Annotated in this window: 51 protein-coding genes (1 of these 51 running past the window's edge); 23 read left to right on the top strand and 28 right to left on the bottom strand. The window is 60.3% G+C overall.

Translation table 11 applies throughout. From position 1 onward, the window contains the following. A protein-coding gene (locus KGB29_RS16260; RefSeq protein ID WP_411736800.1) for a diguanylate cyclase crosses the window boundary here: on the bottom strand, positions 1-867 show its 5' portion. It extends 732 nt beyond the left edge of the window; the window shows 867 of its 1599 coding nt (coding positions 1-867); its start codon is at positions 865-867; its stop codon lies beyond the left edge, outside the window. Positions 868-1083: 216 nt separating this feature from the next. Between KGB29_RS16260 and KGB29_RS16255 the strand changes: the two genes are divergently transcribed. Beyond that, positions 1084-1551, top strand: coding sequence for a hypothetical protein (locus KGB29_RS16255; RefSeq protein WP_154910067.1), 468 nt, complete (start codon positions 1084-1086; stop codon positions 1549-1551). A gap of 173 nt (positions 1552-1724) precedes the next feature. Here KGB29_RS16255 and KGB29_RS16250 read toward each other — a convergent pair whose 3' ends face one another. Beyond that, entirely contained in the window at positions 1725-3479 is a 1755-nt protein-coding gene (locus tag KGB29_RS16250; RefSeq protein ID WP_154860624.1) for a murein L,D-transpeptidase, read from the bottom strand. 81 nt (positions 3480-3560) lie between these two features. On the opposite strand from KGB29_RS16250, the gene KGB29_RS16245 reads away from it, so the two are divergent. The 6 genes from KGB29_RS16245 (at position 3561) to KGB29_RS16220 (ending at position 9228) form a co-directional block, all read left to right on the top strand. Next, positions 3561-4262, top strand: a complete 702-nt coding sequence (locus KGB29_RS16245) for a murein L,D-transpeptidase catalytic domain family protein (protein WP_102668829.1) — start codon at positions 3561-3563, stop codon at positions 4260-4262. A 107-nt stretch (positions 4263-4369) separates the two neighbouring features. Further along, positions 4370-6076: a copper resistance system multicopper oxidase gene (locus KGB29_RS16240; RefSeq protein ID WP_154910066.1), complete on the top strand. Its 1707-nt coding sequence runs from the start codon at positions 4370-4372 to the stop codon at positions 6074-6076. Positions 6077-6086: 10 nt separating this feature from the next. Next, a complete protein-coding gene (locus KGB29_RS16235) occupies positions 6087-6989 on the top strand; it encodes a copper resistance protein B (protein ID WP_154910065.1) in 903 nt (300 codons plus the stop codon). Positions 6990-7041: 52 nt separating this feature from the next. Next, on the top strand, positions 7042-7425 hold the full coding sequence (copC, locus tag KGB29_RS16230; RefSeq protein ID WP_090454177.1) for a copper homeostasis periplasmic binding protein CopC: 384 nt from the start codon (positions 7042-7044) through the stop codon (positions 7423-7425). A gap of 3 nt (positions 7426-7428) precedes the next feature. Next, positions 7429-8352: a copper homeostasis membrane protein CopD gene (gene copD, locus KGB29_RS16225; protein WP_150812487.1), complete on the top strand. Its 924-nt coding sequence runs from the start codon at positions 7429-7431 to the stop codon at positions 8350-8352. 90 nt (positions 8353-8442) lie between these two features. Beyond that, positions 8443-9228 carry a transporter substrate-binding domain-containing protein gene (locus tag KGB29_RS16220; RefSeq protein ID WP_154910064.1) on the top strand — a complete coding sequence of 262 codons (786 nt, stop codon included), beginning with the start codon at positions 8443-8445 and terminating at the stop codon, positions 9226-9228. Between the two features lie 66 nt (positions 9229-9294). Here KGB29_RS16220 and KGB29_RS16215 read toward each other — a convergent pair whose 3' ends face one another. Together KGB29_RS16215 and KGB29_RS16210 are read right to left on the bottom strand one after the other, a co-directional pair. Then, complete coding sequence (locus KGB29_RS16215; protein WP_150812485.1) at positions 9295-9516, bottom strand: hypothetical protein; 222 nt, start codon at positions 9514-9516, stop codon at positions 9295-9297. Between the two features lie 105 nt (positions 9517-9621). Then, positions 9622-10002 carry a DUF6124 family protein gene (locus KGB29_RS16210; RefSeq protein ID WP_154910063.1) on the bottom strand — a complete coding sequence of 127 codons (381 nt, stop codon included), beginning with the start codon at positions 10000-10002 and terminating at the stop codon, positions 9622-9624. A gap of 445 nt (positions 10003-10447) precedes the next feature. On the opposite strand from KGB29_RS16210, the gene dusA reads away from it, so the two are divergent. Together dusA and tal are read left to right on the top strand one after the other, a co-directional pair. Further along, a complete protein-coding gene (gene dusA / locus KGB29_RS16205) occupies positions 10448-11443 on the top strand; it encodes a tRNA dihydrouridine(20/20a) synthase DusA (protein WP_154910062.1) in 996 nt (331 codons plus the stop codon). A 178-nt stretch (positions 11444-11621) separates the two neighbouring features. Next, positions 11622-12548: a transaldolase gene (tal, locus tag KGB29_RS16200; RefSeq protein ID WP_057715632.1), complete on the top strand. Its 927-nt coding sequence runs from the start codon at positions 11622-11624 to the stop codon at positions 12546-12548. Positions 12549-12752: 204 nt separating this feature from the next. Here the strand turns inward: tal and rssC are convergent, their stop codons facing one another. The 3 genes from rssC to KGB29_RS16185 form a co-directional block, all read right to left on the bottom strand. Beyond that, positions 12753-13235 carry an anti-sigma factor antagonist RssC gene (gene rssC / locus KGB29_RS16195; protein WP_057715633.1) on the bottom strand — a complete coding sequence of 161 codons (483 nt, stop codon included), beginning with the start codon at positions 13233-13235 and terminating at the stop codon, positions 12753-12755. Next, positions 13235-14416 (bottom strand): two-component system response regulator RssB, encoded by a 1182-nt coding sequence (gene rssB, locus KGB29_RS16190; protein WP_057715634.1) that lies wholly within the window; start codon positions 14414-14416, stop codon positions 13235-13237. The genes rssC and rssB overlap by 1 nt, the downstream gene beginning before the upstream one ends. Before the next feature lie 389 nt (positions 14417-14805). After that, the gene (locus KGB29_RS16185) at positions 14806-15495 is read right to left on the bottom strand and encodes a VacJ family lipoprotein (protein ID WP_150812442.1); all 690 of its coding nucleotides are present in this window, start codon (positions 15493-15495) and stop codon (positions 14806-14808) included. A gap of 201 nt (positions 15496-15696) precedes the next feature. Between KGB29_RS16185 and KGB29_RS16180 the strand changes: the two genes are divergently transcribed. Together KGB29_RS16180 and KGB29_RS16175 are read left to right on the top strand one after the other, a co-directional pair. Next, the gene (locus tag KGB29_RS16180) at positions 15697-16317 is read left to right on the top strand and encodes a phosphatase (RefSeq protein WP_057715636.1); all 621 of its coding nucleotides are present in this window, start codon (positions 15697-15699) and stop codon (positions 16315-16317) included. A 112-nt stretch (positions 16318-16429) separates the two neighbouring features. Next, on the top strand, positions 16430-16693 hold the full coding sequence (locus KGB29_RS16175; RefSeq protein ID WP_150812440.1) for a DUF4404 family protein: 264 nt from the start codon (positions 16430-16432) through the stop codon (positions 16691-16693). 174 nt (positions 16694-16867) lie between these two features. On the opposite strand, the gene queF is transcribed toward KGB29_RS16175, so the two are convergent. Both queF and KGB29_RS16165 read right to left on the bottom strand, forming a co-directional pair. Then, entirely contained in the window at positions 16868-17698 is an 831-nt protein-coding gene (gene queF, locus KGB29_RS16170) for an NADPH-dependent 7-cyano-7-deazaguanine reductase QueF (RefSeq protein ID WP_154910061.1), read from the bottom strand. A 61-nt stretch (positions 17699-17759) separates the two neighbouring features. Next, a complete protein-coding gene (locus KGB29_RS16165) occupies positions 17760-18281 on the bottom strand; it encodes a plastocyanin/azurin family copper-binding protein (protein WP_154910060.1) in 522 nt (173 codons plus the stop codon). Between the two features lie 155 nt (positions 18282-18436). Between KGB29_RS16165 and KGB29_RS16160 the strand changes: the two genes are divergently transcribed. After that, the gene (locus KGB29_RS16160; protein WP_154910059.1) at positions 18437-19117 is read left to right on the top strand and encodes a heavy metal response regulator transcription factor; all 681 of its coding nucleotides are present in this window, start codon (positions 18437-18439) and stop codon (positions 19115-19117) included. Next, positions 19117-20466, top strand: a complete 1350-nt coding sequence (locus KGB29_RS16155; RefSeq protein ID WP_154910058.1) for a heavy metal sensor histidine kinase — start codon at positions 19117-19119, stop codon at positions 20464-20466. Before KGB29_RS16160 ends, KGB29_RS16155 begins: the two co-directional genes overlap by 1 nt. Positions 20467-20590: 124 nt before the next feature. Here KGB29_RS16155 and KGB29_RS16150 read toward each other — a convergent pair whose 3' ends face one another. From KGB29_RS16150 to KGB29_RS16140, 3 genes are all read right to left on the bottom strand, one after another. Then, entirely contained in the window at positions 20591-21835 is a 1245-nt protein-coding gene (locus KGB29_RS16150) for a lipoprotein-releasing ABC transporter permease subunit (RefSeq protein ID WP_057715642.1), read from the bottom strand. A 66-nt stretch (positions 21836-21901) separates the two neighbouring features. After that, complete coding sequence (lolD, locus tag KGB29_RS16145) at positions 21902-22585, bottom strand: lipoprotein-releasing ABC transporter ATP-binding protein LolD (protein ID WP_173677889.1); 684 nt, start codon at positions 22583-22585, stop codon at positions 21902-21904. A 7-nt stretch (positions 22586-22592) separates the two neighbouring features. Continuing rightward, complete coding sequence (locus KGB29_RS16140; RefSeq protein WP_102668916.1) at positions 22593-23843, bottom strand: lipoprotein-releasing ABC transporter permease subunit; 1251 nt, start codon at positions 23841-23843, stop codon at positions 22593-22595. A gap of 94 nt (positions 23844-23937) precedes the next feature. Here KGB29_RS16140 and KGB29_RS16135 point away from each other — a divergent pair, with 94 nt between their 5' ends. Together KGB29_RS16135 and KGB29_RS16130 are read left to right on the top strand one after the other, a co-directional pair. Further along, on the top strand, positions 23938-24519 hold the full coding sequence (locus tag KGB29_RS16135; RefSeq protein WP_150812437.1) for a PilZ domain-containing protein: 582 nt from the start codon (positions 23938-23940) through the stop codon (positions 24517-24519). A 14-nt stretch (positions 24520-24533) separates the two neighbouring features. Further along, positions 24534-25256 (top strand): glycerophosphodiester phosphodiesterase, encoded by a 723-nt coding sequence (locus tag KGB29_RS16130; RefSeq protein WP_007984279.1) that lies wholly within the window; start codon positions 24534-24536, stop codon positions 25254-25256. A gap of 42 nt (positions 25257-25298) precedes the next feature. Here KGB29_RS16130 and sthA read toward each other — a convergent pair whose 3' ends face one another. The 3 genes from sthA to KGB29_RS16115 all read right to left on the bottom strand — a co-directional run bounded on the left by sthA (position 25299) and on the right by KGB29_RS16115 (position 29698). Further along, positions 25299-26693: a Si-specific NAD(P)(+) transhydrogenase gene (gene sthA / locus KGB29_RS16125; protein WP_007984277.1), complete on the bottom strand. Its 1395-nt coding sequence runs from the start codon at positions 26691-26693 to the stop codon at positions 25299-25301. A 193-nt stretch (positions 26694-26886) separates the two neighbouring features. Then, entirely contained in the window at positions 26887-27939 is a 1053-nt protein-coding gene (locus KGB29_RS16120) for an FAD:protein FMN transferase (RefSeq protein ID WP_223616458.1), read from the bottom strand. Between the two features lie 295 nt (positions 27940-28234). Beyond that, positions 28235-29698, bottom strand: a complete 1464-nt coding sequence (locus KGB29_RS16115) for a glyceraldehyde-3-phosphate dehydrogenase (RefSeq protein ID WP_090454111.1) — start codon at positions 29696-29698, stop codon at positions 28235-28237. Positions 29699-30061: 363 nt separating this feature from the next. Between KGB29_RS16115 and mfd the strand changes: the two genes are divergently transcribed. From mfd to KGB29_RS16100, 3 genes are read left to right on the top strand one after another with little or no spacing between them, the layout of a single operon-like run. Next, positions 30062-33511 (top strand): transcription-repair coupling factor, encoded by a 3450-nt coding sequence (gene mfd, locus KGB29_RS16110; RefSeq protein ID WP_159389608.1) that lies wholly within the window; start codon positions 30062-30064, stop codon positions 33509-33511. Positions 33512-33521: 10 nt separating this feature from the next. After that, positions 33522-34100, top strand: coding sequence for a CsiV family protein (locus KGB29_RS16105; protein ID WP_223616457.1), 579 nt, complete (start codon positions 33522-33524; stop codon positions 34098-34100). A 6-nt stretch (positions 34101-34106) separates the two neighbouring features. Continuing rightward, the gene (locus KGB29_RS16100; RefSeq protein ID WP_090454106.1) at positions 34107-36800 is read left to right on the top strand and encodes a DEAD/DEAH box helicase; all 2694 of its coding nucleotides are present in this window, start codon (positions 34107-34109) and stop codon (positions 36798-36800) included. Between the two features lie 143 nt (positions 36801-36943). On the opposite strand, the gene KGB29_RS16095 is transcribed toward KGB29_RS16100, so the two are convergent. From KGB29_RS16095 to KGB29_RS16085, 3 genes are all read right to left on the bottom strand, one after another. After that, positions 36944-37681, bottom strand: a complete 738-nt coding sequence (locus KGB29_RS16095; RefSeq protein ID WP_223616456.1) for an S-methyl-5'-thioinosine phosphorylase — start codon at positions 37679-37681, stop codon at positions 36944-36946. Positions 37682-37693: 12 nt separating this feature from the next. Next, entirely contained in the window at positions 37694-38704 is a 1011-nt protein-coding gene (gene nagZ, locus KGB29_RS16090; RefSeq protein ID WP_223616455.1) for a beta-N-acetylhexosaminidase, read from the bottom strand. A gap of 158 nt (positions 38705-38862) precedes the next feature. Continuing rightward, positions 38863-39570, bottom strand: a complete 708-nt coding sequence (locus KGB29_RS16085; RefSeq protein ID WP_007974041.1) for a TetR/AcrR family transcriptional regulator — start codon at positions 39568-39570, stop codon at positions 38863-38865. Positions 39571-39799: 229 nt separating this feature from the next. On the opposite strand from KGB29_RS16085, the gene lexA reads away from it, so the two are divergent. Beyond that, complete coding sequence (gene lexA / locus KGB29_RS16080) at positions 39800-40408, top strand: transcriptional repressor LexA (RefSeq protein WP_007995278.1); 609 nt, start codon at positions 39800-39802, stop codon at positions 40406-40408. Positions 40409-40418: 10 nt separating this feature from the next. Beyond that, entirely contained in the window at positions 40419-40895 is a 477-nt protein-coding gene (sulA, locus tag KGB29_RS16075) for an SOS-induced cell division inhibitor SulA (RefSeq protein ID WP_008052977.1), read from the top strand. A 92-nt stretch (positions 40896-40987) separates the two neighbouring features. On the opposite strand, the gene KGB29_RS16070 is transcribed toward sulA, so the two are convergent. The 7 genes from KGB29_RS16070 to KGB29_RS16040 form a co-directional block, all read right to left on the bottom strand. After that, on the bottom strand, positions 40988-41221 hold the full coding sequence (locus KGB29_RS16070; protein ID WP_046041430.1) for a hypothetical protein: 234 nt from the start codon (positions 41219-41221) through the stop codon (positions 40988-40990). Positions 41222-41315: 94 nt separating this feature from the next. Then, positions 41316-41840 (bottom strand): DUF6586 family protein, encoded by a 525-nt coding sequence (locus tag KGB29_RS16065; protein ID WP_223616454.1) that lies wholly within the window; start codon positions 41838-41840, stop codon positions 41316-41318. 247 nt (positions 41841-42087) lie between these two features. Beyond that, positions 42088-44715, bottom strand: coding sequence for a type I DNA topoisomerase (topA, locus tag KGB29_RS16060; protein WP_150812430.1), 2628 nt, complete (start codon positions 44713-44715; stop codon positions 42088-42090). A gap of 114 nt (positions 44716-44829) precedes the next feature. Beyond that, positions 44830-45066 carry a DUF1653 domain-containing protein gene (locus KGB29_RS16055; protein WP_057715655.1) on the bottom strand — a complete coding sequence of 79 codons (237 nt, stop codon included), beginning with the start codon at positions 45064-45066 and terminating at the stop codon, positions 44830-44832. A 95-nt stretch (positions 45067-45161) separates the two neighbouring features. Then, the gene (gene fadA / locus KGB29_RS16050; protein ID WP_008023006.1) at positions 45162-46337 is read right to left on the bottom strand and encodes an acetyl-CoA C-acyltransferase FadA; all 1176 of its coding nucleotides are present in this window, start codon (positions 46335-46337) and stop codon (positions 45162-45164) included. Between the two features lie 29 nt (positions 46338-46366). Next, positions 46367-48514, bottom strand: a complete 2148-nt coding sequence (gene fadB / locus KGB29_RS16045) for a fatty acid oxidation complex subunit alpha FadB (protein WP_057715656.1) — start codon at positions 48512-48514, stop codon at positions 46367-46369. A gap of 619 nt (positions 48515-49133) precedes the next feature. Further along, positions 49134-49571, bottom strand: a complete 438-nt coding sequence (locus KGB29_RS16040) for a hypothetical protein (protein ID WP_090454096.1) — start codon at positions 49569-49571, stop codon at positions 49134-49136. Between the two features lie 104 nt (positions 49572-49675). Between KGB29_RS16040 and KGB29_RS16035 the strand changes: the two genes are divergently transcribed. Beyond that, positions 49676-50116 carry a universal stress protein gene (locus tag KGB29_RS16035; protein ID WP_046041383.1) on the top strand — a complete coding sequence of 147 codons (441 nt, stop codon included), beginning with the start codon at positions 49676-49678 and terminating at the stop codon, positions 50114-50116. Between the two features lie 191 nt (positions 50117-50307). Here the strand turns inward: KGB29_RS16035 and KGB29_RS16030 are convergent, their stop codons facing one another. Next, positions 50308-52227 carry an ATP-binding cassette domain-containing protein gene (locus KGB29_RS16030; protein ID WP_008022990.1) on the bottom strand — a complete coding sequence of 640 codons (1920 nt, stop codon included), beginning with the start codon at positions 52225-52227 and terminating at the stop codon, positions 50308-50310. A gap of 215 nt (positions 52228-52442) precedes the next feature. On the opposite strand from KGB29_RS16030, the gene KGB29_RS16025 reads away from it, so the two are divergent. Continuing rightward, the gene (locus KGB29_RS16025) at positions 52443-54371 is read left to right on the top strand and encodes a transglycosylase SLT domain-containing protein (protein ID WP_057715658.1); all 1929 of its coding nucleotides are present in this window, start codon (positions 52443-52445) and stop codon (positions 54369-54371) included. A gap of 99 nt (positions 54372-54470) precedes the next feature. Here the strand turns inward: KGB29_RS16025 and KGB29_RS16020 are convergent, their stop codons facing one another. Beyond that, on the bottom strand, positions 54471-56258 hold the full coding sequence (locus tag KGB29_RS16020; protein ID WP_223616459.1) for an ABC transporter transmembrane domain-containing protein: 1788 nt from the start codon (positions 56256-56258) through the stop codon (positions 54471-54473). A gap of 251 nt (positions 56259-56509) precedes the next feature. On the opposite strand from KGB29_RS16020, the gene KGB29_RS16015 reads away from it, so the two are divergent. Then, positions 56510-56689 carry a PA1571 family protein gene (locus KGB29_RS16015; RefSeq protein ID WP_223533113.1) on the top strand — a complete coding sequence of 60 codons (180 nt, stop codon included), beginning with the start codon at positions 56510-56512 and terminating at the stop codon, positions 56687-56689. On the opposite strand, the gene KGB29_RS16010 is transcribed toward KGB29_RS16015, so the two are convergent. After that, positions 56667-56858: hypothetical protein (locus KGB29_RS16010; protein ID WP_223616453.1), on the bottom strand; the 192-nt coding region annotated here is incomplete at its 5' end. The two genes, KGB29_RS16015 and KGB29_RS16010, sit on opposite strands and share 23 nt — an antisense overlap.

Here is a 56858-nt window from a genome sequence, read left to right as displayed (position 1 = left end):
CAGCGGATACGCCTCCAGCTGTCGGTAACCGTAAAGGCGTGTCACACCATCGATGATGGATGTGAACATCGCATTGCCGGAGCTGGCCAGTGGCAGGGACTTCTGGAAAATCTCGCTCTGGGCCAGCGACGTGCCGATCTGCGCCTCCACAAAAGGTCGACGCGCCAACAGCGTGCCATCGGTCAAGCCGAGAAACATCGAGCCGTTGTCGTCGAGGCTGAAGCTTTTGAAGAACTGGTCGAAGTACGACATCTTGATCCCGGCCAGCAATACGCCCTGGAAACGGCCGTTCTTGTCGTTGACCCGTTTGGAAACCGGAATGATCCACTCACCGTTTTCCCGACTGCGAATGGCCGGGCCGATATGCGCCACCGACGATACGTTCTGCTGGTGATACTTGAAGTACTCGCGATCGGCGACGCCGGGCCCCCGAGGCAGATTTTCAAACGAGGTCACCACCCACTGGCCCTTCTGGTCGAACAGCAGGATGCCGTGCAACTGATCCAGCGCCAGCACGCGCCGAGCGAAGGTCTGCTGCAAGCGTGGCCGTTGGTCCGGGCCGAACCCGTCGACCTGAATCCAGTCCACCAGGCTGGTCAACACCAGGTCGGCCTTCATGAAGGTGTCTTCGGCTTGCTGCGCCATGGCCCGCGTCAGGTTCGAAGACGCCACTTGCGCCAGGCTCAGGTCGTGGCGACGGGACTGTTCCAGTTGCAGGTAGAGCAAACCGCACAGGCACAGGCACACCGTGGCAATGAACAATACCGCGGCCTTGCGCAGTGGTATGCGTTTCAATGCGATGCCAGGGGCGTGGTCCGGGTCGTTAAAGCGCGTGGGCAAAAGTTCATCCTGTCGGGGGCAAGGCATGGGCAACGACCCAAAGCCCTCAGTCTTCGGGCGGCGTAGTTTACGGGGTTATCCAGGACAAATGGGTGGCCACTTGCCCAGCGTTAACACACCGCCCGTCGGTGCTGCCCGGACGCAACGTCCGCACCCTGCCTGCGCTGCAAACATGACCCAGGGCAAGCGCGGCCTGTGCGTCAACGAGCTACGATTAGACAAACCTCAATACAGGGAATCGACATGAGCAAGGCAGACGAACTCGCCGCAAAATTGAAACAGACACGGCTGGCCAGCGCGGATCAGGCGATCGATGGCTGGCCGGGCCAGGTCTACGAACTGTATCAACGCATAGAGACCTGGCTACAGCCGTTGACCGAAGCGGGCCTGATCCTGCGGCGCAACCCCACCCACGTCTTCGAGAGCCACCCCGATGGCGACGCTTACGACTACGCCATCGACCAGTTGGTGATCATCGGCAACGAGCACAGCATTACCTTTGACCCGGTTGCACGCTTCACCGCCGACGGTGAGGGGCGGGTCGAGATCCACACAACAGACAACGAACTCGCCCTGTTGCGCACCGTGGACGAACACGGTGAAACACACTGGTGGCTACAAACGATCGAGCAGGCCACCGCGCAACTGGATGCGGTGGCGCTCACGGATACCGATCTGCTTGTCGTGGTCCAGCAAGGGCTGGCGCTTTAGGGGCTAATGCCAGTCAGTTAAGCCTTTGAACACCGCAAACCTTGCTCGCGATGACGGTTGGACAGTCACGTAAGGGATGCCTGACAGTCCGCCATCGCGAGCAAGCTCGCTCCCACAGGTTTCGTGTGTTAAGTGATCAGTAATACGCTCCGGCGCCCGTTTCCAGTCTTCCGCTACAGCTTGTTCTGCCCCGTCACCACCAGCGGTATCTCTGCGCGACGCAAGTCCAGAGCGGGCAATTTCGTAGGCTGACTCAAGCCCTGCAGCACCCTGGCATCGTAATCATAAATGTCGGGCTTGAACGTCACCCGCCCGTCATTGCTCAGGTCCACGGTCCAGTAAGCCAACAACACCGGCACTTTCACCGGTAGCGGGATGTTCTCGGTCCTGCCATTGGCCAACTGTTTTTGAATCCCGGCGCTGTTCCAGCGTACCGGGTCGTTAAACAACAGCTCGACCAGTTGCAAGGGGTTTTCCACGCGGATGCAACCTGAACTGGTGGCCCGAACTGTCTTGGCAAACAGCTCGCGGTGTGGCGTGTCATGCAGGTAAATCGCATAGTCGTTGGGGAAGCGGATCACCACCTGCCCCAGCGAACTGTCGGGCCCGGCATCCTGACGCAGGTGGATGCCTCGCGGGTTGCTCCAGTCAACACTCGACGGATCGAGCACATTGCCTTCGCGATCCAGCACGCGAATCCGGTTGGCCGCCAGATAACCCGGATCGTTCTGGACTTTCGGAATCACGTCCTGCTTGAGGATGGTCGGCGGCACGGTCCAGGTCGGGTTGAACGTGATGTAGGTGATTTCGGCCTGGAATACCGGCGTACTGCGCACCGGCTTGCCGACCTGCACTCGCGAACGCCAGATCGGCAGACCGTCACGGTACATCGCCACCTTGTATCCGGCGATATCGACGATCACAAACGTGCCCTGCAGTTTGTACAACAGCCACCGGGCGCGCTCCATGTTGACCCGCACCTGATCGATCCGCGCCTCGACCGGCACGTTCAGCGCCGCCAGCGTCGCCGCCCCCGCCACGCCATCGGCCCCCAGGTATTGCTCGGTCTGATACTTCTTCACCGCGGCGATGACCTTGTCGTCGTAACCGGCTTTTTTCGACAGGTGCGCGCCCAGGTAACCGCCCGCCACCAGACGCGCACGCAATTGAGCCACCGCCACCCCGTCCATGCCGGGCTTGAGCGATTGCCCTTCAGTGACTTTCGGCCAGCCGCCCGCATCATGGACCTGGCGCAACCGGGCCAGGCCTTCACGCAAATTGCGGTAAATCTCTTCCTGAGGAGGCGCATCGGCGAATGCACGCGCAACGTCATGGGCATCGAGGGCGGCGAACAGGTTGTTCATGTCCTCGTGGGCATTGCCGCCGGCAGGATCGAAATTCCAGTGAATGTCCAGCCGCGACGGATCGACTTTACCCCGGCGCAGTTGCAGCAGCGCGGTGATGAACGTGCGGGTCGCCGCCATGTCGAACATCGCCCGTTGCGCCGTGGAAGGCATGGCCGCCACCAGCGACTCATGGGCCTGAGCCAGTTCGGTGATGCGGAAATCCGCCGGATTCAGGCCGTCGATCCGGGTCTCTTCGAGGCTCTTGAGTAATTGCGCCACGTCACGATCATCCGTCCACGCGGCGCGATAGTTGCGATGCATATAGAAATCCAGCACCACCCGGTTGACATCCACACGCTGATGGCGCCTGGACGTGAGCAACGGCGGAAAGGCCGATCGCAGCGGTTCCAGCGTCGCTTGAATCGCTTGGCCGACCGCATCGTCGGGCGCCGCGGCATCGATTGTGCTGCTCGCCGCAGATACCGGCTCAATCGGCGAAACTTGCCCAAACGCTGCACCGCTGATCAGAAAGCCCATAAAAAACATGCGGCTTATGACGAATGACCTTGTTAACTGCACCATGGATAATCCTTAATCCCCCGTTTCAAACGGCTAGTTTTCCGCTCGCTGCTAGACTCGAAATTATCATGATGAGACCCGACTATGGCGCTAAACCGCTTTGGCCTTTTATTTGCCATTTTACTGACGTGCCTTTCAGTAACGTCAGCCTACGCCGATTCGCTTGAAAACGCGCTGGTCAAAGCAGCACCCGGCGCCGACGCCAAAGTGATTGCCCTGGCCGTTCGTGCCACTCAATGCAGCCGTGCCCAAGGTGTCGCCCCCGCCCAACGACTGGCGGTGATCGATTACTCCCTGCCCTCGACCGAACAACGCCTGTGGGTCTTCGACCTTAAACGACGCAAGTTGCTGTTTCACGAACTGGTCGCCCATGGCCGCAACAGCGGTGAAAACATGGCCACGCTGTTCTCCAACCGCAACGAAAGCCACGCCACCAGCATCGGTCTGTTCCGCACCCAACAAAGTTACCTCGGCCAGAACGGTTACTCGTTGCGCATGGAAGGCCTGGAGCCCGGCTTCAACGATAACGCCTTTGACCGGGCCATCGTCATTCACGGCGCGCCCTATGTCAGCCCGGTGCTGGCCCGCGCCAATGGCCGCATCGGCCGCAGCCTGGGTTGCCCGGCCGTCAGGCCGGCGATTGCCCATCGGCTGATTGATTCGATGAAGGACGGGCAATTGTTGTTTTCCTACTACCCGGACCAACGCTGGCTGAAGTCGTCTTCCTACATCAACTGCAGCGGCGACACGGTGGCCTCAAGGGAAAAGTCCACTTCACGCCGGTAAGCGACGCCCAACCTGTCAAAACTGTAATCTTCGCCTCAGCCAGCTGAAAGGCACCGCCTGCTAGCCTCATCGACAAGTTCAACAGGCTGACGGGCGGAACAGACGGCATGCACTCCCACACTTCAAGACGCACCTTCGTCAAAGGCCTGGCCATCGGCGGGCTCTTCGGCGGCCTCGGGTTATGGCGCACGCCGGCCTGGGCAATCAGCAGTCCCGGCGAACCGCAGGTGTTGGCCGGTAATGAATTCGACCTGTTCATCGGCGAATCCCCGGTCAACTTCAGCGGCAGCCCACGCACCGCGATGACCATCAACGGCGGCATCCCCGGCCCGCTGCTGCGCTGGCGTGAAGGCGATACGGTGACGCTGCGGGTGCGCAACAGACTCAAGGACAGCACGTCCATTCACTGGCACGGCATCTTGCTGCCGGCCAACATGGACGGCGTACCGGGGCTGAGTTTCAAGGGCATCGAACCCGGCGGCATGTACGTCTACCAATTCACCGTGCGCCAGAACGGCACCTACTGGTATCACAGCCATTCGGGGTTTCAGGAACAATCCGGCGTCTACGGCCCGCTGGTGATCGACGCCAAAGACCCGGAGCCGTTCCAGTACGACCGCGACTACGTGGTGATGCTCAGCGACTGGACCGACGAAGACCCGGTCGGCCTGATGAAGACGCTGAAAAAACAGTCCGATTACTACAACTTCAACAAACGCACCGTGGGCGATTTCATCCACGACGTCAGCGAAAAAGGCTGGGGGCCGACCGTCGCCGATCGCAAAATGTGGGCCGAGATGAAGATGAACCCCACCGATTTGGCGGACGTCGGCGGCGCCACTTACACCTACCTGTTGAACGGCCAGGCGCCGGATTCGAACTGGACCGGGGTGTTCCGCCCCGGGGAAAAGCTGCGGCTGCGCTTCATCAACGGCTCGGCCATGACCTACTTCGACGTGCGCATCCCCGGCCTGAAAATGACTGTGGTCGCCGCCGATGGCCTGTACGTCAAACCCGTGAGCGTCGACGAGTTTCGCATCGCCGTGGCGGAAACCTTCGACGTTATCGTCGAACCGACCGAAGCGGCCTACACCCTGTTCGCCCAGGCGATGGATCGCACCGGCTACGCACGGGGCACCCTGGCGGTGAAGACAGGACTGGTTGCGCCGCTGCCGCCACTGGACCCGCGCCCCCTGGTGACCATGGATGACATGGGCATGGTCGGCATGGACCACGGCAGCATGGCGGGCATGGATCACAGCAACATGGCCATGGGCGATATGCCCGGCATGCAGTCCCACCCGGCCTCGGAAACCGACAACCCGCTGGTGGACATGCAAGCCATGTCCACCTCACCGAAACTCGACGACCCCGGCATGGGCCTGCGCAACAACGGGCGCCGCGTACTCACCTACTCCGACCTGCGCAGCACCTTCGAAGACCCGGACGGCCGCGAGCCTGGCCGCACCCTGGAACTGCACCTGACGGGCCACATGGAAAAATTCGCCTGGTCGTTCAACGGCGTGAAGTTCTCTGATGCAGAGCCGTTGCGCCTCAAGTACGGCGAGCGGTTGCGGATCGTTCTGGTCAACGACACGATGATGATGCACCCCATCCACCTGCATGGCATGTGGAGCGACCTCGAAGACGAGAACGGCCAGTTCATGGTGCGCAAACACACCATCGACATGCCACCGGGCTCCCGGCGCAGCTATCGGGTTACAGCCGATGCGCTCGGCCGCTGGGCCTATCACTGCCATCTCCTGTACCACATGGAAATGGGCATGTTCCGTGAAGTTCGCGTGGAAGAATGAGGTGCGCCCCATGATTCGATTCACCCCGGTTTTTTTCGCACTCGTGACCTCGACGGCAATGGCCGCCAGCGATGACATGCAAGGCATGGATCACAGCCAGATGGACCACGGCCAGATGCAAGGCATGGATCATAGCCAGATGAACCACGGCCAGATGCAAGGCATGGACGAGGGCCAGATGCAGCCCGCCGCCCCCAGCGAAAGCCGCACGCCGATCCCGGTGCTGACCGATGCCGATCGCGCTGCGGTGTATGCCGATCCCGCCGGTCACCACGTACATGACAGCACGCTCAACTCCTTTTTCCTCGCCGAAAAACTCGAATGGCAGGACGCAGATGACGGCAGCACCCTGGCCTGGGACTTGTCCGGTTGGGTCGGCGGTGACATTGATCGCCTGTGGCTGCGCTCCGAAGGCGAGCGCACCAACGGCGTGACCGAGGACGCGGAAATCCAGGCCCTGTGGGGCCACGCCATATCCCCGTGGTGGGACGTCGTCAGCGGCGTGCGCCAGGACTTCAAACCCGGTGCCCCGCAAACCTGGGCCGCGTTCGGCGTGCAAGGCATGGCGCTGTACAACTTCGAGGCCGAAGCCACGGCCTTCATCGGCGAAGGCGGTCAGAGCGCCGTGCGGCTGGAAGGCGACTACGACATCCTGCTGACCAATCGGCTGATCCTGCAGCCGACCGTCGAGCTCAACGCCTACGGCAAAAACGATCCGCAACGGGGCATCGGCGCGGGGCTATCCAACACCGAGGCTGGTTTGCGCCTGCGCTACGAAATCCGCCGGGAATTCGCGCCCTACCTCGGCGTGACCTGGAACCGCACCTACGGCAACACCGCCGACTACGCCAACGACGAAGGCGAGGACCGCAGCGAAACCCGCCTCGTGCTCGGTGTTCGGATGTGGTTCTGAACAGACTCACCCAAAACCAACAACAACCGCTTCGAGCGGTAAAGGACCTTGCATGCGCATCTTCAAACCCACCGCTATCGCAGTCGCGTTGCTCAGCGGCCTGCTTGTTAGCACCCTCGCTCAAGCGCACCCCAAACTACTCTCTTCCACTCCGGCGGAAGGCGTAGAAGGTGCATCACCCGACAAGATCGAACTGCACTTCTCCGAAAACCTCGTCACCCAGTTTTCCGGTGCAAAACTGCTGATGACCGAAATGTCCGGCATGGCCCATGCCCCGATGCCGGTCAAGGCCAAAGTCAGCGGCGGCAGCGATCCGAAGACCATGTTCATCATCCCGGCAGCGCCCCTGGCTGCCGGCACCTACAAGGTCGAATGGCGCGCGGTGTCGTCGGACACCCACCCGATCACCGGCAACGTCACCTTCAAAGTGAAATGATCGATGAGCGACTCGGCCAACGTCGTGCTGCGGTTTGTGTTGTATGTGGATTTGATGTTGTTGTTTGGCGTGGCGCTGTTCGGGCTCTACAGCTTCAAGGGACAGGAACGGCAATCCGGGACAGTCTTGCCCTTTCGCCGGTTATTGACGGGAACAGCCGGGCTCGGCGCGCTGCTGTCCATCGCCGGCATGGTGCTGATGGTCCGCGTCATGAGCGGTGAATCGGACGTTACCGAGTTGCGCCCTCACCTCGAAATGATGCTGTTCGAGACGGACGTCGGGTTGGCCTGGGCCGTGCGGATGATTGCATTAGCGGTCGCGGGTTTGGCGTTGATGCTCAACCCACGCGCCCCCGGCATCAGCCTGGTGATCGCCGCCACGGCTGGCGGCATCGCCCTCGCCAGCCTGGCCTGGAGCGGGCATGGCGCCATGGACGAAGGCAGTCGCCGTTATTGGCATTTCGCTACGGACATCCTGCACCTGTTGGTGGCGGGTGTCTGGCTCGGCGCGTTGCTGGCGTTTGCGTTGATGGCGCAACCCCGGGCCCTGCAAACCGAAGCGCACATACGGTTGCTGGCTCACGCAGTCAGGCGATTTGAGCTTGTCGGTGCGCTGGTCGTTGTGATCATCACCGTGACGGGCGTGGTGAACTACCTCTTCATTGTCGGGCCTAAACTCGATGAGGTTTTACTCAGCCACTACGGAGTTTTGCTGGCGATCAAAGTACTGCTGTTTGCCGGGATGCTGGTGTTGGCGGCGCTGAACCGCTTTTATCTTGGCCCCTTGCTGGAGCGGTCGTTGCGAGAGGGCCAGTATCGCGTGGCAGCCCATGCACTTCGACGCAGTGTGTGGGTGGAAATGGCCGCGGCGATATTGATTTTGGGGTTGGTGGCGTGGCTGGGTACGTTGAGCCCGGAAGTGGAGTGAGTCATCTTCAGGGGCGTTGATTTTTCACACCGGTGAAAGTTTCACTACACTCCCCTTTCAAAACCACTCCAGCACAAAAGCCCGATAACAATGACGAAAATCAAAAGAGCAATGATGCTCGGCGGCTTGCTCGCACTCTCCCTCGGCGCCCAGGCAGAACCTTCGCATCTGGACAGCGTCATGCAACAGGGACAACTGCGCGTCTGCACCACCGGCGACTACAAGCCCTACACCCTCAAAGCCGAGGACGGCGAATACTCCGGCATCGACATCGCCATGGCCCGCGCCCTGGCCGACAGCCTTGGCGTCAAGGTCGAGTGGGTGCCCACCACCTGGAAAACCCTGATGCCCGACATGCTCGCCGGCAAGTGCGACATCGCCATGGGCGGCATCTCGGTCACCCTGGAACGGCAGAAAAAAGCCTTCTTCAGCAGCATCCTGGACGTCGACGGCAAAATCCCGCTGGTGCGCTGCGAAGACCAGGCGCTGTACCAGACCGTCGAACAGATCAACCAGCCAACGGTTCGCCTGGTCGAACCCGCCGGCGGTACCAACGAAGCCTTCGTCCACGCCTTCCTGCCCAAGGCGCAATTGAAGTTGCACGACAACGTGACCATCTTTCAAGAACTGCTGGATAAAAAAGCCGACGTGATGATCACCGACGCATCCGAGGCGCTGTATCAGCAGAAGCTCAAGCCGGGCCTGTGCGCGGTCAACCCCACGCACTACATGCAATACGGCGAAAAAGCCTACCTGCTGCCCCGCGACGACATCACCTGGAAGCTGTACGTCGATCAGTGGCTGCACCTGGCCAAGGCGACAGGCAACTACCAGAAGATTCTGCGCCAATGGCTGGCGGTGCCTGGCGCCAAGTAACGGATCGTTTTTTCGCACAACTAAGGGCGCCCCAATGGAGCGCCCTTCTTCATTGCGGAGCGCGTATCAATCGTCGTGCAGCAAACCTGAGCCGTATTCGCCGAAGCTATTGCCTAGCGCGCTGCCATGGAAATTCATCTTGTCGGGATTGCTGCTGGTCGGCCCCGGGCCAAACCCGGCCGGCTGCACCGAGTCGGCCGAATAATCACGATGGGCGCTCACACCCGAACAGGCGCTCAACAACAAAGCACCGGCAAGCAGTGAGACTTTGACGAGGTTTGCGATCATTTTTTGATTCCTGTGGGTTAGGCGCGAGGGGCATGACCTTTGGCGGTCATCCTATGCCTCGTCTGCGCCGGGCAACATGAAACTTTGGGGGGGGACAGCGTTGGTTCAGGAACCGTGCGCACCTGGCGATCTCTCACTTCCACTACCTTGCGGATCGACATTGTCCAATGCCCGATTCACCAACAACTCCCCCACCACCGCCAACTGTTGAATCGACAGCGCCAAACTGCGGGTTGAACCTTCGAGCTTGCAAGCCAGGTCAGTGGTCAAGACGTTCAACGATGCAAGGGTTTCACAGGCGTGACAGAGGAGCGTTTCAGTGTCGACGTTGGGCAGAATGGTGAACACATGGCAGACGGGATCAGCGTGATTCGGATTTCGTAGACGTTTGCTGACAACCCGCTGAGAGTCAGCGGAGAGTTGACCAAGATCGAGAGAGTCGGAAGCTATTGCGGTTTCCGGAGGGTCAGGCGTTATCTTTTTCATCGTTATCGTTCCTAGAATTAACCAAAGGAACTGCCAGCATCACTTCCACATGATGGGGTGGCAGCTGTGCGCAGGTGTGGAAGACCGGGGATCTAGGAACCCGGCGCACCCGAAAGTGCCCCGCGCACAGCCGCCATAATTTAACAGCAGACATGAAAAAAGCGCCTGCTTAAATTTAGGTGGCGCCTATGCGCCTAGATCTTGTGAAGGGCTTCCACACCCTTGTCGCTGAATTTGCAGCGACGGAGGGAGGTTAATCGGGTGATCAGAGGTAGGGCAATATGGGCAATGTGGACGCGATTTGAGGGAAATCTCCTACTTTTTCGTGATGCTATCAACGCAATACCCAGCACCGGCTCAATCGCCCTGAGGCATGCCCAAACCCCACAAGCCCCATTCCTGATAAACTCCTCCACCTCCCAGCCTCACCGATTCCAGATCCCCCATGTCCGTAACCACCGCAACACCCGCTCCGCTTTCCCGCCGTTTCTCCGTCGCGCCGATGATGGATTGGACCGACCGCCACTGCCGCTTCTTCCTGCGCCTGCTGTCGAAAAACGCCCTGCTCTACACCGAAATGGTCACCACCGGTGCCCTGCTCAACGGTGATCACGACCGTTTCCTGCGTCACAACGAAGCCGAGCATCCGCTGGCGTTGCAGCTTGGCGGTAGCGTGCCGCTGGACCTGGCCGCATGTGCGCGCATGGCGCAGGAGCATGGTTACGATGAGGTGAACCTGAATGTCGGCTGCCCAAGTGATCGGGTGCAGAACAATATGATCGGCGCGTGCTTGATGGGGCATCCGCAGTTGGTGGCCGATTGTGTGAAGGCGATGCGTGATGCGGTGTCGATTCCGGTGACGGTCAAGCACCGTATCGGGATCAATGGCCGGGACAGTTACGAGGAGCTGTGTGATTTCGTCGGCACGGTGCGGGATGCCGGGTGCACCAGTTTTACCGTGCATGCGCGGATCGCGATTCTGGAGGGGCTGTCGCCGAAGGAGAACCGTGACATCCCGCCCCTGCGTTATGACGTGGCAGCGCGGTTGAAGGCGGATTTTCCTGAGCTGGAGATTATCCTCAACGGCGGGATCAAGACGCTGGAAGCTTGCCACGAACATTTGCAGACGTTTGACGGCGTGATGTTGGGCCGCGAGGCGTATCACAACCCTTATGTGATGGCCGAGGTGGACCAGCAGCTGTTCGGCAGCGCGGCGCCGGTGATCAGCCGGGCTGAGGCGCTGGCGCAGTTGCGTCCTTATATAGCGGCGCATATCGCTGCAGGTGGTTCGATGCACCACATCACTCGCCATGTGCTTGGGCTGGGCACCGGGTTCCCGGGAGCACGCAAGTTTCGGCAGTTATTGTCGGTGGACATTCACAAGGCCAAAGAGCCTTTGGCGTTGCTGGATCAAGCGGCGGAGTTGCTTGAGGGGCGTTAACGGTCGGTCTTGTTGAACCTGTGGGGCGTTTTGGCATCGTATTCTTCGATACCGCACCCCACCTTTCAAACACCTGTTTTCAGGTTGTTGCCACAGGGGGCATTGATACACGTACACGCCCTTGAGTGGCTGTCAGCGCTCGGGTAATGTCATCAGACCCATAGGACAGAGCACGCTCATGACTTCCAAGCTGGAACAACTCAAACAAATGACAACCGTGGTTGCCGACACCGGCGACTTCGAAGCTATCGCTCGCGTTAAGCCCGTGGACGCCACCACCAACCCTTCCCTGCTGCTCAAGGCCGCGGCCATTCCTGCGTATGCCGAGCTGCTGAACGCCTGCGTCAATGACTGCAAGGGCGATGTGGGCCTGGCCAGCGACCGTTTTGGTGTGGCCGTGGGGCAAGAAATCCTGAAAGTGATTCCGGGCCGCATTTCCACCGAAGTGGATGCGCGCCTGTCGTTCGACACTGATGCCATGCTCAAGCGCGCGCATCGCCTGATCGAGCTGTACGACAAGGCCGGTATTGGCCGCGACCGCGTGCTGATCAAGATCGCGTCCACCTGGGAAGGCATCCGCGCTGCCGAGATCCTGGAAAAGGAAGGCATCCAGACCAACCTGACCCTGCTGTTCTCCTTTGCCCAGGCGGCCGCCTGTGCCGACGCCGGGGTGTTCCTGATTTCGCCGTTCGTGGGCCGTATCTACGACTGGTACAAGAAAGCCAACGGCAACGACTACACCGGCGCGGATGATCCGGGCGTGCAGTCGGTGACGCGCATCTACAACTACTACAAGGCCAATGACTACAAGACCGTGGTCATGGGGGCGAGCTTCCGCAACCTGGGCCAGATCGAGCAACTGGCCGGCTGTGACCGCCTGACCATCAGCCCGGACCTCATCGACAAGCTGGCCGCGGATACCGGCAAGCTGGAGCGCAAACTGGCGCCTGGCCATGCCGGTGAAGCGCGCCTGAGCCTAAACGAATCGCAGTTCCGCTGGCTGTCCAACGAAGATGCGATGGCGACCGAGAAACTCGCTGAAGGCATTCGTCAGTTCGCGCGGGATCAGGAGAAGCTCGAGGCGTTGTTGCAGGCCAAGCTGTGATTTGAGTGGGTGTAATGCAAAAAGGGCGAACCTGTGAGGGTTCGCCCTTTTTTGTATGTGTTTGGTGACTGGCAGGACGCCATCGCGAGCAAGCTCGCTCCCACAGGAGTTCGCGGGATGACTGAGGTCGTGTGCTAAACGAGGACCTGTGGGAGCGAGCTTGCTCGCGATGGGGGTCTGGCTGACCCACATCAATTCAGGGGATCAATGGCGTTCGAGCGCATTCACCAGGTCATGGAAGGCTTCACGATTGGTGTCGTTCAGGCCCATGAGGATCTTGTGCGCTTCGAGCACCTTGATCCGCACCACTTCTTCGGACTGATCCTGGTCTGGCAGGTCGTCCAGGCATTCCGGGCACGGCACCGGCTTGTCAACGATGTTGAACACCTGCTCGAAGCCCATGGACTGCAGCAGCCGCGTGATGTCTTCGTGGGTGGTGACGACGGTCGGCAGCAGGCCAACCTTCTGCCGCGACAGGATCGACAGCTTGGCCAGCAGGCCAAGTGTGGTGCTGTCGATGCTGCGGGTTTCGGTCAGATCGATCACGATCGAATTGAAATTCAACGCGCTGAAGATCCGCTCAATAGTCGCATCCAACGCCGAACACAGGGTCAGGCGAACTTCACCGACGAACTTCAGGACGAAGGTGCCATCCTGCTCGGCGAACTGGATTCTACCGGTACTCATCAAAGATTCCTGCTCAACACCAACAGGGCGATATCATCCGGCATCTCCCCTAGCGTGGCCAATCCAAAAACCTGCCGCAGCCCATCCAGGGTGCCGCCCGCAGCCTTGACCCGTTGGGGCAACGCCGCTTCTTTCTCTTTGAGTGTGGGTTCTGGCAAAAGATCCAGAATGCCATCAGACATCAGCGTCAGGCTGAACGTCGGTGGCAGTTCCAGCACGTGGTCTTCGTAGGTGGCTTCGTTGAAGAGGCCCACCGGCAGACCACGCCCTTGCAGATAACGAACACTGTCTGGCGTGTACAACACTGGCAACGGCAAATGACCGCCGATGCTATAGGTCAACAAACCGGTCTCCTCGTCGATGACTCCACCGACCATTGTGACGTGTTTACCCAGCTTACAACTGATCAGGCCCCGGTTGATATGACCAAGAACCTCTGAAGGCTTGAATTCCGGCAGGGTGCCGCTGCGCTTGGATTCGAACAGCAAGCGCGTGGTCATGAACTTCAACAGCACGGTGACGAAGGCTGAGGAGGCGCCGTGACCGGAAACGTCCGCCAGGTAAAAGGCGACCCGGCGCTCGTCGACCCGGAAGTAGTCGACGAAATCACCCGACAGGTACAGCGACGGGATGATCTGGTGAGCAAACTTGAACTCGTCGATGGTCCAGGGGCTGACCGGCAGCATGTTCATCTGCACCTGGCGACCGGCGTTCTGGTCCTCCTGGAGCAGGTTCAGGCTGGCTTCGAGCTCGCGATTGGCCTTCTCCAGCTTCTCGCGGTAGCGCTGGTTCTCCAGCAGCAGGCGCGCACGATCCAGGGCCCGGCGCACAGAGTGCTCGAGCACAGCCAGATCTTCGAGAGGCTTGATCAGGTAGTCCGCCGCGCCCAGGCGCAGGGCTTCGACCGCGTCATTCATCACGCCGGCACCCGACACCACGATCACCGGGGTTTGCGGCGACAGTTCGGTGACCTGGCGAATGAGTTCGAGTCCACCCATCTGCGGCATGCGCAGATCGCAGATGACCAAGTCGGGCTTGTCTTGCTCGAATACCTGAAGACCCTGCTGACCATTGCTGGCCTGCAAGACGCTGAAACCACTGTCTTCCAAATAGGCGGCGAGGCTCGCGCGCACTACTTCGTCATCATCGATTATCAGCAGCGTGGCACTGGTTTTTGGCATGTGGGCAAACGGCGCCAGAATTAGGTTGGCGTAGCAGGCGGGGATTTTGGCCCGGCGCTGACTACTGGATTCGCTTTCTAGCCTCTCTGTCGCACCGCTTTCGGGCAATTGCCCTACACACGTGTCCACCAGAGGTGCCCTTCTAAGGCGCAGACGGTACTCCCATCCGCGGGGCGTTTCAAGCTCACGCCGATGGTCGCCTGACGTCTTTATTTGTAAAATCACCGAGAGTTATAAGAACAGGCAAATCCGTAACCCAATGGAAGGTTCGAACCTGCGAGTCAAACCGGCCGGGACTACAGTGAAAACCGCGATTTCATCCGCATGCGGCTTTTCGCAGACAAAAAAGGCGGCCTTGATGGCCGCCTTTTTCAGTTTACCGGTCGAGATCAAAAATCGTCTTCGACCTGACCGTCCTTCACCTTGAATTCACGGTTCTGCAAGTATGCATTACGGATGAAGGTGTACTTGTCGCCGGTGATCAGCTTCTCGCTCGACAGCAGGTTGGCACGGGTATCGATGATGTCCAGGGCGTGGAACGAGTTACGCACCGAAACGTCGTTTACGTAACGATAAGCGCCGGTGTAGCTGTCGACGTACTTGGACGGCGTATCACGCAAGGTGCTTGGCCCCAGCAGCGGCAGCATCACGTAAGGGCCGCTGCCGACACCCCAGTAGCCCAGCGTCTGACCGAAGTCTTCGTCATTGCGCTGCAGGCCCATTTTCGTGCCGACATCAATGACGCCCAGCAAGCCGAAGGTGGTGTTGAAAATGATTCGTGCGGTATCAACGCCTGCGGCACGAGGTTTGGCCTGCAGGATATCGTTGGCCAGGTTGCGCACATCGCCGATATTACGGAAGAAGTTGTGAACGCCGTCTTCGACAAACTGCGGCGTCACGTACTGGTAGCCCTGGGCCAGGGGTTTGAGCGCGTAGGTGTCGATCACATCGTTGAACTTGAAAATCGGGCGGTTGACGCTTTCCCAAGGATCCTCTTCCGTGGCTGCCTGGGCAGCGAACGGAACCAGCATCACACTGGCGCATACACAAATCCTGGCTAGATGATTGCTCCAGCGCATAGAAAAAAACTCCTTGGTTTGTACTGGCTCGGGCACTTGGCCCAGGCAATAAGTTGGCAAGTATAAGACGTAAACGCCGTTTAACGCACTTTGTACGAGATCCACACGGAAGGAATCGTGCCAAATGTGAGCGTTTCACATCCATGTCATTCAACTGTCACCGTCGTCCACTAGCCTTCAGGCTATTTCAGGGACGTCCACATGCCGCTCGCCGAAGCCTTGCCCCAAACCGCACCCAGCCTGACCGCCGTACTGTTCGGCCTCAGTGGCTGCCTGGTGGATTTCGGCGCGCACACGCACCGGCACGGCAGCCACTCGGCCGAACACGCCGAGGCCACGCCCGGCGCACTGGATAGCCTGCGCAGCTTGCAGCGCCAGCAAATCCCCTGCGCCTGGCTCGATGAACTGCCCCCTGCCCTCAGCCAATCCCTGGCCGCGGCGCTGCCGGAATGGATCAAACCCTCGCAACATTCAGCTACAAACAACCCATGGCCCGCCCCGAATGCCTGCTGGCACGCCTTGATGACCCTGAACGTCGAGCGACTCGACGGCTGCGTACTGGTGAGCGGTGAACCCCGTTTGCTGCAAGCGGGTCTCAATGCCGGGTTGTGGACCATCGGTCTGGCGTCCTGCGGCTCGCTGTGCGGGCTGGCGCCCGAGCAATGGCAAGCGCTGCCCCCGCAGGAGCGCGACATCAAACGTGCCAAGGCGACGATGCAACTGTTTGGCCTGGGCGTGCATTCGGTGATCGATCATCTCGGTGAACTCGACACCTGCCTGGCCGATATCAGCTTGCGTCGGCTCAAGGGCGAAAAGCCCTGATCGAGATCATGCACGTTGGCCGCGAGTGGATTAATCTAAAGGTCAGCCATCGACCTTTGGCCTGCCGCCATGGTCTATGCCAGTGCCTATCGATAAAAGAAGGAAGAACGCCATGCCTGCCCGCGAACTGCAAGAACAGCTCAATGCCCTGCGCGAGCAATTGGAACAGAATCCTCCATTGTCTGAAGCCGAACGCGCAGAGTTGAGCGAACTGATGCAACAGATCGAGTTGAAGCTTGAACTCGAAACCAAAACCCAGGATTCCAGCCTCGCCGATGGCGTCAACCTGGCTGTCGAGCGCTTTGAACTCGAACACCCTACCCTTGCCGGCACCCTGCGCAACATCGGGCAGGCCTTGGCCAATATGGGAATCTGAACCCCGCCAGACGCAAAAAAGCCCTGCTAGTGATAGCAGGGCTTTTTTGCGTCTGCACTTGGCAATGCACGTCCCCTGTGGGAGCGGGCTTGCTCGCGAAAGCGGTGGGTCAGTCAACATCATCGTTGAATGTGAAGCCGCCTTCGCGAGCAAGCCCGCTCCCACATTAAAGCGTTACTGGCGGACCAGGCGATGGTTCGGCAGCTGCACCTCTTCAGTGCTGCGATACGGGTTGATATCCAGCCCGCCACGACGCACATAACGCGCATACACCGTCAGTTTCTCTGGCTTGAGCAACCGCTGCAGGTCGAGAAAGATCCGCTCTACACACTGTTCATGGAAGTCCGAGTGTTGGCGGAAGCTGACGATGTACTCGAGCAGGCTCGCATGATCCAGCGCCGCGCCACGGTACTCCACCGCGACGCTGCCCCAGTCCGGCTGGCTGGTGACCGGACAGTTGGACTTGAGCAAATGACTGTGCACGCTCTCCTCGACAATGCGCGAATCATCGCAACGCAGCAGTTCCGGCCGTGGATGCTCGTAGTTGCTGACGCTGATATCCAATTCATCGATGCACACGCCCGGCAAGGCCACGACGCCTTCGCTCTCGACCTCCTTGAGACTGCGAATGCGCACACCCACCGGCTTGCCGGCAGCCGCCGACAAGTCCTTGGCCAGCGTCGCCTCAAGGCTCGCGGTATCGGCAAACGGCGTCTGGTTCAGGGAGTTGAGATAGAGCTTGAACGACTTCGACTCGATGATGTTCGGCGAATCCGCCGGAATGCTGAATTCACCGATCGCCACCACCGGCTTGCCCGACGGCAGCAGCCAGGACAGCTCGAAGCAGTTCCAGAAGTCCACGCCTTTGTACGGCAGGGTTTGCGCCGTCAGGCCCAGCTCCGCCCACTTCGTGGTGCGCGGGATCGGGAACAGCAAGGACGGCGTGTAGGTGGCGATGTATTCGCTGGACTTGCCCAGCGGCGAGTGTTCGGCTGCGGGATGCATGGCGGAAACCTGACTGAAGAATCAGCGGATTCTATCAGCCTTTGCTCCCGCCTTTGAGTGCTTACTGACTGACAGTCAGTTTGCCGACCATGCCGGCCTGGTAATGGCCGGGAATATTGCAGGCAAACTCAAGGCTGGTGGCCTTGCTGAAGGTCCAGGTCAGCTCGGCGGTCTTGCCCGGTTCCACCAGCACGCTGTTGGGGTCATCATGCTTCATGCCGTGGTTCATTTTGCTGTGATCCATGCCGGCCATTGCCTTCATACCGGTTGGCGCCAGCATGCCGCTCTGTTGCATCTGCAACATTTCCTGCTGGTGCCTGGCGTGCAACGCCGCATCCCCCAAGTTGAACTCATGCAGCAACTGGCCTTTATTGACCAGCACGAAGCGCACGGTTTCCCCGGCCTTGATATCGAGGGACTTCGGCGTGAAGGACATGTCCCCCATCACCACCTCGATGCTGCGGGTCGCCTTGGCCGCCGAGGCCGGTTGACCGAAATCGTAGGTACGTCCGGCGTCTGCCCACACCGGTGAACTCAGCGCCAGCAAACACAGGATTTGCGCCACGGATTTGCGTAAAAACATCGTCATACTCCAACAAGTTAAGGCTCAGCATGCGCAAAACTCTAAACTGCTGCCACTGCCCGCAACCTGACAGCCAGATTACAACTTTGTCAGGTTGCCCTGTGCGAATGCTGCCCACGGTATAAAGCCTTCGTTCCACTTGCCATGAGTCGCCCATGAAACTGCTGATCGTCGAAGACCAACCGAAAACCGGCCATTATCTGCGCCAGGGCCTGACCGAGGCCGGGTTCAACACGGAACTGGTGGCCGACGGCAACGCCGGCCAGCAATTGGCCCTCAGCGGCGAATATGCCCTGCTGATTCTTGATGTAATGCTGCCGGGTCGTGATGGCTGGCAAATTCTCCAAGCAGTGCGCAGCGCCGGCCTGGACACGCCGGTACTTTTTCTGACCGCCCGTGACGCCGTGGAGGACAGGGTTCACGGCCTCGAACTGGGTGCCGATGACTATCTGGTCAAGCCGTTTGCCTTCTCCGAACTGCTGGCCCGGGTCCGCAGCCTGTTGCGTCGCGGCAGCACCACGCCGCAGGAGACCAGCCTGCAACTGGCCGATCTGCGCCTGGACCTGATCCGGCGCCGGGTCGAACGCAGCGGCCAGCGTATCGACCTGACCGCCAAGGAATTCGCCCTGCTGGAAATGCTCCTGCGCCGCCAGGGCGAAGTCCTGCCCAAGTCGCTGATTGCGTCCCAGGTCTGGGACATGAATTTCGACAGCGACACCAATGTCATCGAGGTGGCGATCCGTCGCCTGCGCCTGAAGATCGACGATGAATTCCCCAACAAGCTGATCCATACCGTACGCGGCATGGGCTACGTCCTTGAAGAGCGTCCCGCCTGATGCGCCGTCTCTCCTTGAGCAGCCGCCTGGCGCTGCTGTTTGCCGCATGCACCGCCGTGGTCTCGTTGTTCGCCGGGGTGCTGTTCAGCCGCGCCAGCGAGGCGCACTTCGTTGAACTCGACCAGCAACTGCTGGACGGCAAGCTGATTGGCTTGCGTCGGGCCCTGCACGACTTACAGTCGAGTGACAGCGAAGTAAAACTGGCCGAGGAGTTGAGCCGGCAGGCTGACCTGTCCCTGCGAATCACCGGCAGCGACGGCCAGCGCTGGTATGACAGTTCGACCAACATCCCCCAGGTATTGCCGCACCGGTCCGGATTGTCGACGGTGAGCCATGAAGGCACAGATTACCGCGTCCTCAATGCGCCGCTTTTCGCGGACAAACCCGAGTCACCGAAACTGACCCTGCTGTTGGACATCACCCATCACCAGCACTTTCTGCAACGCATGCAGCATTTGATCTGGCTGACCGTCGGCCTGTCAGCCCTGGCCACCGCACTGCTGGGCGCCTGGGCGGCACGCAGCGGCTTGCGCCCGTTAAGGCGGATCAGCGCGGTGGCCAGTGGTGTTTCCGCGCAATCGCTGAACTCGCGGCTACCTGAAGAAAACATGCCGCCGGAACTGGCGGAAATGGCCCACAACTTCAACGCCATGCTCGGACGCCTCGACGACTCGTTTCAGCGCCTGTCGGCCTTCTCCGCCGACATTGCCCATGAACTGCGCACGCCATTGTCGAACCTGCTGACCCACACCCAGGTCACCCTCACCCGCCCTCGCCCCATCGAGGACTACCGCGAAGCCCTGCACAGCAACCTCGAAGAGCTGCAATGGATGGCGCAACTGGTCAACGACATGCTCTATCTGGCCAAGGCTGACCATGGACTGTTAATCCCCAAGCGCGAACCGTTGGAACTGGGACAGGAAACGGATCTGCTGCTGGAGTTTTTTGCGCCGCTGGCGGAAGACGCGCAGGTAAAACTGAGTCGTGACGGCAATGCCCGCCTCGAAGGTGACCGCAGCATGTTGCGCAGGGCACTGTCGAACCTGCTGGACAACGCACTGCGGTTCACACCGGTCGATGGCGAGGTTCGGGTGCGAATCGTCGATCAGCCAAAAGAGTTGCGCCTGACCGTTGAAAACACCGGCCAACAGATTTCCAAAGATCTATTGCCGCGCCTGTTTGACCGGTTTTACCGGGCCGATCCTGCGCGTCGTGAAGGCAGTAGCGAACATGCGGGGCTGGGACTGGCGATCACCCAATCGATCATCCGTGCCCATGGCGGGCAGATTCGTTGCGAATCGGAGAATGGGTGGACGCGGTTTGTGATCGAGTTGCCAAGGGGGGATTGAGGCCAGCAGCTCCGGCCCCTTCGCGAGCAAGCCCGCTCCCACAGTGTTTTGTGGCGTTCACATCATCTGTGTACGACGCAGATCCCTGTGGGAGCGGGCTTGCTCGCGAAGGCGGTGTAACGGCTTACGAATAGCGCAACGCATGAGCCGGCTCGATCTTCGCCGCACGCCAGGCCGGGTAAACCGTGGCCAGGAAGCTCATGACAAACCCCGCCGTGCAGATCAGCGCCACATCCGCGCCTTGCAGCTCAGACGGCAGGTTACTGACGAAGTACACGTCGGAACTGAAGATGTGCTGCCCGCTGACCCGCTCGATCCAGCCTACGATCTGGCTGACGTTCAGTGCGGCAATCACGCCCAATACACCGCCAATCAAGGTGCCGACGATGCCGATCACCGTGCCCTGCACCACGAAGATCGCCATGATCTGCCGTGGCGTGGCGCCGATGGTGCGCAGGATCGCGATGTCCGCTCCCTTGTCGTTCACCACCATGATCAGGGTCGCGATGATGTTGAACGCCGCCACCGCGACGATCATCAGCAACAGCAGGCCGATCATGGTTTTTTCCATCTTCATCGCGCTGAACAGGCTGCCCTGGGTGTGGGTCCAGTCGTCAGCCTTGTAGGCGGCGCCCAGCCCCGTGGCGATGTCGTTCGACACTTGCGGCGCGGCATACAAGTCCTTCACCGCCAGGCGCACGCTCTGCACCTGATTCGGCTCCCAGCGCTGCATCTGCGCGGCATCGGCCATGTGGATCAGCGCCATGGTGCCGTCCAGTTCCGCACCGACCTTGAACACGCCGACCACATTCAGCCGCTGCATGCGCGGAGTAATGCCGCCCGGCGCATTGCTGACCTCAGGCACGATCAAGGTGATCTTGTCGCCCACGTTCAAGCGGAAGCGGCGCGCCGTGATCTGCCCGATCACCACGCCGAATTCGCCCGGCTTCAGGGCTTCCAGGCTCCCCTGAACGATGTGCTTGGCGACGATCGACACCTGGCCTTCCAGCGCCGGGTCGACACCGCTGACCTGGATCGGCTGCATCGTGCCCTTGTAGGACAGCATGCCCTCCATCTCGGTGAACGGCACCGCCGCCGTCACTTCCGGGTTTTTCATCGCGGCCGCCGCCACGGGCTTCCAGTCGTCAATCGGGTTCACGCCGACGATGGTGGCGTGCGGCACCATGCCAAGGATGCGCGAGCTCATTTCGCGCTGGAAGCCGTTCATCACCGACAGCACCACGATCATCGCCAGCACGCCGAGGGCGAGGCCGATCATCGAGGTCATCGAGATGAAGGAAACAAAGCGATTGCGGCGCTTGGCGCGGGTATAGCGCGTGCCGATAAAGATCGATAACGGTCTGAACATTCGCTGGGGCACCGTATAAAAATAAAAGACCCGACGCACCTTTCGGTCGCGTCGGGTTTCAATCCGTTAGATGGGAGTCAGGCAACCTTCCTGCAAGTGCAGGACGCGGTCCATCTGGCGGGCGAGGTTCATGTCGTGGGTCACCACCAGGAACGCCGTGCGCATCGAGGTGCTGAGCTCCAGCATCAAGTCCTGGATCCCCTGGGCGGTGTGGGAATCGAGGTTGCCGGTCGGCTCGTCGAGCATCACCAGGCCTGGATTGTTCACCAGGGCGCGAGCGATGGCCACACGCTGACGCTCACCACCGGACAGTTCGGCCGGCTTGTGCTCCAGGCGATGCCCCAGCCCTACCCGCTCCAGCAACGCCGTGGCACGCTGACGCGCTTCGGGGATCGCGGTCTTGCCGATCAGCAGCGGCATGCAGACGTTTTCCAGGGCGGTGAATTCCGGCAGCAGGTGGTGGAACTGGTACACGAAGCCGAGGGCGCGATTACGCAGCAGGCCGCGCTTCTTCTCGCTCAGCGCCGACAGTTCTTCACCGTCGAGCCAGACGCTGCCCTTGGTCGGTGTATCGAGGCCGCCCAGCAGGTTGAGCAAGGTACTTTTGCCCGAGCCCGACTTGCCGACAATCGCCACACGCTCGCCCGGGTGCAACTCCAGTTGCAGACCGGCCAACACTTCCACCGATTCCGGGCCTTCCTCGTAGGATTTGCCCAGGCTGCGGCAGCTCAAGATTGCTTTATCACTCATGCCCGACTCACTCATAACGTAGCGCCTCCGCAGGCTGGGTGCGCGCGGCACGCCAGGCTGGATACAGGGTGGCGAGGAAACTCAGGACCAACGCCGCGGAGCAGACCATCACGACGTCCTGGCTCTGCACCTGCGACGGCAGGTAATCGATGAAGTACACGTCGGCGTTGAGGAACTTGTGCCCGATCAGGCCTTCGAGGGCCGAGATCGCGGCGCTGACGTTCAGCGCCGCGAAGATCCCGACCACCGCGCCGATCGCGGTACCGACTACGCCAATGACGGTGCCTTGCACCATGAACGTGCGCATGATCGTGCCTGGTGTGGCGCCCAGCGTGCGCAGGATCGCGATGTCGCCCTTCTTGTCATTCACCACCATCACCAGCGTGGAAATGATGTTGAACGCAGCGACGGCAACGATCAGCAGCAGCAAAAGGCCGATCATGGCTTTTTCCATGCGGATCGCCTGGTACAGGTTGCCGTGGGTGCGGGTCCAGTCGCGGGCGTAGTAGCGGTCTTCGCCGAGGTCGCGGGCGATGCTCCACGCGGTGCGCGGCGCCTGGAACAGATCGTCGAACTTCAGGCGCAGGCCCTGGACCTGATCCGGTTTCCAGCGGTGCAGCCGGGCCAGGTCCTGCAGGTTGGTGACGCCAAGATAGCCATCGAGCTCACCGGCGCCGACATGGAAGATGCCGACCACGGTAAAGCGCTTCATGCGCGGGAACATCCCGGCCGGGGTCACCGTGACTTCGGGCGCGACGAAGGTCAGCTTGTCACCGATGGCCGCACCGAGCTTGGCCGCAGCCTTGTCGCCGATGACGATGCCGAACTCCCCCGGCACCAGGTCGTCGAGTTTTCCCTGGGTCATGAATTGATCGATGATCGACACTTGGCGCTCTTGCGCCGGGTCGATGGCATTGAGCAGGACTTTCGAGACCTTGCCGTTATTGGTCAGCAAACCCTGCATTTGCGTAAACGGCGCCACGGCCGTCACCTGCGGGTTCTGCTTGACCTTCGCGGCCAGGCCTTGCCAATCGCTGATCGCCTCACCGGACTCGATGGTCGCGTGGGGCACCATGCCCAGCACGCGGGTGCGCATCTCATGATCGAAGCCGTTCATCACCGACAGCACCACGATCATCACGACCACGCCAAGGGCGAGCCCGATCATCGAAGTCAGGGAAATGAATGACACAAAATGATTGCGACGCTTTGCACGGGTGTAACGCGTGCCGATAAATACGAAGAGAGGTCTGAACATGTCGGGGCTTGTTCGGAGGGAAAAGGAACGTCCTTGTGGCGGGGGTCGATAACCAGCTTTACACTCAGACCACCGCCGCTACCATGGGTTCGCCATGTCGACATTAGATGAAGAAGATCGCCGCGAATACTACCGTATCGAGGATACGATCGCACTGGAAATTCGGCCCCTGTCCGCTACTGAAGCCACAGGCCAGGAAGTGTTGCAGGATGCTTCTCCACTCTTCAACTTGCTCAGCGAACTGCACCTGAGTGAATTCGAGTCGCAACACCTGTTACGCCAGATCAGCGAACGCGACCGGAACCTCGCGGCGTTCCTCAAATCCCAGAACAAACGCATCGACTTGCTGAGCCAGGTGATCGCCATCACCGTACTCGGGCAGATCGGCGAACCGCAGCCAGTGATCATCTCCGAAGGCGGCATCGACTTTCAGCATCCATCGCCCATTGCCGCCGGCGCACGCCTGTCGGTCAAACTGGTATTGATGCCGCAGGCCCTGGGCCTGCTGCTGCGCGCCCGCGTCACCCATTGCGACCGCAAGGGCGACGGCTATGACGTCGGCACCGAGTTCGAACACCTGACCGACGCCCAACGCCAACTGCTGGCCCGCCACATCTTGCAAAAGCAGGCCCAGGAACGACGCCTGGCCCGCGACCAACTCGAATCAGGCAATTAAATTAAGGAAGAACCGTGACCCTCATCTACGGCCATCGCGGCGCCAAGGGCGAAGCACCGGAAAACACCCTGACCAGCTTTCAGGAATGTCTCAAGCACGGCGTGCGTCGCTGCGAACTGGACCTGCACCTGTCCATGGACGGCGAGCTGATGGTCATCCACGACCCGACCCTCAAGCGCACCACCGACCGTCGCGGCAAGGTCGTCGAACACACGGCGGCCGAGCTTGTGACCTATGACGCACGCAAGGGTGGACCGGGCTGGATCAAGCCTTGCCCGATTCCGACGCTGGAAGAACTGTTCGAGAAATGCGACTTCGATCACTGGCAGCTGGAAGTCAAAAGCGCATCACGGATGCGTGCCGCGACCACCGTGCTGGCGATTCGCGAAATGGTGCAGCGTCATGGCCTGATGGACAAGGTGACCATCACCTCGAGTTCCCGTGAAGTGCTCAAGGCTGCGCTGGAGTTGGTGCCGGACGTATCCCGCGGGCTGGTGGCCGAGTATGCCTGGCTTGACCCACTGAAGGTCGCCGCCAGCTATGGCTGTGAGATTCTGGCGCTGAACTGGACCCTGTGCACGCCGGAACGCCTGCAAAGGGCGCAGCGTCAGGGGCTGCATGTGTCGGTATGGACCGTCAACGAGCCCGCGCTGATGCGCAGACTCGCCGACTTCGGCGTTGACAGCCTGATTACAGACTTTCCCGGTTTGGCCACCGCCACGCTCGAGAATTGCTGAAATCGGTCTCCCCGGCCGGCTCAGGCCACCGGCCGGAGCCCGTCAAAAAAGCCGGTTGAGGCCGTCGTACGCGGCTACCCGATAGGCTTCGGCCATGGTCGGGTAGTTGAACGTGGTGTTGACGAAGTACTTCAACGTGTTGAGTTCGCCCGGCTGGTTCATGATCGCCTGACCGATGTGCACGATCTCCGACGCCTGATAACCGAAGCAGTGAACACCCAGCACTTCCAGGGTTTCACGGTGGAACAGGATCTTCAGCATGCCTTGCGGCTCGCCGGCGATCTGCGCCCGCGCCATGCTCTTGAAGAAGGCCTTGCCCACTTCGTACGGCACCTTGGCCTGGGTCAGTTCCTGCTCGTTCTTGCCGATCGAACTGATCTCCGGAATGGTGTAGATGCCGGTCGGCACGTCATTCACAAAGCGCCAGCTACCGTTATCGACGATGCTGCCGGCGGCCGAGCGACCCTGGTCGTGGGCGGCACTGGCCAGGCTTGGCCAGCCGATCACGTCGCCGGCGCCGTAGATGTTCGGCACGCAGGTGCGGTATGCCTCGTCGACTTCGATCTGGCCACGGCTGTTGACCTTCACGCCGATGTTTTCCAGACCCAACTGATCGGTGTTGCCGGTACGACCGTTACACCAGAGCAAGGCGTCGGCCTTGATCTTCTTGCCGGACTTGAGGTGCAGGATCACGCCGTTGTCCACGCCTTCGACGCGGTCGTAGTCTTCGTTGTGGCGAACCGTGATGTTGTTGTTGCTGAAGTGATAACTCAGGGCCTGGGAAATTTCCGAGTCGAGGAAGCTCAGCAGTTGCCCACGGTTGTCCACCAATTCAACCAATACACCCAGACCGCTGAAGATCGAGGCGTATTCGCAACCGATCACGCCGGCGCCGTAAACGATGAGTTTACGCGGGGTGTGGCCGAGGCTGAGGATGGTGTCGCTATCGTAGATACGCGGGTGGTGGAAATCGATGTCCGCCGGGCGATAAGGACGCGAACCGGTGGCGATGATGATGTGCTTGGCCACCAGTTTCTCGACCACGCCGTTGGCGCAGACCACTTCGATGGTTTGCTCGTCGGCGAAGCTGCCGGTGCCGAAGAACACGTCGACGCGGTTACGGGCGTAGTAGCCGGTACGCGAAGCGACTTGCTTGGAGATGACTTTCTCGGCGCTTTTCAACACGTCCGGGAACGAGAACCAGCGCGGCTCACCAATGGCCCGGAACATCGGGTTGGTGTTGAATTGCATGATCTGCCGCACCGAGTGACGCAGTGCCTTGGACGGGATGGTGCCCAAGTGAGTGCAGTTGCCGCCGACCTGGCGACGGCTATCGACCATCGCCACCTTGCGCCCTGCCTTGGCGGCGTTCATTGCCGCGCCTTCCCCTGCCGGGCCGGAACCCAACACCACCACGTCGTAGTTGTAGACAGCCATGCGTACTCCTCAGAACAGGCCGCGGTACCCTCGGCACCTGCGGCTAAATCACGCCAATGCGTGGCATGAAGGAACAATTTGGGGCCAGTGCAGAACCCGGACACAGTCTATAGAAGCGTCAACGCCGCGCACATTAACCCTTGGTCGCGTCGTAGGCTACTTTTGCCTGCGCTACAACGCCAGTTTTCAATGCTCAAATCGCCGAAATCATTCGGTTTTTTTCGCCACTGATGCGTTCAAAAGCGGGACTGCTGCGTGTGACGAAACCTGTATCGGCACGAATCACAAAAAATGCGCCGATATCGTGTTTTTCTGCGTAGTCCCAACCGCGCTCCGGGCCGAGAATCAGCAACAGCGTCGATAAGCCATCGGCCATCAGCGCCGAAGGATGAATCACTGTGACGGACGCCAGGGTGTGTGAGACCGGCGCACCGGTGCGGGCATCAAAGGTGTGGGAAAAACGCTGTCCGTCCTGCTCGAAATAATTCCGGTAGTCGCCGGAAGTGGACAGGCCATAGCCGTCGACGACAATGACCCGTTCCGCCACCTGCCGATCATCCCGCGGCTCTTCCAGGGCAATGCGCCACGGCGAGCCGTCAGCCTTCCTGCCGGACGCCTTGAGCTCACCCGTGGCCTCGGCGAGGTAGTCATGGATGCCCATCGCCTCGAGTCTTGCGGCAATCGTGTCCACCGCATAACCGGCGGCGATGCTGTTGAAGTCAACCTCGACGGCGGCGTCCTTGCACAACCGGTCACCATCGATGCGCAAGTGTTCATGGCCGACGCGCTTGCGGGCTTCGGCAAGCGCTTCGGCGGTCGGGACTTTTTCCCCGCGGGCCTGCGGGCCAAATCCCCAGAGGTTCAGCAACGGCTCCACCGTCAGATCGTAGGAACCGTCGCTTTGCACCGACAGCTGCTCGCCCACGCGGACCAGTTCGAGGATCGACGCCGGCATTGCATGACAGCCGTTGGCCGGTAACGCATTGAAGCGCTCGATGTCCGAGTCGCTGCGGTAGGTCGACATTTGCCGGTCAATGTCAGCGAGGATCTGCTCGACCTGGACACGGACTTCGTCCGGCGCCGGAAGGTCGGCATGGCGCACATACTTGATCGAATAAGTGCTGCCCATGGTCGGGCCGCCGAAGCTCTCCAGAGTGTCGCCGTTGCCGCAGCCTGATAGTGCGCCGAGCAGCAAAAGTGCCACCCCCTGCCACCTGATCAACAATTCCCGAGCTCCCCAATGCATCCCCTGACACATCGCCAGGGCCAGCCATTATGCGATAGAACCGTGGGAGCGGGCTTGCTCGCGAAGAGGTCATCACATTCAGCATTGATATCTCTCTCAGACCGCTATCGCGAGCAAGCTCGCTCCCACATTGGATAGCTGGCGTGATCACTACCGTGCAAACACCACCACACCCTGTGGGAGCGAGCTTGCTCGCGATGAGGCCAGTGCGAACAACACATCCCCCAATAGACAAAAGCAGCACAAACAAAAACGCCCCGACCAAGGCCGGGGCGTTTTCATGTGCAGCTAAGGCTTAGCGCGGGAATGCTGGCGGGTTTACACCGGCCATGTCTTCCATCACGCGAACCACCTGGCAGCTGTAACCGAACTCGTTGTCGTACCAGACGTACAGAACAACGCGGTTATCCTGGGTGATGGTCGCTTCAGCGTCCACTACGCCTGCGTGGCGCGAGCCAACGAAGTCGGTGGAAACCACTTCCTGGGAGCTGACGTAGTCGATCTGCTTGTGCAGATCCGAGTGCATGGCCATCTGGCGCAGGTACTCGTTGATCTCTTCGCGAGTGGTGGCCTTTTCCAGGTTCAGGTTCAGGATAGCCATCGACACGTTCGGCGTAGGAACGCGAATCGCGTTACCGGTCAGCTTACCCTTCAACACTGGCAGAGCCTTGGCGGCTGCAGTGGCGGCACCGGTCTCGGTGATTACCATGTTCAGCGGCGCGGCGCGGCCACGACGGCTGCCCTTGTGGAAGTTGTCGATCAGGTTCTGGTCGTTGGTGAACGAGTGAACGGTTTCGACGTGACCGTTGACGATGCCGTACTTGTCATTCACAGCTTTGAGCACCGGCACGATGGCGTTGGTGGTGCACGAAGCGGCCGAGATGATCTTGTCGTCAGGGGTGATTTCGCCGTGGTTGATGCCGTGCACGATGTTCTTCAGCGCGCCCTTGCCAGGTGCGGTGAGGATTACGCGGGCAGCGCCCGGGCAAGCCAGGTGCTGGCCCAGGCCATCGGCGTCACGCCATACACCGGTGTTGTCGACGATCAGAGCGTTTTCGATGCCGTACTGGGTGTAGTCGACTTCGGCCGGGCTCTTGGCGTAGATAACCTGGATCAGGTTGCCGTTGGCGGTGATGGTGTTGTTGGCTTCATCAATGGTGATGGTGCCATCGAACGGGCCATGAACCGAGTCGCGACGCAGCAGGCTGGCACGTTTGACCAGGTCGTTCTCGGCGCCCTTGCGGACCACGATGGCGCGCAGACGCAGGCCGTCGCCGCCACCGGTTTTCTCGATCAGGATGCGCGCCAGCAGACGGCCGATACGACCGAAGCCGTACAGGACAACGTCGGTGCCTTTGCGGGCGGAAGCGTTCTGCTGGCCAACCACGTCGGCCATCTCTTCACGGACGAACTGCTCGGCACTACGGCCATTGCCTTCGGCCTTGTATTTGGCCGCCAGCTTGCCCAGGTCTACCGAAGCGGCACCGAGCTTGAGCTCGCTCATCGCCTTGAGCAGCGGGAATGTTTCGTGGACGGAGAGTTCGGTTTCGTCGGTCTGGCGATGACGGGCAAAGCGGTGCGCTTTGAGGATCGAAATCACCGAGCGGTTGATCAGGCTGCGGCCATAGATCGAGCTCACCACGTTGTTATTGCGGTAGAGCTGACCGATAAGCGGAATCATCGCTTCTGCGAGTGCTTCACGGTCGATCCATTCACCAAGACACTGGTCGGGCTTCTGAGTCACGGGAACCTTCCACATGTAGGGGCAGAAAAAAGGGGCTACATTATGCCGCCGAGTGACAGCGGTAGCAATGCGCGCCCGTCGCGCTTTACGTAACAAATCGTCGTTCAAAAAAATTACGCCTCGCTCCAGCCCAATAAAACCGGGGCTTTCAGCGCAGTCAATTTTTTGGAGCCAAAGCCTCCTTATCCGTAACCCTCCGTAACACTCGTTGTTTTTGCCACTACATATTCATTAATTTTAGGTAAAAAAGCGCAGAATTTTGTCTTTACCACTACATTTCGCCAAACCCGTGCTTTAGACACAGTCAGCAACTGACAGGCGGCATCGTAGACCGCTACAATTACCGACTTTGTCGCAACGCTTGGAGCTCAACCTTCCGTGCCCGTTCTGCGTCTACCGCTTCTCCCTGCCGCGGCAGGTAAACAGCACTGGGGCAACCTGCCCGGTGCCGCCCTGAGCCTGGCCATCGCCGAGGCCGCCAGCGCTGCCAAGCGCTTTACCCTGCTGCTGACCGCCGACAGCCAAAGTGCCGAACGGCTGGAACAGGAGCTGGCTTTCTTCGCCCCGGATTTGCCCGTACTGCACTTTCCCGACTGGGAAACCCTGCCCTACGACCTGTTCTCGCCGCACCAGGACATCATTTCCCAGCGCATCGCCAGCCTGTACCGGTTGCCGGAACTGAGCCATGGCGTGCTGGTGGTGCCGATCACGACCGCCCTGCATCGCCTCGCGCCGACCAAATTCCTGCTCGGCAGCAGCCTGGTGCTGGATATCGGCCAGAAGCTCGACGTCGAGCAAATGCGCACCCGGCTCGAAGCCACGGGGTATCGCTACGTCGATACGGTGTATGAACACGGCGAGTTCACCGTTCGCGGTTCGCTGATCGACCTGTTCCCGATGGGCAGCAAGCTGCCGTATCGCATCGATCTGTTCGACGACGAAATCGAAACCCTGCGCACCTTCGACCCGGAGAACCAGCGTTCGATCGACAAAGTCGACTCGGTCAAGCTGTTGCCGGCCAGGGAGTTTCCGCTGCAGAAAGAAGCGGTCACCCGTTTCAAGGCGCGGTTCCGCGAGCGTTTTGACGTCGACTTCCGCCGTTGCCCGATCTTCCAGGACTTGAGCAGCGGGATTACCCCGGCCGGCATCGAGTACTACCTGCCGCTGTTCTTCGAAGAAACCTCGACGCTGTTCGATTATTTGCCCCAGGACACGCAAGTGTTTTCCCTGCCCGGCATCGAGCAAGCCGCGGAAAACTTCTGGAACGATGTGCGCAATCGCTATGAAGAACGCCGCGTCGACCCGTCCCGCCCTTTATTACCACCCGCCGAACTGTTCCTGCCGGTGGAAGACTGCTTCGCGCGCCTGAAGAACTGGCCGCGCGTGGTGGCCAGTCAGCAGGATGTAGAAAGCGGTGGCGGTCGCGAGCGCTTCCCGGCTCGCGAGTTGCCCAACCTGGCGATCGAAGCCAAGGCCACTCAGCCAATGGCGGCACTGGCCGGCTTCCTCGACCAGTTCCCCGGTCGCGTGCTGTTTACCGCCGAATCGGCAGGCCGCCGCGAAGTGTTGCTGGAGCTGTTGGAACGCCTGAAGCTGCGACCGAAAACCGTCGACAGCTGGCCGGACTTTGTCGCTGGCAAGGAACGCCTGGCGATCACCATCGCCCCGCTCGACGAAGGCTTGCTGCTCGATGACCCGGCCCTGGCCCTTGTCGCCGAAAGCCCACTGTTCGGTCAGCGCGTGATGCAGCGCCGTCGCCGCGAAAAACGCGCCGATGCCAACAACGATGCCGTCATCAAGAACCTCACCGAGCTGCGCGAGGGTGCGCCGGTGGTGCACATCGACCACGGTGTCGGCCGCTACCTGGGCCTGGCGACCCTGGAAATCGACAGCCAGACCGCTGAATTCCTCGCCCTGGAATACGCCGAAGGCGCCAAGCTTTATGTGCCGGTGGCCAACCTGCACCTGATCGCCCGCTACACCGGCAGCGACGATGCCCTGGCCCCGCTGCATCGCCTGGGCTCCGAGACCTGGCAGAAAGCCAAGCGCAAAGCCGCCGAACAGGTGCGTGACGTGGCCGCCGAGTTGCTCGACATCTATGCACGTCGCGCTGCCCGCGAAGGCTACGCTTTCGCCGATCCGAAGGCCGACTACGCCACCTTCAGCGCCGGTTTCCCGTTCGAAGAAACCCCGGACCAGCAAACCACCATCGAAGCGGTGCGCGAAGACATGCTTGCGCCCAAGCCGATGGATCGCCTGGTGTGCGGCGACGTCGGCTTCGGCAAGACCGAAGTGGCAATGCGCGCCGCGTTCATTGCGGTGCACGGCGGTCGCCAGGTGGCGATTCTGGTGCCGACCACCCTGCTCGCCCAGCAGCACTACAACAGTTTCCGCGACCGCTTTGCCGACTGGCCGGTGAGCGTGGAAGTGATGAGCCGCTTCAAGTCGGCCAAGGAAGTGAATGCGGCGGTCGCGGACCTGGCCGAAGGCAAGATCGACATCGTCATCGGCACGCACAAGCTGCTGCAGGACGACGTGAAGATCAAAAACCTCGGGCTGGTGATCATCGACGAAGAGCACCGTTTCGGTGTCCGTCAGAAAGAACAGCTCAAGGCCCTGCGCAGCGAAGTCGACATCCTGACCCTGACCGCCACGCCGATTCCGCGCACGCTGAACATGGCGGTGTCGGGCATGCGCGACCTGTCGATCATCGCCACGCCGCCGGCCCGTCGCCTGTCGGTACGCACCTTCGTCATGGAGCAGAACAAGAGCACGGTCAAAGAGGCCTTGCTGCGTGAGTTGCTGCGTGGTGGCCAGGTCTACTACCTGCACAACGACGTGAAGACCATCGAGAAATGCGCTGCCGATCTGGCCGAACTGGTGCCGGAAGCACGGATCGGCATCGGCCACGGGCAGATGCGCGAACGTGAACTCGAACAGGTGATGAGCGACTTCTACCACAAGCGCTTCAACGTGCTGATTGCCTCGACCATCATCGAGACCGGCATCGACGTACCGAGCGCCAACACCATTATCATCGAGCGTGCCGACAAGTTCGGCCTGGCACAGTTGCACCAGTTGCGCGGTCGGGTCGGACGCAGCCACCACCAGGCGTACGCCTACCTGCTGACGCCGCCACGCCAGCAAATCACCCCGGACGCGGAAAAGCGCCTGGAAGCGATTGCCAACACCCAGGACCTCGGCGCGGGCTTCGTGCTTGCCACCAACGACCTGGAAATCCGTGGCGCCGGCGAACTGCTCGGCGACGGCCAGAGCGGGCAGATCCAGGCCGTCGGCTTCACGCTGTACATGGAAATGCTCGAGCGCGCGGTGAAGTCGATCCGCAAGGGCGAGCAGCCAAACCTCGATCAACCGCTTGGCGGCGGTCCGGAAGTCAACTTGCGGGTACCGGCGTTGATCCCGGAAGACTACCTGCCGGATGTCCACGCTCGCCTGATTCTCTACAAGCGCATTGCCTCGGCCACCGACGAGGACGGCCTCAAGGATTTGCAGGTGGAGATGATCGACCGTTTCGGCCTGTTGCCGGAACCGACCAAGAACCTGATCCGCATCACTGCATTGAAATTGCAGGCCGAGCAACTGGGCATCAAGAAAGTCGATGGCGGCCCCCAAGGTGGTCGCGTCGAGTTCGCCGCACAGACGCCGGTCGACCCGCTGACCCTGATCAAACTGATCCAGAGCCAGCCAAAACGCTACAAATTCGAAGGTGCCACGATGTTCAAGTTCATGGTTCCGATGGAGCGCCCGGAAGAGCGCTTTAATACTGTAGAGGCGCTGTTCGAGCGCCTCGTTCCGAAAACTGCTTGAAGGACGCCGCATGCGCCTGTTTCGCTCACTGACCCTGTTGACCCTGTTGATGCCAGCGCTGGTCGCACCCACGGCATATGCCGATGACCTGTATCAGGTCGAAATGATTCTGGTCCGTCAAAACACCGTGCCGGCAATTGTCAGTCGCGCCGCGCCGGAAGACTGGGCCGCTGGCGCCCAACCGGTCAGCCCCGACAGCCTGCGCACGCCAAGCCTCAATGGCGAGGTGGAAAAACTCACCAGCAGCGCCGACTACACGGTGTTGCTGCACAAGGCCTGGCAACAGCCCCTCGGCGAAACGGCCAGCAAAGTGGCGATCAGCGACGGCAAGGAACAGTTTGGTCAGTACCCGATCGAGGGCACACTGAACATGAAACTGGGGCGCTTTACCGACGTCGACGCCGATTTCTGGGTCAACCAGATCGATGCCAATGGCATGGTGACCGCCAGCGAGCGCTTGAAACAGGAAAGCCACACCAAAAACGGCCAATTGAACTTCCTCGACAACGGCCACCTCGGCCTGCTGATCAAGATCACCTCGCTGACCGCCCCCGCCCCCCGAGCAGCTCCCGAAGAAATTCCGGACTGATTCCCAATGTCCGCGACCCTGAGCAAACCCCTGGCACCATCCTGGGTCAGCCGATTCAAGGAACAGAGCCTGGAGCGTGGCCGCCGCTACGCGCTAGAGAATCGTGTCAGGATCGTCGAAGCCGGCGACGCAACCATCGTCGCCGCGTGTGAAGGCTCGGGCGGTAACGTTTACCGTCAGACCATTCGCCTGCGCGAGTCAGCCAAGGGCACTCTGCTGATGGTCGACGCCACCTGCTCCTGCCCGGTCCACAGCAACTGCAAACATTGCGCGGCGGTGCTCCTGCAAGTGCAGGAAACCCTCGACTACCCCGCTGCCGCCAAAGATGCCGAACTCCTGGAAAAACTCCAGGCAGTCCTGGAAAACCGCAGTCCGAAAGCACCGCCGCAAGTGCTGGTGGACAATGTGCAGCCCGTTCCGCGCCTGTGGCTGGCCAGCATCGAGTTCAGCGCGTTCGAACCGCGCAACGGTCGAATGCAGCGTTACATCCAGCATCGCGCGGCGCTGTCTTTCAGTTACCTGGACGAGTACGTTTCCGGACAGAAAAACACCGACATCCTGATTCGTCAGGAAACCCAGACGCTGCGGATAAAACGCCACCCGGAAGTGGAACAGTCCTACCGAGAGCAACTGCGAATCCTCGGCTTCAAAATAGCCACCCGGCAAAGCAAGGCCCTGCCGGAAAGTGCCGGCGAGCTGTTCGAGATGGTCAATGACAGCGCCTGGCTGACCTTTACCCTCAATGAACTGCCGAAGTTGCGCACCCAGGGCTGGGAATTGCAGATCGACGAGGACTTCGGTTTCGACCTGACAGCGGTAGACGACTGGTACGCCACGGTCGAACAGGCTCCGGAGCGAGACTGGTTCGACCTGGAACTGGGGATCATCGTCAACGGCGAACGTCTGAGCCTGTTGCCGATCCTGCTCAACCTGATGCGCTCCCACACCGAAATCCTCAACCCGGAACGCCTTGCCCGACGTCGCGACGACGAACTGATCCTAGTCAACATCCCCAATCGCCCGAACTCCGGGCACGGCCCGTTGCAAGTCGCCCTGCCCTTCGGCCGCTTGAAACCGGTGCTGGCCACCCTCGGCGAGTTCTACCTGCAGGAGCCCGGCGACACCACGCTGCGCCTGAGCAAGGCCGATGCCACACGCCTGAACCCGCTGGAAGACATGCCACTGCTCTGGGAGGGTGGCGAACAGATCCGCACCTTTGCCCAGCGCCTGCGCGACATCAAGGACCACACGGCCGTCGCACCGGACGGCCTGAATGCGACGCTGCGTCCGTATCAGCTTGAGGGCTTGAGCTGGATGCAATCGCTGCGGCAACTGGAAGTGGGTGGAATCCTTGCGGATGACATGGGCCTGGGCAAAACCCTGCAGACACTGGCGCACGTCCTGAGCGAGAAAAACGCCGGTCGTCTCGATCGGCCGTGCATGGTGGTGATGCCGACCAGCCTGATCCCCAACTGGCTCGACGAAGCGGCGCACTTTACGCCGCAGCTCAAGGTACTGGCGCTGTACGGTGCCAGCCGCAAAAAACACTTCGACAAGCTGGCCGACTACGATCTGATCCTGACCACCTATGCGCTGCTGCCCAAGGATGTCGAACGCCTGGCGGCGCAGCCCTTGCACATACTGGTGCTGGACGAAGCGCAATACATCAAGAACCCGACCAGCAAGGCCGCCCAGGCTGCCCGCGAGCTCAATGCCCGGCAGCGCCTGTGCCTGAGTGGCACGCCGCTGGAAAACCATCTCGGTGAACTCTGGTCGCTGTTTCACTTCCTGTTGCCCGGCTGGCTGGGCGACGTCAAAAGCTTCAACCGCGATTACCGCGTGCCGATTGAAAAACGCACCAGCGAGGTCAGGCTCCAGCACCTCAACGGCCGGATCAAACCTTTCCTGCTGCGCCGCACCAAGGAACAGGTTGCCACCGAGTTGCCGCCGAAAACCGAGATCATCCACTGGGTCGAACTCAATGAGGCCCAGCGCGACGTGTACGAAACCATGCGCCTGGCCATGGACAAGAAAGTCCGCGACGAGATCACCCGCAAAGGCGTGGCCCGCAGCCAGATCATCATTCTTGAAGCCCTGCTCAAGTTGCGACAGGTGTGCTGCGATTTGCGCCTGGTGAACGAGGCGACCCTGCCAAGCCGTGGCAGCACGTCAGGCAAGCTCGATAGCCTGATGGAAATGCTCGAGGAATTGTTCGAGGAAGGTCGGCGGATCCTGCTGTTCTCGCAGTTCACTTCAATGCTGTCACTGATCGAAGACGAACTGAACAAGCGCGGCGTGGCCTACGCTCTGTTGACCGGCCAGACCCGCGACCGCCGCACACCGGTGAAGGAATTCCAGAGCGGCAAGCGTCAGATTTTTCTGATCAGCCTGAAGGCCGGTGGCGTTGGCCTGAACCTGACCGAAGCGGACACGGTGATTCATTACGACCCGTGGTGGAACCCGGCGACGGAAAACCAGGCGACCGACCGCGCGTATCGTATCGGCCAGGAGAAGCCGGTGTTCGTCTACAAACTGATTGCGCGCGGCACGGTGGAAGAAAAGATTCAGCACCTGCAAAAGGAAAAATCCGACCTCGCGGCCGGCGTATTGGATGGGCGCAAGGCCGGGGACTGGAAACTGCAGAGCGATGATATCGAGGCGCTGTTTGCGCCGCTGCCGGAAAACCTCGAAAAACGCTGAAATCTGCGGCGCCTGAACCGGCCTCTTCGCGGGCAAGCCCGCTCCCACAGTCGTTTTGTGTTGCCTCCACTGTTGAAGCTAAACACAATTCGAATGTGGGAGCGGGCTTGCTCGCGAAGGAGTCGACTCGGTGTATCGACTGATCAGCCCTTGAGCACCCGCGCCAGCGTCGATTTCACCTTGCCCATGCCGTCATGCAACGCCTGCTCGATCTCGGCCATGGTGATCACCGCCGTCGACTTGCCCGCCGCCGGGTTCACCACCAGCGCCAGACAGGCGTAATCGAGTTCCAGCTCGCGGGCCAAGGCGGCTTCCGGCATACCGGTCATGCCGACGATGTCGCAGCCATCGCGCTCCAGCCTGGCGATTTCAGCCACTGTCTCCAGGCGCGGCCCTTGAGTGCAGGCATACACGCCATGACTGCTGTAGCCCACGCCTTCCGCCGCCAATGCCGCAATCAGTTGCTGGCGCAACGGCTCGCTGTAGGGGAAGCTGAAGTCGATATGGGTGACGTGCTCCAGGTCATCGGCAAAGTAGGTGTGCTCACGACCGCTGGTGTAGTCGATCAACTGATGCGGCACGCAGAAATGCCCGGTGCCCATCGCGGCATGGATGCCGCCCACGGCGTTGACCGCCAGGATGGCTTCGGCACCGGCCTGCTTCAGCGCCCAGAGGTTGGCGCGGTAGTTGACCTGATGCGGTGGGAAACGATGGGGATGACCGTGACGCGCGAGGAACAGTACTTCCTTGCCGGCATACTCGCCGATCTGAACGTCGGCCGAAGGTGCGCCATAAGGCGTGTCCACTGCCAGTGACTGGCGAATGCTCAGGCCTTCGAGTTGAGTCAGGCCAGTGCCACCGATAATCGCGTAAACCGTCATAACGAACAGTCCTTAATCAATCAATTGAGCTTCTTTGAGCGCGCCGACAGCGGCCAGCCAGCGCGGATCTTGACGGTATTCGGTGCAGGCAAACGACTGGCCGCGCATCCGCGCAATGCGCTCGGAAGGCTTGACCTTCAGACGCTGGGCAGCGCTCAGGGCCAGTTCGGCGGCCGCACGGTCGTTGCACACCAGGCCCATGTCGCAACCGGCAGTCAGCGCCGCTTCGATACGGCTGGCGGCATCGCCGACCACGTGAGCGCCTGCCATGGACAGGTCGTCACTGAAGATCACGCCATCGAACTGCAACTCGCCACGCAGGATGTCCTGCAACCAGCGGCGGGAGAAGCCGGCGGGCTGGGAATCGACTTGTGGATAAATGACGTGGGCCGGCATGACCGCGGCCAGTTGCTTGCTCAGCTTGGCAAACGGCACCAGGTCATTGGCGCGGATCTCGTCGAGGCTGCGTTCGTCGTTGGGAATCGCGACGTGAGAATCCGCTTCAGCCCAACCGTGGCCGGGGAAGTGCTTGCCGGTGGCGGCCATCCCGGCGCTGTTCATCCCGCGGATGAATGCACCCGCGAGCAAGGCAGCGCGCTCGGGATCGCCTTCGAACGAGCGAGTGCCGACAACGGCGCTGCGCTGGTAATCCAGGTCCAGCACCGGGGCAAAGCTCAAGTCCAGGCCGACAGCCAACACTTCGGTGGCCATGATCCAGCCGCACTGCTCGGCCAGGTATTCGGCGTTCGGGTTGTCGGCAATGGCGCGCATGGCGGGCAATCGCACGAATCCCTGGCGCAGGCGCTGCACGCGGCCGCCCTCTTGATCCACCGCCAACAGCAGATCGGGACGAATGGCGCGAATGGCCGCACTCAGCTCGCGCACTTGACGCGGATGCTCGATGTTGCGGGCAAAGATGATCAGGCCACCCACTTCGGGCTGGCGCAACAATTGGCGATCTTCAGCCGTCAGCCAGGTACCGGCGACGTCCACCATCAACGAGCCTTGCAAGCCAGCAGTCATAGAAATTCCTTGATAACAGAAAACCCGGCCCACACGAATTCGCCGCCAGACGCTGTGCCCGGCAGGTCGGCGATATCAATGGGAAACGGGTTCAGAACGAGAGTCGGCATGGGCGGCTAGCTTAGCGGATGTCAGCTGCCGCGCCCACCCGTGTGCGGTTAAACCTTGGCGGCAACCGGTGTCGATTTGCTACGCGGACGCAACTGGGCCGTGGCCATGGCCGTGTCGGTAACGCCGGATTCGGCGCGCATGCCGGCAGCCAGGAACGGCACCATCAGGCGCATGACCTGCTCGATCGAGGTGTTCACGCCGAAATCGGTTTCGGCAATCGCGCGCAAGGCCTTGATACCGGACATGCTGAACGCCGCCGCACCCAGCATGAAGTGCACGCGCCAGAACAGTTCGATAGGTGGAATACGTGGCGCTGCTTCGTTGACCAGCATCATGTAGCGGCGAAACACCTTGCCGTACATGTCTTCCAGATAACGACGCAAGTGCCCCTGGCTCTGGCTGAAGGCCAGTCCCAGCAAACGCATGAAAATAGACAGGTCGTTGCCACTGCGCGGCTGCACCACCAGTGCCTGCTCGACGAGGATTTCCAGCAACTCTTCGAGTGTCGGCTTGATTTCAGGCTTGGCCTGACGCCGCTCCAGCTCTTTATCGAGGCTGATGCAGAATGGCCCGAGGAACCGCGAGAAAACCGCTTGAATCAACGCCTTCTTCGAACCGAAGTGATAGTTCACCGCCGCCAGGTTGACACCCGCCTTGCTGGTGATCAGACGCAACGAGGTTTCGGCGAAACCTTTTTCCGCGAACAACTGCTCGGCGGCATCAAGAATGCGTTCAACGGTTTCCGACTGGGCCATGGCTACTCCGCCTGACAAACACTTGTTTGAAACATACGTTTCAGCCTGTGCATTGTCAAGTCTGGCAGTTCGTTTCGGGAATGGTCGGTCAGACATTTAACCACACAACGGCAAAGCTTCAATCCACTGGCTGTTTGACCGTCCGGCGGCGACTGAAAAATGGAGCATTGCCAAGACCGCCTTACTGTATATAATCCCAGTCACTGTATAAAAAAACAGAGTGATCGATATGCTAAAGCTGACGCCACGACAAGCAGAGATTCTGGCCTTCATCAAGCGCTGCCTGGAAGACAACGGGTATCCACCCACCCGCGCGGAAATCGCTCAGGAACTGGGTTTCAAGTCCCCCAATGCGGCGGAAGAACACCTCAAGGCACTGGCCCGCAAGGGTGCAATCGAGATGACGCCTGGCGCCTCCCGTGGCATCCGCATTCCCGGCTTCGAAGCCAAGGCCGACGATTCCACCCTGCCGATCATTGGCCGGGTAGCAGCCGGCGCCCCGATTCTTGCGCAGCAACACATCGAAGAGTCCTGCAACATCAATCCCGCCTTCTTCCATCCGCGCGCCGACTACCTGCTGCGCGTCCATGGGATGAGCATGAAGGATATCGGCATTTTCGACGGCGACCTGCTGGCGGTCCACACCACCCGCGAAGCCCGTAACGGCCAGATCGTCGTTGCGCGGATCGGCGACGAAGTGACCGTCAAGCGCTTCAAGCGTGACGGCAGCAAAGTCTGGCTGATCGCCGAGAACCCCGAGTTCGCCCCTATTGAAGTGAACCTTCAAGACCAGGAACTGGTGATCGAAGGCTTGAGTGTCGGCGTCATTCGCCGCTAAAGGAGGCACCATGCAGTTCCCACAGACATCACCACAGCAAACCCAACTGCCGTTGTTCGAAGCGTTCATGGCACAGCCATTGGCGCCGATCCTGAAAGACGTAGTCGAGTCCCCCTGGAGCGCCGAACCTGACGCTTTCAGCGAGCTGTCACTGCGTGGTGCAGCCGGGAACTGCCTGAGCCTTCTGGCACCGATCCTCAGGGAATTGAGCCAGGACCAGGACGCACGCTGGCTGACACTGATCGCGCCACCCGCCAGCCTGACTCAAGCCTGGCTGCGAGATGCCGGCCTTAACCGCGAGCGCATTCTGCTGCTGCAACCCCGGGGCACCCAGAGCGCCCAGCAACTGACTTGCGAAGCCCTGCGCCTGGGTCGTAGCCACACGGTGGTCAGCTGGATCAACCCGCTGAGCCCCCAATCGCGACAACAACTGATCAGCGCCGCCCGTACCGGGGACGCTCAGAGCCTGAATATTCGACTGGGTTAACCGGCGGACAAACGCGTGATTCACCGCGCAAGGCTTCTCCAGGGACAGAGAAGCCGATGAGTAACGACATCAGGAAAAGCGACAGGCGGCGGTCAATGAAGAACCCGCGACCCCTCTTCCTTGTCGAATTCGCCTTCAACCAGGCGACCGGCCATCTGAACGCCGACGCTCAACATCGCCTTGGCGACTTCCACGTGCTGCCCTTGCAGGAATGCCTTGGCGTCCTCGGAGAAATCCAAAGTAACCAGAGAACCCTCGTCCTCGGCCCTGCGCAGCTCGATACGGCCGTCTGGTAACTCGACAATTTCTAGAAAGGACGTTGGCATAAAGGACTGTTCTCCACGAAAGGCGGGGATTATATAGGCATCGGCCAGGCTTCGCTCGGGATCTTGACCAGATGCCATCCCAAAACTGTTTCTGTCAGCACTCGTTCAGGCCTTCGCGAAAGCGGATCGCCAATCCTTTCAGATTCTGACGCCAGCTCTCCAGCTCCTCCCGACTCAGCTCTTGCGGCGCGTCCTCTTCATCCAGATTGACAGCCAGGATCAGTGGCTGGGTCACGTCGCCTTTTGGCTTGTGGGGCGCCCGCGGCGGCTGAAACAACGCAGCATGGGCAGCCAACAGCTTGGCCAGCCAGGTCTCCGGGTTATTGGCCAGCTCGACCAGCTCAGCCATTTCCGGAATGGCGATGGTGTCCAGCACCTCGCGAGTCAGCAACAACTCTGCACGGGGCGCATTGGCCTGAGGCAAGCGATAGAAACCGGCGATCTCGTGACACAGGCCCAGCAGCGCGCCGTACAGATGAAACAGCGCGGATTCGCGCCCGGCCTGGATCAGCGCCAGCGAATTCATCGCCCGCCCCTCTTCAGTGCGGGCCAGCGCTTCGAGCGACAAGCCGGCGAAATAAATCTTCTGATTGGTGCGGGTGTACAGTTCGTGGGCCATGACGGCAGCCTCCACAACGAAATAATTGCTTCACGCAGGTTTGACAGTGTCATGGATCAGCCGATCCGACCGCAAGCCCAAAACAAAAAAGCCGCATGAAAACCCGAGGGTTCTCATGCGGCCTTGCGCACTGACTGTAGGAGCGAGCTCGCTCGCGATGGTCGTCAACGATGACGCGGGCCTTCAGAATGCCCGCGTTGCTCTCAGGTCCATCGCGAGCAAGCTCGCTCCTACAGGGGGCGCGGCTTTAAGCCTTGGCTGCCGGACGCTTGTCTTCGACCGCCCACTTGCCGCCATCGTAGAACGCTTTCCAGCCAGTCGGCTTACCATCAACCTCGGTCTGCACGTACTGCTCCTTGGTCTTGCGGCTGTAACGGATCACGGCTGGCAGACCATCCGGATCTTTCTTCGGCGCTTCGCAGAGGAAGTGATACTTCGGATCGATCTCATCCTTGTGCGGGATGATTTCCATCACCAATGGAGCACGAGTCTCGCGGTTTTTCGGGAACTGGCTGGCCGCCAGGAACAGACCGGATGCACCGTCGCGCAGAATGTAGGTGTCGTTGACCTTTTCGCACTTCAGCTCAGGCATCTTCACCGGATCCATCTTCGGCGGCGCCGCATCACCACTCTTGAGCAGTTTACGGGTGTTCTTGCAGGTGGCATTGGTGCAACCGAAGAACTTGCCGAAACGGCCGGTCTTGAGCTGCATCTCGCTACCGCACTTGTCGCACTCCAGGCTCGGACCTTCATAGCCCTTGATGCGATAGGTGCCCTCTTCGATTTCGTAGCCATCGCAATCCGGGTTGTTACCGCAGATGTGCAGCTTGCGCTTTTCATCGAGCAGGTAGGCGTCCATCGCCGTGCTGCAGATCGGGCAGCGATGCTTGCCACGCAACACCAGCGACTCCGATTCACCCTCGTCGTCCGCAGCGATTTCATCGCCCGGCACCAGGTTGACGGTGGCCTTGCAGCGCTCTTTCGGCGGCAGGCTGTAGCCCGAGCAACCGAGGAACACGCCGGTCGACGCGGTACGGATCTGCATCGGGCGACCGCAGGTGGTGCACGGAATGTCAGTCATGACAGGCTGATTGGCCCGCATGCCGTGTTCCGGGCTTTCGGCTACTTCGAGTTTCTTCTTGAAGTCGCCATAGAACTCGTCGAGCACGTTTTTCCAGTCGCGTTCGCCCTGGGCCACGTCATCGAGATGCTCTTCCATGCCGGCGGTGAAGCCGTAGTCCATCAGGTTGGAGAAGCTTTCGGCCAGACGCTCGGTGACGATGTCGCCCATCTTTTCCGAATAGAAACGACGGTTGTGCAGCGCCACGTAGCCGCGGTCCTGAATGGTCGAAATGATCGCCGCGTAGGTCGAAGGACGACCGATGCCGCGTTTTTCCATTTCTTTTACCAGGCTGGCTTCCGAGTAACGCGCCGGCGGCTTGGTGAAGTGCTGGGTCGGATCAAGCTTGATCAGCTTCATCGCGTCGCCCTGGGCCATGTCCGGCAGCACGTCGTCATCGCCTGGCTTGGCGATTTGCGGCATGACGCGGGTGTAACCGTCGAACTTCAGGATGCGGCCCTTGGCGCGCAGCTCGAAGTCGCCGGCACCGACAGTGACCGTGGTCGACAGGTATTGTGCCGGCAGCATCTGGCAGGCGAGGAACTGGCGCCAGATGAGCTCGTAGAGGCGCTCAGCGTCACGCTCCATGCCCGACAGCTTGCTTGGCTCGGTATTGGCGTCGGACGGACGAATCGCTTCGTGAGCCTCTTGTGCGCCTTCCTTGCTGCTGTAGACGTTCGGGGTTTCCGGCAGGTATTTCTTGCCGAATTCGCCTTCAATATAGGTACGCGCCATCGCCACGGCATCAACCGAAAGGTTGGTGGAGTCGGTACGCATATAAGTGATGTAGCCAGCTTCGTAAAGACGCTGGGCCATCATCATGGTCTTCTTCACACCGAAGCCTAGGCGGTTGCTTGCGGCTTGCTGCAAGGTGGAAGTGATGAAGGGTGCCGACGGCTTGCTGCTGGTCGGTTTGTCTTCGCGCTTGACGATGCTGTAGCTGGAAGCCTTGAGCTTCTCCAGCGCGGCCATGGCCTGGGTTTCATTGAGCGGCTTGAAGGCTTCGCCTTTCTCGCGGGCCACATCGAAGCGCACGGTCGCGCCTTTTGCGGTGCCGAGGTCGGCGTGAACTTCCCAGTACTCTTCCGGGTTGAACGCGCGGATTTCACGTTCGCGCTCGACCACCAGCTTCACGGCAACCGACTGCACGCGACCGGCGGACAGACCGCGAGCGATCTTGGCCCACAGCAGCGGCGAAACCATGTAACCCACCACGCGGTCGAGGAAACGACGCGCCTGCTGGGCGTTGACACGATCGATATCCAGCTCGCCTGGTTTCGAGAAGGCTTCCTGAATCGCCTTCTTGGTGATTTCGTTGAACACCACGCGCTTGTAGCGGGTGTCGTCACCACCGATGGCTTCGCGCAGGTGCCAGGCAATGGCTTCCCCCTCGCGGTCCAAGTCGGTTGCGAGATAGATGGTGTCAGCATCCTTGGCGAGCCGGCGCAGCTCTTCGATGACTTTTTCCTTGCCCGGGAGGATCTCGTACTTGGCTTTCCAGCCATGATCCGGATCGACACCCATGCGCGCGACCAGCTGCTTGCGCGCTTTTTCTTTCGGCGACAGTGCCGGCGCTTCACCCGCAGCAGCCTTGCCGCGCTTGGCGGCTGGCTCTTTGCTGGCGCTAGCCGAACCGCTGGTGGGCAGGTCTCGGATATGGCCGATACTCGACTTCACCACGTATTCGTTGCCCAAATACTTGTTGATGGTCTTGGCCTTAGCCGGGGATTCCACAATGACCAGCGATTTGCCCATGGATCAGAAAATTCCTGAATTCGAGAAGTGAAAGGCGGTTGGCGCCTGACGCGGCACCGCTATATATAGTGGCTACAAGATGAGGTCAAGCGCAGGGCTCTGCGCGCACTCCCCTTATGGCTGCGGAAAAACGCTCGGTTCGGCCTGCACCAAAGCAAAGCGTGGCACCTGTTCGCCGTCAACCTCGACGGACTCCAGGAACATGCTCAAGGGACGTACCCAAAAGCCGTAATCGCCATACAGGGCTTGGTAGAAGACCACTTCTTCTTCGGTTTCCGAATGCCGCGCAACACTGAATACGCGGTACTGCGGACCTTTGTAATGTTGGTAGAGCCCAGGTTGTATCGGCATGCTTTGGCCCTCACTCAAATTTTTTCAAAATAAAAAAATAAATCCGGAAAAACAAAAACCGGGGCACTTGGCCCCGGCTTCCATCAACGAGACGCTTAAACGCGTTCGAAGACGGTGGAGATGCCTTGGCCGAGACCAATGCACATGGTGGCTACCCCGAAGGTACCGCCATTCTGCTTCATCACATTGAGCAAAGTGCCGGAGATACGCGCACCGGAGCAACCGAACGGGTGGCCCAGGGCGATCGCGCCGCCGTGCAGGTTAACCTTCTCGTTCATCTTGTCGAGTACTTTCAGATCTTTCAGCACTGGCAGGGCCTGTGCGGCGAAAGCTTCGTTGAGCTCGAAGAAGTCGATGTCGGAAATGCCCAGACCCGCGCGCTTCAGTGCTTTTTGTGTGGCCGGTACTGGACCATAGCCCATGATTGCCGGATCCACACCTGCCACTGCCATCGAACGAATCACCGCCAGAGGCTGGATACCCAGATCCTGTGCACGCTGCGCCGACATCACGATCATGCACGAGGCACCATCGGTGATCTGCGACGAGGTACCGGCTGTCACGGTGCCGCCCTTCGGATTGAACGCCGGCTTCAGAGCCGCCAGGCTTTCCAGGGTGGTTTCCGGACGAATGGTTTCGTCGTAGTCGAAGGTTTTCAGGAAACCGTTCTCGTCGTAGCCCTGCATCGGGATGATTTCGTCTTTGAACTTGCCTTCCACGGTCGCCTTGTGGGCGAGTTGGTGGGAGCGCACGCCGAAAGCGTCCTGTTGCTCGCGAGTGATGCCGTGCATCTTGCCCAGCATTTCCGCGGTCAGGCCCATCATGCCCGAGGCTTTCGCCGCGTACAGCGACATGTGCGGGTTCGGATCGACACCGTGCATCATGCTCACGTGCCCCATATGCTCGACGCCACCAACCACGAAAACGTCACCGTTGCCGGTCATGATCGCTTGCGCGGCAGTGTGCAGAGCGCTCATGGACGAGCCACACAGGCGGCTGACGGTCTGGCCGGCCGAAGTGTGCGGGATCTGAGTCATCAGCGACGCCATGCGCGCGATGTTCCAGCCCTGCTCCAGGGTCTGGTTCACACAGCCCCAGATCACGTCTTCGACTTCGTTCGGGTCGACCTTGACGTTACGTTCCAGCAGTTTGCTGATCAGGTGCGCCGACATGTCTTCGGCACGGGTGTTGCGGTGCATGCCGCCCTTGGAGCGGCCCATCGGAGTACGACCGAAGTCGACAATCACGACGTCTCTAGGATTCAAGCTCATAAGTTCACTCTCACTCTAGTTGGGGGCGCTTAACCGAAGAAGCTCTGGCCGTTTTTGGCCATTTCGCGCAGCTTCGCGGTCGGGTGGTACAGCGCGCCCAAATCAGCGTACTGGTCAGCCAGGGCAACGAACTCTGCCACACCGATCGAATCGATGTAACGCAGCGCACCGCCACGGAATGGAGGGAAACCAATACCGTAGACCAGACCCATGTCGGCTTCGGCAGCGGTTTCGACGATGCCGTCTTCCAGGCAACGCACGGTTTCCAGGCACAGCGGGATCATCATCCAGTTGATGATGTCTTCGTCGGTGACTTCGCGCTGCTCGTAAACGATCGGCTTGAGCACTTCCAGTACCGAAGGATCGGCAACCTTCTTCTGCTTGCCTTTCTTGTCGGTCTCGTAGGCGTAGAAGCCCTTGCCGTTCTTCTGGCCCAGGCGCTTGGCTTCGTAGAGCACGTCGACGGCCGAGCGACGGTCGTCTTTCATGCGGTCCGGGAAGCCTTCAGCCATCACGTCACGACCGTGGTGACCGGTGTCGATGCCGACCACGTCCATCAGGTACGCCGGGCCCATCGGCCAGCCGAATTTTTCCATGATCTTGTCGATACGGACGAAGTCCACACCGGCGCTGACCAGCTTGGCGAAACCGCCGAAGTACGGGAACAGGACGCGGTTGACCAGGAAGCCCGGGCAGTCATTGACCACGATCGGGTTCTTGCCCATTTTCTTGGCGTAGGCAACGGTGGTGGCAACAGCCAGCTCGCTGGACTTCTCGCCACGAATCACTTCCACCAGCGGCATCATATGCACCGGGTTGAAGAAGTGCATGCCGACGAAGTTTTCCGGACGCTTGAGGGCCTTGGCCAGCAAGGTGATGGAAATGGTCGAGGTATTGGACGCCAGGATGGTGTCCTCCTTGACCTTGTCTTCAACTTCGGCCAGTACCGCTTGCTTGACCTTCGGGTTCTCGACGACCGCTTCGACCACCAGATCCACGTGACCGAAGTCGCCGTAAGACAGGGTTGGACGGATGCCGTTGAGCACTTCAGCCATTTTCGCGGCGGTCATGCGACCTTTATCAACGCGACCGACCAGCAGTTTGGCGGCTTCGGCCAGACCCTGCTCGATACCGTGCTCGTTGATGTCCTTCATCAGGATCGGCGTGCCTTTGGAAGCCGACTGATAGGCGATACCGCCACCCATGATGCCGGCGCCCAGTACGGCGGCCTGCTTCACGTCCTTGGCGATTTCGTCGTAGGCCTTGGCCTTTTTCTTCAGTTCCTGATCGTTCAGGAACAAGCCGATCAGGCTCTGCGCGGCAGAGGTCTTGGCCAGTTTGACGAAACCTGCAGCTTCAATTTCCAGCGCCTTGTCGCGACCGAAGTTCGCGGCTTTCTGGATGGTCTTGATCGCTTCAACCGGCGCCGGGTAGTTCGGGCCAGCCTGGCCGGCCACGAAACCCTTGGCGGTTTCGAAAGCCATCATTTGTTCGATGGCGTTCAGCTTCAGCTTTTCCAGCTTCGGCTGGCGCTTGGCCTTGTAGTCGAACTCGCCGGAGATGGCGCGCTTGATCAGTTCCAGCGCGGCATCCTGCAGTTGCTCAGGAGCAACCACGGCGTCAACGGCGCCGACTTTCAGCGCGTCTTCAGGACGGTTTTCCTTGCCGGCGGCGATCCATTCGATGGCGTTGTCGGCACCGATCAGGCGCGGCAGGCGCACAGTACCGCCGAAGCCCGGGTAGATGCCCAGCTTGACTTCCGGCAGACCGATCTTGGCCTTGGTGGACATGACGCGGTAGTCCGCCGCCAGGCACATTTCCAGACCGCCACCCAACGCGATGCCATTGATCGCGGCGACGGTCGGGACGTTGAGGTCTTCGAAATCGCTGAAAATCTTGTTGGCTTCGAGGTTGCCAGCAACAAGTTCTGCATCCGGCAGCTTGAAGTTGTCGACAAATTCGGTGATGTCGGCGCCGACGATGAACACGTCCTTGCCACTGCTGACGATCACGCCCTTGATCGAAGCATCTGCCTTGATGGTGTCTACGGCCTGACGCAGTTCGTTCAGGGTTAGACGGTTGAACTTGTTGACGGACTCACCCTTGAGGTCGAACTTCAGTTCGACGATGCCACTTTCAAGAGCCTTAACCGTGATGGCTTTACCTTCGTAAATCATCAACTGATCTCCACGATATGGAAGCTGAACAGTACACGTCGGACGCAGGCGAACGGCTTGGCAGGGACGTTGATCGTCAATGCTACGCCCATTCCCCCGGCACACCCGCCAACGCGATAGTCGGGATTCTGTAGGAGCGGTCTGAAATACAAACGCTCAATTCATACGCCCGTTTGATTTGGGTACGTCACCTTCACGGAATTTCCGACAATTGTCAATCGCCCGAAACACGGGTTGAAACGCGACTTTCCGGTCATATCCGTACTGCGAAGACCTTAAACACGCTTGAGCATGCAAGGTCATTCATAGAATCAATTGTTAGAAAGTTCGCCCTAATTCGCTGCAGCCCGTGTTTAACAAGCTACGCTGGCGGAACCCAGGGGAAAATTGTGAACGCTTTTGGCGAATGCCCAGCGTAAGATCAGCCAACACCGTTTTTACCGGCCTGCCTGGCCAACTCCAGCCCGATGATGAATGTCGGGCTTTTTATTGCCTGCGAAAAACACCTGTAGGAGCGAGCCTGCTCGCGATGGACGTCAACGATGACGCGGGAAGCCTGGCACCCCGTGGTGCTCTCAGGTTCATCGCGAGCAGGCTCGCTCCTACAAGGGATCGGGGTTCAGGCGAGGGCTTTGAGGGTGGCGTCGATCTGCTGCAACACCTCGGCCTCGCCCTTCTCGCCCCAGTACAACGTGATCATTTGCTTGTCCGCCTCGACTTTGTAGACGTTGGCCGGCAATTTTTCGAAATGATCGAGCAGTGCCCTGTCTTCACAGATTTCCTGCCATTGATTGACCCAGACACCTGGTGATTTTTGCCAGTAACTCCAGCACGCCGGCTGATTGCCACGTCGAGGTCGATGGTACTGGGCGCAGGGGCTCGGCGGCTCCTGGCTGAGCCAGTGCGGCCACTCCTGAGGCGCCAATTGCATGGCCAGCCCGATGCGCCGAGCCTCCATCCGCAAGGCGATGCGCCCGCTCTGAACTCGCGACGGCCGCAACCATGCCAGCGGACTCAGCACCACCAGCAGGATTGACACCACTATCCAGACCGTCATATCTGTACTCCCGAATTTGAATGAGCCCATTGTGTCACTTTGGAACCAATGCGCTTGAAACCAGCCATACTTACCAATATTGCATCCCTCAGGAGGAGCACCTCATGCCCTACAACCATATTCTGGTCGCTGTAGATCTGACCGAAGAGTGCGACCCTGTGATTCACCGCGCTCGCGAACTGTCGGTGAGCAACGGTGCGAAATTGTCGCTGGTGCACATTGTCGAGCCGATGGCGATGGCCTTCGGCGGCGACGTGCCAATGGACCTGTCACAACTGCAACAGCAGCAGTTCGATCAGGCCAAGGAGCGCCTTGACCGCTTGATCCTGAAATACCCGGAGCTCTCCAGGGAATACAGCCACCTGACCTACGGCCAGCCACGCCAGGAGATCCACCACCTGGCCAAGGAGCAAACCTGCGACCTGATCGTGGTGGGCAGCCATGGCCGGCATGGTCTGGCACTGTTGCTGGGCTCCACCGCCAATGACGTGCTGCATGGCGCGCCTTGCGATGTGCTGGCGGTGCGTCTGCAAAACAAAAGCTGACAACACCCCCCTGTAGGAGCGAGCCTGCTCGCGATGGTCGTCAACGATGACACGGGAAGCCTGACACCCCGCGGCGCTCTCAAGTTCATCGCGAGCAGGCTCGCTCCTACAGGGGATCGTTTCGATCCAATTGCATATGAAAAGCCCGGCGTTCATCACTGAACGCCGGGCTTTTTTTGTTACCGGGTCAATCAGGCATCCAGTTCGGCCCAACGCTCGACCATGATGTCGAGTTCAGCCTGCAACTGCTCCAATTGAGCAATCACCGCAGCCGTTTCGGCCGCCGGACGCTGATAGAAGCCGGCATCCGCCATCTGTGCTTCAACGGCGGCAATCTGCTGCTCCATGGCCTCGATCTGCCCCGGCAACGCTTCCAGTTCGCGCTGCAATTTGTAGCTGAGCTTTTTCTTCGCCACTGGCGCTTCGACAGCTGCCGCAACCGGCGCAGGCTCGGCCTTCACCACCGCGGAGTTCAGGTCGGCCTTGCCGGACTTGCTCTCGGTCACGCCCAGCAGACGCGGCGAGCCGCCCTGGCGCAGCCAGTCCTGGTAGCCACCGACGTACTCGCGAACCTTGCCTTCACCTTCGAAGACCAGGGTACTGGTGACCACGTTGTCGAGGAATGCCCGGTCGTGGCTGACCATCAGTACGGTGCCGTTGAAGGTCAGCAAGACCTCTTCCAGCAGCTCGAGGGTTTCGACGTCGAGGTCGTTGGTCGGTTCGTCGAGTACCAGCAGGTTCGCCGGCTTGCTGAACAGCTTGGCCAGCAACAGACGGGCACGCTCACCACCCGACAGCGCCTTGACTGGCGTGCGGGCACGCTGCGGGCTGAACAGGAAGTCGCCGAGGTAGCTCAGCACGTGGCGGCTCTGGCCGTCGATATCGATGAAGTCGCGACCTTCGGCCACGTTGTCGATCACGGTTTTTTCCAGATCCAGCTGATGGCGCAACTGGTCGAAGTAGGCGACATCGATCCGGGTGCCCTCTTCCACTTTGCCGCTGGTCGGCTGCAAGCCGCTGAGCATCAGCTTCAACAAGGTGGTCTTGCCGGTACCGTTGGCGCCGAGCAGACCGATACGGTCGCCGCGCTGCAGCACCATGGAGAAGTCCTTGATCAGGAACGGACCGTCCGGGTGAGCGAAACTCACGTTATCGAGGACCATGACCTGCTTGCCGGACTTGTCGGCGGTTTCCAGCTGGATATTGGCCTTGCCGGTACGCTCACGACGCTCGCTGCGCTCGACACGCAAGGCTTTGAGCGCACGTACACGACCTTCGTTACGGGTGCGACGGGCCTTGATGCCCTGGCGAATCCACACTTCTTCCTGGGCCAGGCGCTTGTCGAACAGCGCATTGGCGGTCTCCTCGGCCGCCAATGCGGCTTCCTTGTGCACGAGGAAACTGGCGTAGTCGCCGTTCCAGTCGATCAGGCCGCCGCGATCCAGTTCGAGGATGCGGGTTGCCAGGTTCTGCAGGAAAGAACGGTCGTGCGTGATGAACAGCACGGCGCCCTGGAAATCCTTCAGCGCTTCTTCAAGCCAGGCGATGGCACCGATGTCCAGGTGGTTGGTCGGTTCGTCGAGCAGCAGCAGGTCCGGCTCGGACACCAGGGCCTGGGCCAGCAGGACGCGACGACGCCAGCCGCCGGACAACTCGGCGAGGGTCTTGTCGGCCGGTAGTTGCAGGCGGCTCAAGGTGCTGTCGACGAGGGTCTGCAAGCGCCAGCCATCGCGGGCTTCGAGGTCGTGCTGGACGTGCATCAGCTTGTCCAGATCGGCGTCAGTGACGATGTTCTGGCTCAGGTGGTGATATTCGGCGAGCAAAGCGCCAACGCCGTCCAGGCCTTCGGCCACCACGTCGAACACTGTCCGCTCGTCGGCCACCGGCAATTCTTGCGGCAATTCGCCGATCTTGAGCCCGGGTGCGCGCCAAACGGAGCCGTCATCGGGCTTCTGGTCGCCCTTGACGAGCTTCATCATGCTGGACTTGCCAGTGCCGTTGCGGCCGATGATGCACACCCGCTCACCACGGGCGATCTGCCAGGACACCTTGTCCAACAACGGCATAGCGCCGAAAGCAAGGGACACATCGCTGAATTTGAGCAGGGTCATGAGCTTCTCCAAAAACCGGGCGCGCATTCTACCTGACTTGAGGCTTCAGAAGGCCGGCAATTTCACTCTCGTCGCACTCTGCATGACAAATGTTGCGAACTGATGCGGGAAGACCCGCAAAGCTTTCACCGGCTGCTGGCAAAAGGCTAAGCTACAGACAATTCAGCGCGGGCCTGGCCCGCGCTTGTCATGATTTTTCTCTGCCCGGACGTCTCATGCGCAGTCGCCTTTTCAATCTTTTATCTGCTTTTTTACTGTCTGCCGCTGCCGTTCAATCCGCCCAGGCGGTGGACCTGTCCACCCAACGCCAGTATTACGATGAAGCCAAGCGCGCCCTGGCCAAGGGCGATAGCGGCCCGTATTTCCGTTACAGCCAGGCCCTCGCCGATTATCCGCTGGAACCCTACCTGGCGTACGACGAGCTGACCGCGCGCCTGAAAACCGCGAGCAACGCCGAAATCGAGAAATTCCTCGCCGAACACGGCGACCTGCCCCAGGCCAACTGGATGAAGTTGCGTTGGTTGCGCTGGCTGGCGGAACGGGGCGACTGGGCGACCTTCGTCAAGTACTACGACCCGAAAATGAACTTCACCGAACTGGACTGCCTGAATGCGCAATACCAGATCAGCCACAACCTCAAAGCCGAAGGTTACGCCAATACTGAAAAGCTCTGGCTGACCGGTAAATCCCAGCCCGAAGCCTGCGATGCCCTGTTCGGCATGTGGGCCGCCGATGGCCAGTTGACCGAGCAAAAACGCTGGGAACGCGCGAAACTCGCCGCCCAGGCGCGCAACTATCCCCTGGCCAACAGCCTGATCAACGGCATGACCACCCTCGCCCCTCGCGGTCGCTTGCTGGTGGACGTGGCGCAGAAACCGGAACTGCTCAACCAGCCGTCACGCTTCACGCCGGCCGATGAAGCCATGTCCGATGTGGTCAGCCTCGGCCTTCGCCGCCTGGCTCGTCAGGACCCGGACAGGGCCATGAATCTGCTCGACGGTTACGCCAGCAGCATGCATTTCTCCCGGGATGAAAAAGTGGCGATCGCCCGGGAAATCGGGCTGACCCTCGCCAAACGTTTCGACAGTCGAGCCCTGGACGTCATGACCAAATACGATCCGGAACTGCGCGACAACACGGTTTCCGAATGGCGCTTGCGCCTGCTCCTGCGCCTGGCGCGCTGGGACGATGCCTATCAGTTGACCCGCCGCCTGCCCCAGGACCTGGCCACCACCAACCGCTGGCGTTACTGGCAGGCCCGCACCCTGGAGCTGGCGCAACCGCAGAACCCGGAAGCCCAGACCCTTTATCGAAGCGTGGCTCGTGAGCGCGACTTTTATGGGTTCCTCGCGGCGGATCGCTCGCAGTCACCCTATTCGCTGAACAACAAGCCGCTGGTGATGAGCCAGGCGCTGATCAACAAAGTGCGCAACACCCCCGGCATACGTCGCGCCCTGGAGTTCCACGCTCGCGGGCAAATCGTCGACGGGCGCCGCGAGTGGTACCACGTCAGCCGTCACTTCAGCCGCGACGAAATGGTCGCCCAGGCCAAACTGGCCTACGACCTGAAATGGTACTTCCCGGCCATTCGCACCATCAGCCAGGCGCAGTACTGGGACGACCTGGATATCCGTTTCCCGATGGCCCACCGCAACACGCTGGTGCGTGAAGCGAAGAATCGCGGCCTGCATCCGAGCTGGGCGTTCGCCATCACTCGCCAGGAAAGCGCCTTCATGGAAGATGCCCGCTCCGGGGTCGGCGCCTCGGGCCTGATGCAACTGATGCCCGCCACCGCCAAGGAAACCGCACGCAAGTTCAGCATTCCCTATAGCTCGCCACAGCAACTGTTCAACCCGGACAAAAACATCCAGCTCGGCGCCGCATACCTGAGCCAGGTGCACAGCCAGTTCAACGGCAACCGCGTCCTCGCCTCCGCCGCCTACAACGCCGGCCCGGGCCGAGTGCGCCAATGGCTACGCGGTGCGGACCACCTGAGTTTCGACGTGTGGGTGGAAAGCATTCCGTTCGACGAAACCCGCCAGTACGTGCAAAACGTGCTGTCGTATTCGGTGATCTATGGCGAGAAGCTCAACTCACCGCAGCCAATCGTGGATTGGCATGAGCGGTATTTCGACGATCAATGATCACTGCAGGAGCGAGCCTGCTCGCGATGGACATTAGAGTGCCGCTGGGTGTCAGGCATCCCGCGTCATCGTTGACGACCATCGCGAGCAGGCTCGCTCCTACAAGAGCTCCCCAGCGTTAATCAATCCATCACTGAACTGCAACGCCGCCAACCGCGCATACAACGCATTGCTGGCAATCAGCTCCAGATGCGTGCCCACCGCCACCAGTTTCCCCAGGTCCATCACCGCAATTCGGTCGGCGTTTTTCACCGTTGCCAGGCGATGGGCGATCACCAGGGTGGTCCGGTTTTTCATCAGTGTCGGCAGCGCCTGCTGGATCAGGTGTTCGCTTTGGGCGTCAAGGGCGCTGGTGGCTTCGTCCAGGAGCAGGATCGGCGCGTCCACCAGCAGCGCACGGGCAATGGCCAGGCGTTGGCGCTGGCCGCCGGACAAACCGAGACCACCGTCCCCCAGATGAGTCTGGTAACCATTGGGCATGGCTTCGATAAAGTCATGGGCGTAAGCGACTTTTGCCGCTTCCTGTACCTCGGCCAACGTCGCCTGCGGATTGCCGTAGCGAATGTTTTCTTCAATGCTGCCGAAAAACAGCGCCGGGGTTTGCGACACCAGGGCAAAACAGCGACGCAGGTCCAACGGGTCGAGTTGAGTCAACGGCACGCCATCGAGCAGGATGCGCCCCTCGGCCGGGTCGTAAAAACGCAGCAGCAAGTCATACACCGTGGATTTTCCGGCCCCCGATGGTCCGACCAGCGCCAGCGTCTCACCGGCATTGACGGTCAGGCTCAACCCGTCGACAGCATAATTTTCCGGCCGCGACGGGTAGGAAAAACGCACATTGTGCAGTTGTAGTTGGCCATTGACCCGCTCCGGCAGCTTCACCGCGCCCGCCACCGGCGGCAGGATGATGTTTTCCGAACGCAGCAACTCGGCAATCCGCTCGGCCGCGCCGGCTGCCCGCTGCAACTCGCCAATCACTTCGCTCAACGTGCCGAACGCGCTGCCGACGATGAGGCTGTAGAACACGAACGCCGCCAGTGCGCCGGCAGAAATTCGCCCGGCGATGACATCCATGCCGCCAACCCAGAGCATCACCCCGATCGCACCCAAGACCAACACGATCACCAGGGTAATCAGCCAGGCCCGCTGGAAGATGCGCTTGCGCGCGGTGTTGAACGCCTCTTCCACCGTCACGGCAAACCGTCGCTCGTCCTGGGCCTGATGGTTGTAGGCCTGCACGGTCTTGATCTGCCCCAGGGTTTCGGACACATAACTGCCGATATCGGCAATCCGGTCCTGACTCAGGCGTGAGAGGTTACGCACCCGGCGTCCGAAAATCAGGATCGGCGCGATCACCAGGGGCAAGGCAACCACCACGATGCTGGTGAGTTTGGGGTTAGTGATGAACAGCAGGACGATCCCACCGATCACCATCAGCAAATTGCGCAGGAACAATGACAGCGAAGAACCGATGACCGATTGCAGCAGCGTGGTGTCGGCGGTCAGGCGGGACTGGATTTCCGAGCTGCGATTGTCTTCGTAAAACCCCGGGTGCAGGTAAATCAGATGATTGAACACGTTGCGGCGGATATCGGCGACGCAGCGCTCGCCGATCCACGACACAAGGTAAAACCGTGCAAAGGTTCCGATCGCCAATCCCGCCACCAGTAACATGAACAGACCGATTGACTGATTGAGCAGATGCGGTGACTGGGTCATGAACCCCTCGTCCACCAGCAGGCGGATGCCTTGCCCCATGGACAAGGTGATGCCAGCGGTGACGATCAACGCCAGCAAGGCGCCAAAGGCCTGCCAGCGATATGGCGCAATGAAGCGACTGGCCAGGCGAATGGCACGGCGGTGACGGGCAGAGAGCATCGTAATCATCCTGGACAAGGCAGTCATTAGGGTCAGCCTATACCGCTCAATGGGGTGGCTTGCTGCAAATCACAATGAGTCGGGTTAATTATGTCCGCCAACACTAGAGGCTAGACGCTATTGGTCTAAAGTTCGGGTAGCCACGCGAAGGCATTTCTGCTGGACTGGTTCTGTCCCCCCGGAAAGATCGCAGGGAGTTGTCATAGCCCGGTCACCTGGCGGTTCTACAGTAAGCTAACAACCTGATGAGGAGACAGGCCATGTCCTTGCAACACAGCAGCGATGACAAGATTCAAGTGATCCGCACGCAACCAGACCAGTCTCTGGGTTGCTCGATTATTGACGAGCAGGGTCGCGAAGTACCGATCACTGAAAAAATGATCCAGAAAGCTTGCAGCGAACTGGATAAGCGATTGGTCAAACCTGCCAAACAAAAGTGATATAGCCACCGTCTTCTTGACCCGGCCCATTGTTGGCCGGGTTTAATGAGATGGTCAGCCTGACCGAGAAGCCCTGCAGGTTTACGCTTGCAGGGCTTTTCTCGTTTTCGGCGGAGGATCTCTCATGAACACGATGACGCTTCTCGGTATCGACATTGGCAAACACAGT

It is taken from the genome of Pseudomonas sp. BF-B-30 (assembly GCF_019956305.1).
Taxonomy (GTDB): Bacteria; Pseudomonadota; Gammaproteobacteria; order Pseudomonadales; family Pseudomonadaceae; genus Aquipseudomonas; species Aquipseudomonas jessenii.
The sequence above is the reverse complement of the archived record's forward strand: the minus strand, read 5'-3'. Positions and strand labels throughout refer to the sequence as shown.

Excerpts from the sequence above, each read along its gene's own strand:
- KGB29_RS16085 (WP_007974041.1), bottom strand. The coding sequence starts at position 39,570 with ATGGCCCAGTCGGAAACCGTTGAACGCATTCTTGATGCCGCCGAGCAG.
- sthA (WP_007984277.1), bottom strand. The coding sequence starts at position 26,693 with ATGGCTGTCTACAACTACGACGTGGTGGTGTTGGGTTCCGGCCCGGCA.
- KGB29_RS16250 (WP_154860624.1), bottom strand. The coding sequence starts at position 3,479 with ATGGTGCAGTTAACAAGGTCATTCGTCATAAGCCGCATGTTTTTTATG.
- KGB29_RS16065 (WP_223616454.1), bottom strand. The coding sequence starts at position 41,840 with ATGGCCCACGAACTGTACACCCGCACCAATCAGAAGATTTATTTCGCC.
- tal (WP_057715632.1), top strand. The coding sequence starts at position 11,622 with ATGACTTCCAAGCTGGAACAACTCAAACAAATGACAACCGTGGTTGCC.
- KGB29_RS16105 (WP_223616457.1), top strand. The coding sequence starts at position 33,522 with ATGCGCCTGTTTCGCTCACTGACCCTGTTGACCCTGTTGATGCCAGCG.
- KGB29_RS16030 (WP_008022990.1), bottom strand. The coding sequence starts at position 52,227 with ATGACCCTGCTCAAATTCAGCGATGTGTCCCTTGCTTTCGGCGCTATG.
- KGB29_RS16175 (WP_150812440.1), top strand. The coding sequence starts at position 16,430 with ATGCCTGCCCGCGAACTGCAAGAACAGCTCAATGCCCTGCGCGAGCAA.
- fadB (WP_057715656.1), bottom strand. The coding sequence starts at position 48,514 with ATGATTTACGAAGGTAAAGCCATCACGGTTAAGGCTCTTGAAAGTGGC.
- KGB29_RS16155 (WP_154910058.1), top strand. The coding sequence starts at position 19,117 with ATGCGCCGTCTCTCCTTGAGCAGCCGCCTGGCGCTGCTGTTTGCCGCA.
- KGB29_RS16115 (WP_090454111.1), bottom strand. The coding sequence starts at position 29,698 with ATGTGGAAGGTTCCCGTGACTCAGAAGCCCGACCAGTGTCTTGGTGAA.
- KGB29_RS16025 (WP_057715658.1), top strand. The coding sequence starts at position 52,443 with ATGCGCAGTCGCCTTTTCAATCTTTTATCTGCTTTTTTACTGTCTGCC.
- KGB29_RS16070 (WP_046041430.1), bottom strand. The coding sequence starts at position 41,221 with ATGCCAACGTCCTTTCTAGAAATTGTCGAGTTACCAGACGGCCGTATC.
- KGB29_RS16015 (WP_223533113.1), top strand. The coding sequence starts at position 56,510 with ATGTCCTTGCAACACAGCAGCGATGACAAGATTCAAGTGATCCGCACG.
- KGB29_RS16235 (WP_154910065.1), top strand. The coding sequence starts at position 6,087 with ATGATTCGATTCACCCCGGTTTTTTTCGCACTCGTGACCTCGACGGCA.
- queF (WP_154910061.1), bottom strand. The coding sequence starts at position 17,698 with ATGCATCCCGCAGCCGAACACTCGCCGCTGGGCAAGTCCAGCGAATAC.
- rssC (WP_057715633.1), bottom strand. The coding sequence starts at position 13,235 with ATGAGTACCGGTAGAATCCAGTTCGCCGAGCAGGATGGCACCTTCGTC.
- lolD (WP_173677889.1), bottom strand. The coding sequence starts at position 22,585 with ATGAGTGATAAAGCAATCTTGAGCTGCCGCAGCCTGGGCAAATCCTAC.
- KGB29_RS16245 (WP_102668829.1), top strand. The coding sequence starts at position 3,561 with ATGGCGCTAAACCGCTTTGGCCTTTTATTTGCCATTTTACTGACGTGC.
- KGB29_RS16215 (WP_150812485.1), bottom strand. The coding sequence starts at position 9,516 with ATGATCGCAAACCTCGTCAAAGTCTCACTGCTTGCCGGTGCTTTGTTG.
- KGB29_RS16055 (WP_057715655.1), bottom strand. The coding sequence starts at position 45,066 with ATGCCGATACAACCTGGGCTCTACCAACATTACAAAGGTCCGCAGTAC.
- KGB29_RS16165 (WP_154910060.1), bottom strand. The coding sequence starts at position 18,281 with ATGTTTTTACGCAAATCCGTGGCGCAAATCCTGTGTTTGCTGGCGCTG.
- KGB29_RS16160 (WP_154910059.1), top strand. The coding sequence starts at position 18,437 with ATGAAACTGCTGATCGTCGAAGACCAACCGAAAACCGGCCATTATCTG.
- KGB29_RS16255 (WP_154910067.1), top strand. The coding sequence starts at position 1,084 with ATGAGCAAGGCAGACGAACTCGCCGCAAAATTGAAACAGACACGGCTG.
- KGB29_RS16135 (WP_150812437.1), top strand. The coding sequence starts at position 23,938 with ATGTCGACATTAGATGAAGAAGATCGCCGCGAATACTACCGTATCGAG.
- KGB29_RS16040 (WP_090454096.1), bottom strand. The coding sequence starts at position 49,571 with ATGACGGTCTGGATAGTGGTGTCAATCCTGCTGGTGGTGCTGAGTCCG.
- rssB (WP_057715634.1), bottom strand. The coding sequence starts at position 14,416 with ATGCCAAAAACCAGTGCCACGCTGCTGATAATCGATGATGACGAAGTA.
- copD (WP_150812487.1), top strand. The coding sequence starts at position 7,429 with ATGAGCGACTCGGCCAACGTCGTGCTGCGGTTTGTGTTGTATGTGGAT.
- KGB29_RS16150 (WP_057715642.1), bottom strand. The coding sequence starts at position 21,835 with ATGTTCAGACCGTTATCGATCTTTATCGGCACGCGCTATACCCGCGCC.
- KGB29_RS16140 (WP_102668916.1), bottom strand. The coding sequence starts at position 23,843 with ATGTTCAGACCTCTCTTCGTATTTATCGGCACGCGTTACACCCGTGCA.
- fadA (WP_008023006.1), bottom strand. The coding sequence starts at position 46,337 with ATGAGCTTGAATCCTAGAGACGTCGTGATTGTCGACTTCGGTCGTACT.
- nagZ (WP_223616455.1), bottom strand. The coding sequence starts at position 38,704 with ATGACTGCTGGCTTGCAAGGCTCGTTGATGGTGGACGTCGCCGGTACC.
- KGB29_RS16185 (WP_150812442.1), bottom strand. The coding sequence starts at position 15,495 with ATGCGCTGGAGCAATCATCTAGCCAGGATTTGTGTATGCGCCAGTGTG.
- copC (WP_090454177.1), top strand. The coding sequence starts at position 7,042 with ATGCGCATCTTCAAACCCACCGCTATCGCAGTCGCGTTGCTCAGCGGC.
- KGB29_RS16100 (WP_090454106.1), top strand. The coding sequence starts at position 34,107 with ATGTCCGCGACCCTGAGCAAACCCCTGGCACCATCCTGGGTCAGCCGA.
- topA (WP_150812430.1), bottom strand. The coding sequence starts at position 44,715 with ATGGGCAAATCGCTGGTCATTGTGGAATCCCCGGCTAAGGCCAAGACC.
- KGB29_RS16095 (WP_223616456.1), bottom strand. The coding sequence starts at position 37,681 with ATGACGGTTTACGCGATTATCGGTGGCACTGGCCTGACTCAACTCGAA.
- sulA (WP_008052977.1), top strand. The coding sequence starts at position 40,419 with ATGCAGTTCCCACAGACATCACCACAGCAAACCCAACTGCCGTTGTTC.
- KGB29_RS16210 (WP_154910063.1), bottom strand. The coding sequence starts at position 10,002 with ATGAAAAAGATAACGCCTGACCCTCCGGAAACCGCAATAGCTTCCGAC.
- KGB29_RS16220 (WP_154910064.1), top strand. The coding sequence starts at position 8,443 with ATGACGAAAATCAAAAGAGCAATGATGCTCGGCGGCTTGCTCGCACTC.
- lexA (WP_007995278.1), top strand. The coding sequence starts at position 39,800 with ATGCTAAAGCTGACGCCACGACAAGCAGAGATTCTGGCCTTCATCAAG.
- KGB29_RS16120 (WP_223616458.1), bottom strand. The coding sequence starts at position 27,939 with ATGCATTGGGGAGCTCGGGAATTGTTGATCAGGTGGCAGGGGGTGGCA.
- dusA (WP_154910062.1), top strand. The coding sequence starts at position 10,448 with ATGTCCGTAACCACCGCAACACCCGCTCCGCTTTCCCGCCGTTTCTCC.
- KGB29_RS16240 (WP_154910066.1), top strand. The coding sequence starts at position 4,370 with ATGCACTCCCACACTTCAAGACGCACCTTCGTCAAAGGCCTGGCCATC.
- KGB29_RS16180 (WP_057715636.1), top strand. The coding sequence starts at position 15,697 with ATGCCGCTCGCCGAAGCCTTGCCCCAAACCGCACCCAGCCTGACCGCC.
- KGB29_RS16035 (WP_046041383.1), top strand. The coding sequence starts at position 49,676 with ATGCCCTACAACCATATTCTGGTCGCTGTAGATCTGACCGAAGAGTGC.
- KGB29_RS16020 (WP_223616459.1), bottom strand. The coding sequence starts at position 56,258 with ATGATTACGATGCTCTCTGCCCGTCACCGCCGTGCCATTCGCCTGGCC.